58 protein-coding genes, 1 other RNA gene and 1 pseudogene (1 of these 60 running past the window's edge) are annotated in these 54,194 nt (G+C 67.1%); 25 read left to right on the forward strand and 35 right to left on the reverse strand.

Annotated elements, in window-relative coordinates; all coding sequences use genetic code 11:
- Nucleotides 1-117 precede the first annotated feature (117 nt).
- From AC1RKE_RS00005 to AC1RKE_RS00020, 4 genes are read left to right on the forward strand one after another with little or no spacing between them, the layout of a single operon-like run.
- Entirely contained in the window at nt 118-969 is an 852-nt protein-coding gene (locus tag AC1RKE_RS00005) for a thymidylate synthase (protein ID WP_348685267.1), read from the forward strand.
- A complete protein-coding gene (locus AC1RKE_RS00010; protein ID WP_348685264.1) occupies nt 969-1,268 on the forward strand; it encodes a nucleoside triphosphate pyrophosphohydrolase family protein in 300 nt (99 codons plus the stop codon). Before AC1RKE_RS00005 ends, AC1RKE_RS00010 begins: the two co-directional genes overlap by 1 nt.
- On the forward strand, nt 1,265-1,795 hold the full coding sequence (locus tag AC1RKE_RS00015; RefSeq protein WP_054765866.1) for a dihydrofolate reductase: 531 nt from the start codon (nt 1,265-1,267) through the stop codon (nt 1,793-1,795). Before AC1RKE_RS00010 ends, AC1RKE_RS00015 begins: the two co-directional genes overlap by 4 nt.
- A 9-nt stretch (nt 1,796-1,804) precedes the next feature.
- On the forward strand, nt 1,805-2,125 hold the full coding sequence (locus AC1RKE_RS00020) for a YbjQ family protein (protein ID WP_201462675.1): 321 nt from the start codon (nt 1,805-1,807) through the stop codon (nt 2,123-2,125).
- 34 nt (nt 2,126-2,159) lie between these two features.
- Here the strand turns inward: AC1RKE_RS00020 and AC1RKE_RS00025 are convergent, their stop codons facing one another.
- Nucleotides 2,160-3,257: an NADH:flavin oxidoreductase gene (locus tag AC1RKE_RS00025; protein ID WP_395942217.1), complete on the reverse strand. Its 1,098-nt coding sequence runs from the start codon at nt 3,255-3,257 to the stop codon at nt 2,160-2,162.
- A 75-nt stretch (nt 3,258-3,332) separates the two neighbouring features.
- Nucleotides 3,333-4,406 carry an Mrp/NBP35 family ATP-binding protein gene (locus tag AC1RKE_RS00030; protein WP_348684287.1) on the reverse strand — a complete coding sequence of 358 codons (1,074 nt, stop codon included), beginning with the start codon at nt 4,404-4,406 and terminating at the stop codon, nt 3,333-3,335.
- Nucleotides 4,407-4,480: 74 nt separating this feature from the next.
- Between AC1RKE_RS00030 and miaA the strand changes: the two genes are divergently transcribed.
- From miaA to AC1RKE_RS00050, 4 genes are all read left to right on the forward strand, one after another.
- Nucleotides 4,481-5,362, forward strand: a complete 882-nt coding sequence (miaA, locus tag AC1RKE_RS00035; RefSeq protein WP_395942218.1) for a tRNA (adenosine(37)-N6)-dimethylallyltransferase MiaA — start codon at nt 4,481-4,483, stop codon at nt 5,360-5,362.
- 16 nt (nt 5,363-5,378) lie between these two features.
- Nucleotides 5,379-5,746: a transfer-messenger RNA gene (ssrA, locus tag AC1RKE_RS00040) on the forward strand.
- Between the two features lie 90 nt (nt 5,747-5,836).
- Nucleotides 5,837-6,307 (forward strand): SspB family protein, encoded by a 471-nt coding sequence (locus AC1RKE_RS00045; protein ID WP_182713053.1) that lies wholly within the window; start codon nt 5,837-5,839, stop codon nt 6,305-6,307.
- A gap of 93 nt (nt 6,308-6,400) precedes the next feature.
- Entirely contained in the window at nt 6,401-7,135 is a 735-nt protein-coding gene (locus AC1RKE_RS00050; protein WP_348684285.1) for a C13 family peptidase, read from the forward strand.
- On the opposite strand, the gene AC1RKE_RS00055 is transcribed toward AC1RKE_RS00050, so the two are convergent.
- Both AC1RKE_RS00055 and AC1RKE_RS00060 read right to left on the reverse strand, forming a co-directional pair.
- Nucleotides 7,104-7,460 (reverse strand): RusA family crossover junction endodeoxyribonuclease, encoded by a 357-nt coding sequence (locus tag AC1RKE_RS00055; RefSeq protein WP_054765871.1) that lies wholly within the window; start codon nt 7,458-7,460, stop codon nt 7,104-7,106. The genes AC1RKE_RS00050 and AC1RKE_RS00055 overlap by 32 nt on opposite strands.
- Nucleotides 7,457-8,074 (reverse strand): peptidylprolyl isomerase, encoded by a 618-nt coding sequence (locus AC1RKE_RS00060; RefSeq protein ID WP_287105873.1) that lies wholly within the window; start codon nt 8,072-8,074, stop codon nt 7,457-7,459. Before AC1RKE_RS00060 ends, AC1RKE_RS00055 begins: the two co-directional genes overlap by 4 nt.
- A gap of 81 nt (nt 8,075-8,155) precedes the next feature.
- On the opposite strand from AC1RKE_RS00060, the gene fumC reads away from it, so the two are divergent.
- A complete protein-coding gene (gene fumC, locus AC1RKE_RS00065; protein WP_152950333.1) occupies nt 8,156-9,547 on the forward strand; it encodes a class II fumarate hydratase in 1,392 nt (463 codons plus the stop codon).
- A gap of 4 nt (nt 9,548-9,551) precedes the next feature.
- A pseudogene (locus AC1RKE_RS00070) lies at nt 9,552-10,133 on the forward strand (AAA family ATPase); the annotation flags it as partial.
- A 159-nt stretch (nt 10,134-10,292) separates the two neighbouring features.
- Here the strand turns inward: AC1RKE_RS00070 and AC1RKE_RS00075 are convergent.
- Nucleotides 10,293-10,679: a YccF domain-containing protein gene (locus AC1RKE_RS00075; RefSeq protein ID WP_287396488.1), complete on the reverse strand. Its 387-nt coding sequence runs from the start codon at nt 10,677-10,679 to the stop codon at nt 10,293-10,295.
- Nucleotides 10,680-10,768: 89 nt separating this feature from the next.
- Nucleotides 10,769-11,008: a DUF2171 domain-containing protein gene (locus AC1RKE_RS00080; RefSeq protein WP_054765876.1), complete on the reverse strand. Its 240-nt coding sequence runs from the start codon at nt 11,006-11,008 to the stop codon at nt 10,769-10,771.
- A gap of 142 nt (nt 11,009-11,150) precedes the next feature.
- On the opposite strand from AC1RKE_RS00080, the gene AC1RKE_RS00085 reads away from it, so the two are divergent.
- On the forward strand, nt 11,151-12,386 hold the full coding sequence (locus AC1RKE_RS00085) for a patatin-like phospholipase family protein (RefSeq protein WP_395942219.1): 1,236 nt from the start codon (nt 11,151-11,153) through the stop codon (nt 12,384-12,386).
- 2 nt (nt 12,387-12,388) lie between these two features.
- Nucleotides 12,389-12,577, forward strand: coding sequence for a DUF4169 family protein (locus tag AC1RKE_RS00090; protein ID WP_182713060.1), 189 nt, complete (start codon nt 12,389-12,391; stop codon nt 12,575-12,577).
- A 3-nt stretch (nt 12,578-12,580) separates the two neighbouring features.
- Here the strand turns inward: AC1RKE_RS00090 and AC1RKE_RS00095 are convergent, their stop codons facing one another.
- The gene (locus tag AC1RKE_RS00095; RefSeq protein WP_395942220.1) at nt 12,581-13,474 is read right to left on the reverse strand and encodes a DMT family transporter; all 894 of its coding nucleotides are present in this window, start codon (nt 13,472-13,474) and stop codon (nt 12,581-12,583) included.
- Nucleotides 13,475-13,625: 151 nt separating this feature from the next.
- Between AC1RKE_RS00095 and AC1RKE_RS00100 the strand changes: the two genes are divergently transcribed.
- Complete coding sequence (locus AC1RKE_RS00100; RefSeq protein WP_287396493.1) at nt 13,626-13,850, forward strand: ribbon-helix-helix domain-containing protein; 225 nt, start codon at nt 13,626-13,628, stop codon at nt 13,848-13,850.
- A gap of 28 nt (nt 13,851-13,878) precedes the next feature.
- A complete protein-coding gene (locus AC1RKE_RS00105; protein ID WP_054765881.1) occupies nt 13,879-14,598 on the forward strand; it encodes an SIMPL domain-containing protein in 720 nt (239 codons plus the stop codon).
- On the opposite strand, the gene AC1RKE_RS00110 is transcribed toward AC1RKE_RS00105, so the two are convergent.
- Nucleotides 14,579-14,806, reverse strand: coding sequence for a hypothetical protein (locus AC1RKE_RS00110; protein WP_152950337.1), 228 nt, complete (start codon nt 14,804-14,806; stop codon nt 14,579-14,581). The genes AC1RKE_RS00105 and AC1RKE_RS00110 overlap by 20 nt on opposite strands.
- 146 nt (nt 14,807-14,952) lie before the next feature.
- Here AC1RKE_RS00110 and AC1RKE_RS00115 point away from each other — a divergent pair, with 146 nt between their 5' ends.
- The 3 genes from AC1RKE_RS00115 to AC1RKE_RS00125 all read left to right on the forward strand — a co-directional run bounded on the left by AC1RKE_RS00115 (nt 14,953) and on the right by AC1RKE_RS00125 (nt 18,760).
- Nucleotides 14,953-17,310, forward strand: a complete 2,358-nt coding sequence (locus AC1RKE_RS00115) for an ATP-dependent helicase (protein ID WP_395942221.1) — start codon at nt 14,953-14,955, stop codon at nt 17,308-17,310.
- 95 nt (nt 17,311-17,405) lie between these two features.
- Nucleotides 17,406-18,497: a PLP-dependent cysteine synthase family protein gene (locus tag AC1RKE_RS00120; RefSeq protein WP_348684600.1), complete on the forward strand. Its 1,092-nt coding sequence runs from the start codon at nt 17,406-17,408 to the stop codon at nt 18,495-18,497.
- Nucleotides 18,498-18,577: 80 nt separating this feature from the next.
- The gene (locus tag AC1RKE_RS00125) at nt 18,578-18,760 is read left to right on the forward strand and encodes a DUF3606 domain-containing protein (protein WP_348684599.1); all 183 of its coding nucleotides are present in this window, start codon (nt 18,578-18,580) and stop codon (nt 18,758-18,760) included.
- A gap of 3 nt (nt 18,761-18,763) precedes the next feature.
- Here AC1RKE_RS00125 and AC1RKE_RS00130 read toward each other — a convergent pair whose 3' ends face one another.
- The 14 genes from AC1RKE_RS00130 to lipA all read right to left on the reverse strand — a co-directional run bounded on the left by AC1RKE_RS00130 (nt 18,764) and on the right by lipA (nt 30,646).
- Nucleotides 18,764-18,958, reverse strand: a complete 195-nt coding sequence (locus AC1RKE_RS00130; protein ID WP_304936964.1) for a hypothetical protein — start codon at nt 18,956-18,958, stop codon at nt 18,764-18,766.
- Between the two features lie 11 nt (nt 18,959-18,969).
- Entirely contained in the window at nt 18,970-20,376 is a 1,407-nt protein-coding gene (gene lpdA / locus AC1RKE_RS00135) for a dihydrolipoyl dehydrogenase (protein ID WP_348684598.1), read from the reverse strand.
- Nucleotides 20,377-20,378: 2 nt separating this feature from the next.
- Entirely contained in the window at nt 20,379-20,858 is a 480-nt protein-coding gene (locus AC1RKE_RS00140) for a glutathione peroxidase (RefSeq protein ID WP_483458160.1), read from the reverse strand.
- A 15-nt stretch (nt 20,859-20,873) separates the two neighbouring features.
- Nucleotides 20,874-22,187, reverse strand: coding sequence for a pyruvate dehydrogenase complex dihydrolipoamide acetyltransferase (locus AC1RKE_RS00145; RefSeq protein WP_395942311.1), 1,314 nt, complete (start codon nt 22,185-22,187; stop codon nt 20,874-20,876).
- A complete protein-coding gene (locus tag AC1RKE_RS00150; RefSeq protein WP_152950341.1) occupies nt 22,184-23,563 on the reverse strand; it encodes a pyruvate dehydrogenase complex E1 component subunit beta in 1,380 nt (459 codons plus the stop codon). Before AC1RKE_RS00150 ends, AC1RKE_RS00145 begins: the two co-directional genes overlap by 4 nt.
- A gap of 3 nt (nt 23,564-23,566) precedes the next feature.
- Entirely contained in the window at nt 23,567-24,595 is a 1,029-nt protein-coding gene (gene pdhA, locus AC1RKE_RS00155) for a pyruvate dehydrogenase (acetyl-transferring) E1 component subunit alpha (protein ID WP_054765890.1), read from the reverse strand.
- A 133-nt stretch (nt 24,596-24,728) separates the two neighbouring features.
- A complete protein-coding gene (locus AC1RKE_RS00160) occupies nt 24,729-25,028 on the reverse strand; it encodes an FtsB family cell division protein (protein ID WP_054765891.1) in 300 nt (99 codons plus the stop codon).
- A gap of 139 nt (nt 25,029-25,167) precedes the next feature.
- On the reverse strand, nt 25,168-26,445 hold the full coding sequence (gene eno, locus AC1RKE_RS00165; protein WP_054765892.1) for a phosphopyruvate hydratase: 1,278 nt from the start codon (nt 26,443-26,445) through the stop codon (nt 25,168-25,170).
- Nucleotides 26,446-26,534: 89 nt separating this feature from the next.
- Nucleotides 26,535-27,134, reverse strand: a complete 600-nt coding sequence (locus AC1RKE_RS00170; protein ID WP_191555054.1) for a hypothetical protein — start codon at nt 27,132-27,134, stop codon at nt 26,535-26,537.
- 113 nt (nt 27,135-27,247) lie between these two features.
- Complete coding sequence (rpmF, locus tag AC1RKE_RS00175) at nt 27,248-27,430, reverse strand: 50S ribosomal protein L32 (RefSeq protein WP_054765894.1); 183 nt, start codon at nt 27,428-27,430, stop codon at nt 27,248-27,250.
- 133 nt (nt 27,431-27,563) lie between these two features.
- Nucleotides 27,564-28,115 carry a sugar O-acetyltransferase gene (locus AC1RKE_RS00180; protein ID WP_191554038.1) on the reverse strand — a complete coding sequence of 184 codons (552 nt, stop codon included), beginning with the start codon at nt 28,113-28,115 and terminating at the stop codon, nt 27,564-27,566.
- On the reverse strand, nt 28,112-29,227 hold the full coding sequence (locus AC1RKE_RS00185; RefSeq protein ID WP_348684133.1) for an NAD(P)/FAD-dependent oxidoreductase: 1,116 nt from the start codon (nt 29,225-29,227) through the stop codon (nt 28,112-28,114). Before AC1RKE_RS00185 ends, AC1RKE_RS00180 begins: the two co-directional genes overlap by 4 nt.
- Nucleotides 29,224-29,676: a type II toxin-antitoxin system RatA family toxin gene (locus tag AC1RKE_RS00190; protein WP_182713072.1), complete on the reverse strand. Its 453-nt coding sequence runs from the start codon at nt 29,674-29,676 to the stop codon at nt 29,224-29,226. Before AC1RKE_RS00190 ends, AC1RKE_RS00185 begins: the two co-directional genes overlap by 4 nt.
- A gap of 7 nt (nt 29,677-29,683) precedes the next feature.
- The gene (gene lipA, locus AC1RKE_RS00195) at nt 29,684-30,646 is read right to left on the reverse strand and encodes a lipoyl synthase (RefSeq protein WP_182713073.1); all 963 of its coding nucleotides are present in this window, start codon (nt 30,644-30,646) and stop codon (nt 29,684-29,686) included.
- Nucleotides 30,647-30,829: 183 nt separating this feature from the next.
- Here lipA and AC1RKE_RS00200 point away from each other — a divergent pair, with 183 nt between their 5' ends.
- The gene (locus AC1RKE_RS00200) at nt 30,830-32,383 is read left to right on the forward strand and encodes an AMP-binding protein (protein ID WP_348684135.1); all 1,554 of its coding nucleotides are present in this window, start codon (nt 30,830-30,832) and stop codon (nt 32,381-32,383) included.
- A gap of 6 nt (nt 32,384-32,389) precedes the next feature.
- Here the strand turns inward: AC1RKE_RS00200 and ygiD are convergent, their stop codons facing one another.
- From ygiD to AC1RKE_RS00215, 3 genes are all read right to left on the reverse strand, one after another.
- Complete coding sequence (gene ygiD / locus AC1RKE_RS00205; protein ID WP_348684137.1) at nt 32,390-33,148, reverse strand: 4,5-DOPA-extradiol-dioxygenase; 759 nt, start codon at nt 33,146-33,148, stop codon at nt 32,390-32,392.
- 4 nt (nt 33,149-33,152) lie between these two features.
- Nucleotides 33,153-33,755, reverse strand: coding sequence for an NAD(P)H:quinone oxidoreductase (wrbA, locus tag AC1RKE_RS00210; RefSeq protein ID WP_054765900.1), 603 nt, complete (start codon nt 33,753-33,755; stop codon nt 33,153-33,155).
- A 151-nt stretch (nt 33,756-33,906) separates the two neighbouring features.
- Nucleotides 33,907-34,764, reverse strand: coding sequence for a D-alanyl-D-alanine carboxypeptidase family protein (locus AC1RKE_RS00215; protein ID WP_348684138.1), 858 nt, complete (start codon nt 34,762-34,764; stop codon nt 33,907-33,909).
- A 135-nt stretch (nt 34,765-34,899) separates the two neighbouring features.
- Between AC1RKE_RS00215 and AC1RKE_RS00220 the strand changes: the two genes are divergently transcribed.
- From AC1RKE_RS00220 to AC1RKE_RS00230, 3 genes are read left to right on the forward strand one after another with little or no spacing between them, the layout of a single operon-like run.
- On the forward strand, nt 34,900-36,258 hold the full coding sequence (locus tag AC1RKE_RS00220; RefSeq protein WP_182713076.1) for an MFS transporter: 1,359 nt from the start codon (nt 34,900-34,902) through the stop codon (nt 36,256-36,258).
- Nucleotides 36,255-37,049 carry a nucleoside triphosphate pyrophosphohydrolase gene (gene mazG / locus AC1RKE_RS00225; protein WP_348684035.1) on the forward strand — a complete coding sequence of 265 codons (795 nt, stop codon included), beginning with the start codon at nt 36,255-36,257 and terminating at the stop codon, nt 37,047-37,049. The genes AC1RKE_RS00220 and mazG overlap by 4 nt, the downstream gene beginning before the upstream one ends.
- An 8-nt stretch (nt 37,050-37,057) precedes the next feature.
- The gene (locus AC1RKE_RS00230) at nt 37,058-37,714 is read left to right on the forward strand and encodes an HAD family hydrolase (RefSeq protein WP_182713078.1); all 657 of its coding nucleotides are present in this window, start codon (nt 37,058-37,060) and stop codon (nt 37,712-37,714) included.
- A 3-nt stretch (nt 37,715-37,717) separates the two neighbouring features.
- On the opposite strand, the gene AC1RKE_RS00235 is transcribed toward AC1RKE_RS00230, so the two are convergent.
- The 7 genes from AC1RKE_RS00235 to dusB all read right to left on the reverse strand — a co-directional run bounded on the left by AC1RKE_RS00235 (nt 37,718) and on the right by dusB (nt 46,625).
- Nucleotides 37,718-39,358 (reverse strand): Na+/H+ antiporter, encoded by a 1,641-nt coding sequence (locus AC1RKE_RS00235; RefSeq protein ID WP_182713079.1) that lies wholly within the window; start codon nt 39,356-39,358, stop codon nt 37,718-37,720.
- Nucleotides 39,359-39,361: 3 nt separating this feature from the next.
- Nucleotides 39,362-40,675 carry a GTPase HflX gene (gene hflX, locus AC1RKE_RS00240; protein WP_348684032.1) on the reverse strand — a complete coding sequence of 438 codons (1,314 nt, stop codon included), beginning with the start codon at nt 40,673-40,675 and terminating at the stop codon, nt 39,362-39,364.
- The gene (hfq, locus tag AC1RKE_RS00245; RefSeq protein WP_054766962.1) at nt 40,676-40,921 is read right to left on the reverse strand and encodes an RNA chaperone Hfq; all 246 of its coding nucleotides are present in this window, start codon (nt 40,919-40,921) and stop codon (nt 40,676-40,678) included.
- Between the two features lie 104 nt (nt 40,922-41,025).
- On the reverse strand, nt 41,026-41,889 hold the full coding sequence (locus tag AC1RKE_RS00250; protein WP_348684031.1) for a D-amino-acid transaminase: 864 nt from the start codon (nt 41,887-41,889) through the stop codon (nt 41,026-41,028).
- On the reverse strand, nt 41,889-43,295 hold the full coding sequence (gene ntrX / locus AC1RKE_RS00255; RefSeq protein ID WP_182713081.1) for a nitrogen assimilation response regulator NtrX: 1,407 nt from the start codon (nt 43,293-43,295) through the stop codon (nt 41,889-41,891). The genes AC1RKE_RS00250 and ntrX overlap by 1 nt, the downstream gene beginning before the upstream one ends.
- Nucleotides 43,296-43,305: 10 nt before the next feature.
- Nucleotides 43,306-45,573, reverse strand: coding sequence for a sensor histidine kinase NtrY-like (locus AC1RKE_RS00260; RefSeq protein ID WP_395941982.1), 2,268 nt, complete (start codon nt 45,571-45,573; stop codon nt 43,306-43,308).
- Nucleotides 45,570-46,625 carry a tRNA dihydrouridine synthase DusB gene (dusB, locus tag AC1RKE_RS00265; protein ID WP_333896853.1) on the reverse strand — a complete coding sequence of 352 codons (1,056 nt, stop codon included), beginning with the start codon at nt 46,623-46,625 and terminating at the stop codon, nt 45,570-45,572. Before dusB ends, AC1RKE_RS00260 begins: the two co-directional genes overlap by 4 nt.
- Before the next feature lie 93 nt (nt 46,626-46,718).
- Between dusB and AC1RKE_RS00270 the strand changes: the two genes are divergently transcribed.
- Nucleotides 46,719-47,873 carry a bifunctional 2-C-methyl-D-erythritol 4-phosphate cytidylyltransferase/2-C-methyl-D-erythritol 2,4-cyclodiphosphate synthase gene (locus tag AC1RKE_RS00270; protein WP_348684089.1) on the forward strand — a complete coding sequence of 385 codons (1,155 nt, stop codon included), beginning with the start codon at nt 46,719-46,721 and terminating at the stop codon, nt 47,871-47,873.
- Between the two features lie 10 nt (nt 47,874-47,883).
- On the opposite strand, the gene AC1RKE_RS00275 is transcribed toward AC1RKE_RS00270, so the two are convergent.
- The gene (locus AC1RKE_RS00275; protein WP_348684088.1) at nt 47,884-50,181 is read right to left on the reverse strand and encodes a spermidine synthase; all 2,298 of its coding nucleotides are present in this window, start codon (nt 50,179-50,181) and stop codon (nt 47,884-47,886) included.
- Between the two features lie 40 nt (nt 50,182-50,221).
- Between AC1RKE_RS00275 and AC1RKE_RS00280 the strand changes: the two genes are divergently transcribed.
- The gene (locus tag AC1RKE_RS00280; RefSeq protein WP_191554049.1) at nt 50,222-50,713 is read left to right on the forward strand and encodes a CinA family protein; all 492 of its coding nucleotides are present in this window, start codon (nt 50,222-50,224) and stop codon (nt 50,711-50,713) included.
- Nucleotides 50,710-50,937: a sulfurtransferase TusA family protein gene (locus AC1RKE_RS00285; RefSeq protein ID WP_333896849.1), complete on the forward strand. Its 228-nt coding sequence runs from the start codon at nt 50,710-50,712 to the stop codon at nt 50,935-50,937. Before AC1RKE_RS00280 ends, AC1RKE_RS00285 begins: the two co-directional genes overlap by 4 nt.
- A gap of 10 nt (nt 50,938-50,947) precedes the next feature.
- Here the strand turns inward: AC1RKE_RS00285 and AC1RKE_RS00290 are convergent, their stop codons facing one another.
- Nucleotides 50,948-51,907, reverse strand: coding sequence for a YihY/virulence factor BrkB family protein (locus tag AC1RKE_RS00290; protein WP_492896132.1), 960 nt, complete (start codon nt 51,905-51,907; stop codon nt 50,948-50,950).
- A gap of 188 nt (nt 51,908-52,095) precedes the next feature.
- Between AC1RKE_RS00290 and AC1RKE_RS00295 the strand changes: the two genes are divergently transcribed.
- A complete protein-coding gene (locus AC1RKE_RS00295) occupies nt 52,096-53,403 on the forward strand; it encodes a diguanylate cyclase domain-containing protein (protein ID WP_054765914.1) in 1,308 nt (435 codons plus the stop codon).
- Between the two features lie 5 nt (nt 53,404-53,408).
- Here AC1RKE_RS00295 and mfd read toward each other — a convergent pair whose 3' ends face one another.
- Nucleotides 53,409-54,194: the end of a transcription-repair coupling factor gene (gene mfd / locus AC1RKE_RS00300; RefSeq protein ID WP_395941980.1), read on the reverse strand. The gene runs 2,682 nt beyond the window's last position; only the last 786 of its 3,468 coding nucleotides appear in the window; the start codon falls outside the window, past its right edge; it ends in the stop codon at nt 53,409-53,411.

The following is a 54,194-nucleotide window of genomic DNA, read 5'->3' on the forward strand; positions in this document are numbered from 1 at the left end:
CTCTGGGGGAGGTGGCGCGGCGCAAAGCGCCGTGACGGAGGGGGCCAGACGGCCTTTCCTGTGGACGCCCCTTCGGAACCGCGTGGCGAATCACCCCGGCTGAGGCAATCTCGCCTAATGAACGCTCAGGTCGCCTCTTCAGAACTTCAGGGCCGGACGGCCCCCGCCGACCATCCGGAACGGCAGTATCTGGACCTGCTGCGTGACATATTGGACAACGGCGTTCGCCGCGACGACCGCACCGGCACCGGAACCCTGGGCGTCTTCGGCCGCCAGATGCGGTTCGACCTGTCCAAGGGCTTCCCCGTCCTGACCACCAAGAAGCTGCACCTGCGTTCGATCATCGTCGAACTGCTGTGGTTCCTGCGCGGCGAGACCAATATCGCCTATCTGAAGGAGAACGGCGTCCGCATCTGGGACGAATGGGCCGACGCCGAGGGCGAACTGGGTCCGGTCTACGGCAAGCAGTGGCGGTCCTGGACGGCGCCGGACGGCCGCGTCATCGACCAGATCGAGAAACTGGTCCACGGCCTTAAGACCAATCCCAACAGCCGCCGCCACATCGTCACGGCCTGGAACCCGGCCGACGTGGACGACATGGCCCTGCCGCCCTGCCACTGCCTGTTCCAGTTCTTCGTGGCGGATGGGAAGCTGAGCTGCCAGCTGTATCAGCGCAGCGCCGACGTCTTCCTGGGCGTGCCGTTCAACATCGCCTCCTACGCCCTGCTGACGATGATGCTGGCCCAGGTGGTCGGGCTGGAGCCGGGCGAGTTCGTCCACACCTTCGGCGACGCCCACCTGTATCTGAACCATTTGGACCAGGCCGAGCTCCAGCTCACGCGCGAACCCCTGCCGCTGCCGGTGATGAAGATCGCGCCGAAGGACGATCTGTTCGCCTTCGAACTGTCGGACTTCATGCTTGAGGGCTATGAAGCCTGGCCGCACATAAAGGCCGAAGTGGCCGTCTGATGGATTTCAAGAGTCTTCAGGCCGACGTCCTGCGCATCTCCGACATCTACGCCGCCAACTACGGCATAGACCGCGACCGGGACTGGGCGCTGCTCAAGCTTCAGGAAGAGCTGGGGGAGCTGACGGCTGAACATCTGCGGCTGTCCGGTCGGGCGCGCGGCGCGGGCGACGCCGACGCCCTAGGCGACGAGGCGGCCGATGTTCTGGGCATGCTGTTGATCTATTGCGCGGGCGCCGGGATCGACCTTGAAACCGCGATGCGACGCAAATGGCTGAAGTGGCTGGAGCCTGCGGCATGACCGGGCCCGCTCGGATCGCCCTGGTCGTGGCCCGCGGCCGGAACGGCGTCATCGGCCGGGACGGCGACCTGCCCTGGCGGCTGCGTTCGGACCTGCAGAGATTCAAGGCGATCACTATCGGAAAGCCCTGCCTGATGGGGCGCAAGACCTGGGAGAGCCTGCCGCTGAAGCCCCTGCCCGGCCGGCTGAACCTGGTCCTGACCAAGGACGAGTCCTATGAGGCCGACGGCATGGCCAAGGGCGCCGTGGTCTGCTCCAATCTGGACGAGGCGATCGAAATCGCGCGCGAGACCGCCGAGGAGGACGGCGTGGACGAGATCTGCATCATCGGCGGCACGGCCCTGTTCGCCGCCGCCCTGCCCCGCGCCCGCCGCCTCTATATCACCGAGGTCGACGCGGCCCCCGAGGGAGATGCGGTCTTTCCGTCGTTCGACGAAACAGCCTGGGTTGAAGTATCTTCCGAAACCCATGCGGCGGGCGAGAAGGACGACCACGCCTTCACCTTCCGCGTTTTGGATCGTCGTTAGGAGCCCCTCATGTACGTCGCCACCACCAATGACCTGCCCGGTTTTCGCGTCACCCGCCACATCGGCCTGGTGCGCGGCGTTACGGTGCGATCCCGCAACGCCATTTCCGACGCCATCGGCGGCGTCCAGTCCATGCTGGGCGGCCGGGTCGGCGCCTATGTGAAACTGGCCGAGGCCGGGCGTCAGGAAGCCTATGAAGAACTGGTCAAACACGCCCAGGCCCACGGCGCCAACGCCGTCCTCGCCGTCCGCTACGACGCCACCGAGATCATGCCCGGTGTGACCGAGGTGCTGTGCTACGGCACCGCCGTGATCGTCGAGCCGGCCTGACCTCCAAGAAGGCTGACCGGCCCGACGCCTCGGGTCAGGACAGGGTCATCAGGTCTGAGCGCTCGAAATTGCGCAGTTCCGCGGTGCGCCCGTCCCGAACCTTCTGCACCCAGTGCGGATCGGCCAGCAGGGCGCGGCCGACCGCCACCAGATCGAACTCTTCATTCTCTAACCGGCGCAGCAGACCATCCAGCGAGGCGGGCTTTGAGCCTTCTCCGCCGAAGGCCGCGATGAATTCGCCGTCCAGCCCGACCGAGCCGACCGTGATGGTCGGCTTGTTCATCAGCTTCTTGGTCCAGCCGGCGAAGTTCAGGTCAGACCCTTCGAACTCCGGCTCCCAAAAGCGGCGCTGCGAGCAGTGGAAGACGTCGACCCCGGCATCCGACAGGGGCGTCAGCCATTCGGCCATCTGGTCCGGCGTCTCGGCGATCCGGGCGGCGAAGTCCTGCTGCTTCCATTGCGACAGGCGCAGGATGACGGGAATGTCGTCGCCCACGCCTTCGCGCACGGCCTTGACCACCTCGGCGCCGAAGCGCGCCCGCTCGGCGATAGTCGGGCCGCCCCAGCGGTCCCCACGCAGATTGACCCCGGCCCAGAAGAACTGGTCGATCAGGTAGCCGTGGGCGCCGTGAATCTCGACGGCGTCAAAGCCCAGCTCCCGCGCCGCGCGCGCAGAGCGACCGAACGCAGCGATGGTGTCGGCGACGTCTTCTTCGGTCATAGGCTCATACTTGGCCTTGCCCGGCGAAGTCAGGCCTGACGGACTGTCCACCTTGCCCAGGGGCGTCCAATCAGCGCCCTGGCCCCGCGCGGATCCGACGTGCCAGATCTGTGGCGCGATCAGGCCTCCGGCGGCGTGGACCTCGTCCACCACCGTCTTCCAGTGCGGCAGGGCCTCGCCGTGGAAAACGGGCACATCGACGTCATTGCGGGCGGCGGGACGCTCCACCACCGTGCCCTCAGTCACGATCAACCCCACCCCGCCCTCGGCGCGGCGGCGGTAATAGCCGGCCACATCGGACGTCGGGATGCCGTTCGGGGAAAAGGACCGCGTCATGGGCGCCATGACGATGCGGTTGGGCAGGGTCAGTCCCTTGACCGTAAAGGGGCGAAACAGGGCGTCGACGCTCATCGGATCTCCTCGCGAAATGGCAAGGGTGAAGGTGGCGAATAGAGTTGCGTTTGAAAACCCCACGCCCTGAAGTTTCTACAGCCCCAAGGAAGCCGCCACCTGCTCGGCAATCACAGCGAACCGCACCGCGATCGCGCCTTCGGGATCCGAGACGACCACCGGCCGCCCCGCATCTCCGCCCTCTCGCAGAGCGGCCTCCAACGGCAGATCGCCCAGGAAGGGGACAGACAGGCGCTCCGCCTCGGTCTTGGCGCCACCCTGTCCGAAGACGGCGCCGCTCATATTCTCGATCAGACCCAGGGTCGGCACATTCACCTTCTGGAACAGCGTGTGGGCCCGCCGGGCGTCGGCCAGAGCCACCTCCTGCGGCGTGGAGACGATGACGGCGCCGTCCAGCGGGGTCTTCTGAATCAAGGTCAGTTGCACATCGCCCGTCCCCGGCGGCAGATCGACCACCAGCACGTCCAGCGGCGCCTCGGCCGCGCCCCATCGGGTCTGGGTCAACATCTGGGTGATGGCCTGGGACGCCATGGGCCCACGCCAAATCATGGCGTCGTCCATCCGGGTCAGCAATCCGACGGACATGGCCTTCAGTCCATGCGCCTGGTGCGGCGCGATGGCGCCGTCCTCATAGGCGGGCTGGCCGCTGATCCCCAGCATGGTGGGCAGAGAGGGACCATAGACGTCGGCGTCCAGAATCCCGACAGACAGCCCTCGTGCAGCCAGGGTTGCGGCCAGATTGACGGCCACGGTGGACTTGCCCACCCCGCCCTTGCCGCTGGCGACGGCCAGCACGCGCCGGACATGGGCCGGACGGTCCGTAGGGACCGGCGCCTTGGGGCGTCCCTGATCCACAGCGGCCTTCGAAAGGCCGGCGGTGCGCGCGGGCTTGCCGAGCCCGGGCTTGGCCTCCGCCGTCAGGATCACCGAGACCCGGTTCATGCCGGGGATGGCCTTCAGCGCCGCCTCGGCCGCGTCCCTGACGGGGGCGTAGGTCGCGACCAGACTGCGGTCCACCTCCAGGGCGAAGCCCGCCCGATCCTCGGCCACGACCAGCCCCTGCACCAGGCCCGAAGCATGGAGCCCCTGGCCCGAAACCGGGTCTTTGACGGCGTCGAGCGCGGCGATGACGGCGGAACGTTCGACCAAGACGGTCTCCACAAGACTTGCAGGCGATAAGGGGCGCGTTCTATCGCCCCTGGATGCCGCCCGCGAGCCTCGATTTGTCCAAGCCGCCGTTAGTCACCCTGATCGCCGGCCCCACCGCCTCGGGAAAATCCGCCCTGGCGTTGAAGATGGCGCGCGAGACCGGGGCGGTCATCATCAATGCGGACAGTCAGCAACTCTACGCCGACCTTCGTATCCTGACCGCCCGCCCCTCGCCGGAGGACGAAGCCCAGGCCGAACATCGGCTTTACGGCGTCGCCGACGCCGCGGAGGCCTGGTCCGTGGGAAAATGGAGCCGCGCCGCCCTGGCCATACTGGCCGAACTCCGGGCGGAGAATCGGCCCGCCATCCTCGTCGGCGGCACCGGCCTGTACTTCACGGCCCTGACCCGGGGCCTAGCGGACATTCCGCCGGTCGCGAGCGCTGTCCGCGACCAGGTCGAGGCGGACTTCTTGGTGCAAGGAGAGGCTCTGTTTCGCACCCGTCTGGCGGAAATCGACCCGGCCGCCGCCCAGGCCATTGAGGCCGGGGATCGACAACGGCTCGTGCGGGCGATGAGCGTCCACGCCGCGACCGGCCGGCCGTTGACCGCGTGGAAATCCCAGACCCAGCCGCTTCTGGCGCCGGAATCCTGGACGGGGCTTGTGATCGAACCTGATCGCCAAGTCCTTTACGCCGACTGCGACCGAAGGGCGGACCTGATGGTCGAAAATGGCGCGCTAGATGAGGTTCGTCGCCTCGTCGCGCGCGACCTGTCCCCCGCCCTGCCCGCCATGAAGGCGGTCGGCGTGCGGGAGTTGGCCGCCTGTGTCTCCGGCGCACTCGACCGCGAGGCGGCCGTCGCCGCCTTGAAACAGGCCACGCGAAACTACGCCAAACGCCAGCTCACCTGGTTCAGAAACCAGTGCCGCGACTGGAGCCGCATTCCCCGCCCCTGATCCCCTTGGCCGAACTGGACTTGGAAACCCGCCAGGCCGCGCCTATATTGCCATAGTCCGGCTTCGGCCGGACTATGGCGATAAAGGCGCCTGTAATAAGCGGACCGGACCCGGGTGCGATTCCCGGCGGCTCCACCATTCACCTCCCCGCGTTATCGGCGGAGGCGTCATGGGGCCGACTAGCATCGACGGACGTGTAAAGAGGATTGCTTTCGCTCGTCCTGGCCCACCGTATCGGGCCATTTTCTAACTGCGAACGATAACTTCGCTGGAGAAGTCGCTCTCGCCGCGTAATGCGGTTCGGGTGATTTCGAACCTTAAGTCCTAGGGGTTCAGATCCCTGGGCGGGGCCTGTCGGGAGCCTGGCAACAGAATCCCGGCGCTTATCCCGCACATCCGACGTCTTCACCCTATTCGCACCTTTCGCGCGCGCGCCGCCGCCGCTATCAGTCACGCTGAATTTGCGAGGTGACGATGACCGATCAGACCCCTCCGGTCGATGAGATGCAGTACGAGCGACTGGCGCACGAGGCCTTGCGCGGCGTGATCCGGTCTGCGCTCGATCATGTGGCCGCCGAAGGTCTGCCCGGCGCGCATCACTTCTACATCACCTTCAAGACCCGGGCCGCCGGCGTCAGCATTCCGGCGGACATGCTGACCAAATATCCCGACGAAATGACGGTGGTGTTGCAGCACCAGTATGAGGATCTGCAGGTCGAGGCGGACCGCTTTTCCGTGAAGCTCCGCTTCGGCGGCGTGCCTCGCACCCTCGCCATGCCCTATACGGCGGTGACCCGCTTCTACGATCCCAGCGTCCAATTCCTGCTGCAGTTCGAAGAACCCGAGATCGTCGAGAATGTGGAAGACGCCACGCCGCCGGAAGATCCGGCGCCGACGTCCGACGGTCCGAAGGTCGTTTCCCTGGACCAGTTCCGCAAGAAGTAGACTCTTCCCTGATCCAGTCCGGACGCTAAGCTCTCGTTTCAAAGGTCTGGACGGTGGCACGCGATGTTTCGGTGGACGACGGCGACGGTCGTAATGTTCGGCCTTGTCGTGCTGGGCTGTTCGGCCCAGGCGCAGAACCGGTTTGATGGCTGGGCTTCCGCCGTCATCGCCGCAGATTGGCGTGACAGCGACGGCCGTCCCATCGCCGCCTTCGACAACGCCCAGCGCGACCTGTCCAAAGCCTTCCAACAGGCCGGCTTCGATCCGGCAACCATGGTCAGCGTGAGCCTGCGTCCGGACGTCGCCGCGCCGGTGGAGGCCCAGGACAGCCTGCGTCGGTTTGCCGAGGCGGCTGAACGGGCGACGCGCGGCTGCCTCTTCTACGTCACCTCCCACGGCTCTCCCGAAGGCCTGGTCTTCGGAACTGAGGCGACGCTGGCGCCAGAGGATCTGATTCCTGTCTTGCGCCAAACCTGCGGCGATCGTCCGACGGTCGTGGTTCTGTCCGCCTGTTTCTCGGGCGTCTTCGTCGACGGCCTGAAGGGACCGAACCGCATGGTCATGACCGCCGCCCGGCGCGATCGCTCCTCATTCGGCTGCGCCGCCGACGCCCTGTATCCCTATTTTGATGAATGCGTGCTGGACGGGCTGAAAACCGCGCCGGATTTCATCGCCCTGTCCCGCGCCGCCACGTCCTGCGTCGCCGCGCGCGAACAGGCGGAGGGGCTCTCTCCGGCCTCAGAGCCTCAAACGGCGATCGGCGCGAACATGCAACTGCTTTTGCCGACGCTGCGGTTCAGGCCCTACGAGGATAGGACCGGATCGTAATCCGCTCGCGCTCGCCTTCACGCCGCTCCACGAGAAGACGGGCCACCTGGCTGTCGTCGTGGAACAGATAGCCCTTGATCGAGTCGAGCAGGGCCTTGGCCAGGTTGTCGAGGTCCATCCACGGGGGTTCGCCGACATGTTCCATGCGGATCTCGACCACATGATCGCCCCAGGACGGCCGCGACGCCCACTCCTTGCGCATAAATTCATAGACCAGCGGCTTGTAGTATTTGGCTTGGGTGGTCAGGCCGTCGATGACGATCTCGACCGCCTCGCCGTCCTCACGGGCCCGCACCTTGCCGGTTCCGATCCAGCCGACGGTCATCGGGTGCAGACGGACGGCGCGGCGTCCAGCAAACGGGCGGAACGGATGACGACCGGCGGCGTCAGCTGCTCTTGCGCGTTCGCGGGCATCTTCTGGATGCGGCGCGCCACATCCAATCCCTCGATCACCCGGCCGAAGGCGGCGAATCCCTGGCCATCTGGATTGCGGGCGCCGCCGAAATCCAGACTGGGGGTGTCCTGGGTCACAATGAAGAAGCTGGACGTCGCGCTGTCCGGGCCGTCGCGCGCCATGGACACGGTCCCCGCGAGATGACGCAGTCCTGTGTCCCGAGTCCGCTCCAGCGGAATGGGCGGACGGGCGTCGTCGTCGCTCCCCCGCGGCGTCGCCGCCTGGATGACGTCGATCGGGTTCGGGTTGGCCGTATTGGTCTCGCGCACCACGGTGCGGAAGAAGGACCCGTTGTCATAGTCGCCGAAGACGACGTAGCTGATGAAGTTGCAGGTGCTGATCGGCGCCGCTTCGGCGTCAAGGGCCAGAACGATTCGCCCGGCCGTCGTGTCCAGGGCGACGCGCGGTCGAGGCTGTTCAGCGGGAAGTCCGGCGCATCCCGCCAGCATCAGCAGAGTCGCCGCTAGAATATGCTTTGGTCCCATGGCCGCCTCGCCTTGCCCTACTCTTCTCTCGTGCTACACCGCCGCGCATACAATCGCCACGCCTGAGAGCCTTGTCCGCGCATGAGCAACGTCCGCACTGAAACCGACACCTTCGGCCCCATAGAGGTCGCCGCCGATCGCTACTGGGGGGCCCAGGCGCAGCGGTCTCTGGGCAATTTCAAGATCGGCTGGGAGAAGCAGCCCCTGCCGGTCGTGCGGGCCCTGGGCATCGTCAAGCGCGCCGCCGCCGAGACCAACCGCGACCTGGGCAAGCTCGACCCCGCCCTGGCCGACGCCATCATCCAGGCCGCCAACGAGGTCATCGAGGGCAAGCTGAACGACCACTTCCCCCTGGTCGTCTGGCAGACGGGTTCGGGCACCCAGTCGAACATGAACGCCAATGAGGTGATCTCGAACCGCGCCATTGAAATCCTGGGCGGCGAGATGGGCTCCAAGAAGCCGGTCCACCCCAACGACCACGTCAATATGAGCCAGTCGTCGAACGACACCTATCCGACGGCCATGCATGTGGCCTGCGCCGAACAGGTCGTCAACGACCTGATCCCTGCGCTGAAGCACCTGCACGCGGCCCTGGACGCCAAGTCGAAGGCCTGGGCCCACATCATCAAGATCGGCCGCACCCACACCCAGGACGCCACCCCCCTGACCCTGGGCCAGGAGTTCGGCGGCTACGCCCAGCAGGTCGCCAACGGCATCGAGCGGATCGAACAGACCCTGCCCAAGCTGATGGAACTGGCCCAGGGCGGCACCGCCGTCGGCACCGGGCTGAACGCCCCCATCGGGTTTGCCGAAAAGGTCGCCGCCCAGATCGCTCAGATCACCGGCCTGCCCTTCACCACCGCCCCGAACAAGTTCGAGGCCCTGGCCGCCCACGACGCCATGGTCTTCAGCCACGGCGCGATCAACACGGTCGCCGCCTCCCTGTTCAAGATCGCCAACGACATCCGCTTCCTGGGCTCCGGTCCGCGTTCGGGCCTGGGCGAACTGGCCCTGCCGGAGAACGAGCCGGGCTCGTCGATCATGCCCGGCAAGGTCAATCCGACCCAGTGCGAAGCCCTGACCCAGGTCTGCGTCCAGGTGTTCGGCAACAACGCCGCCCTGACCTTCGCCGGCTCGCAAGGCCATTTCGAGCTGAACGTCTACAACCCGGTCATGGCCTACAACTTCCTGCAGTCGGTCCGCCTGCTGGCCGATGCGGCGATCAGCTTCACCGACAACTGCGTCGTCGGCATCGAAGCCCGCGAAGACAATATCGCGCGCGGCCTGAACAACTCGCTGATGCTGGTCACGGCCCTGAACGGCAAGCTGGGCTATGACCTCTGCGCCAAGATCGCCAAAACCGCGCACAAGAACGGCACCACCCTGCGTGAAGAGGCTGTGGGCGGCGGCTATCTGACCGACGCCGAGTTCGACGAGGCGGTCCGGCCCGAGAAGATGATCTCGCCGGGCTGATGAGATGACCGCCCTGGAGCGTCCCTACTGGATCGAGGCCCTTTTCGAGCGCCGAGACGGCTGGGACGCTTCCGTCTATCCCTTCAACCTGCCGGTCGTGCGCTCGCTCGACCGGCTGGCCTTCCACCCGAACGTAACCTTTCTCGTCGGCGAGAACGGCTCAGGAAAGTCCACGCTGATCGAGGCCCTGGCGGTGGCGTGGGGGTTCAACCCCGAAGGCGGCGGTCGCGAACACCGTTTCGGCACACGCGACAGCCATTCGCCTCTGCACAGGTTCGTAAGGCCGGTCCGGTCGGCGCAGAGGGTTCAGGACGGCTTCTTTCTCCGCGCCGAGAGCTTCTTCACCGTCGCCTCCTATCTGGAAAGTCCCGAGGTCATGGGGTCCCGGTATGGCGCCCGCCGGTTGCACGAACAGTCGCACGGCGAGTCCTTCTTCGCCCTTTTCGACAATCGTTTTATCGGCGACGGCCTTTACATACTGGACGAACCCGAGGCCGCCCTGTCACCCAGCCGGCAGCTGTCCTTCCTCGCGCGCCTGCACGAGCTGGTCATGGCGCGGTCCCAGCTGATCATCGCCACCCATTCGCCCATCCTTCTCGGCTATCCCAACGCCTGGATCTACCAGGCGTCCGAACACGGTCTTGAACGGATCGAATACGAGGACACTGATCACTATCAGGTCACGCGCAACTTCCTGACCCGTCGCGAGATGATGCTGGACATACTGCTCAAGCCGGACTGGGGCTCAGACCTTCTCCCGGATCGTCCGCCCCACCGGCGCCACCGCCAGCTTGGCCAGTTCCAGATCCTTCAGGGCGAAGGGGATGCCGATGATGGAGACGAACTCAGCCACCGCGATAACCAGGTGCGACAGGGCGATGTACCAGCCCGCCACGACGAACCAGACGATGTTCAGCACCAGACCCAGACAGCCCGCCACCGGATGGGCGTCCTGCCAGACGATCTCGCGTCCGAAGGGCCAGAAGGAATAGCTGGCGATCCGCCAGGCGGCGAAGGTCCAGGGCAGGCCCACCACGGTCAGGGCCAGGATCGCGCCGCCCAGCAGCCACAGCAGCCCCGACAGCCAGCCGCCGAAGACCAACCACAGGATATTCAGGATCAGACGGATCATCGCATCTCTCCGAGAACAATGTCCTCCAGATAGAACGAAGGCCCCGCCGACGACAGCAGGGCCTTCATTAATTCACCGAAACCCGGACCCTAGTGCGGCTTCTCGGACCAGCGCGCCTTGGCCTCGTCCTGGGTCAGGTTCAGGTGGACATGCTTGTCATCCACCCGTTCCACCCAGCTGACCGGGATCAGGTGATGTTTGAACCCACCGGCGAGGTCCAGCTTGGCCAGTTCGATCTGGTCTCCCAGAACATGATCCACGCGGCCGACATGACCGCCGTCCGATCCGACGACTTCGAGATGTTCTTTGATGAGCGAGGCGTCGACCATGAGGGTTCTCCGGGTTTTAAGGTTGGTCCCATGAAACGGACACGCCACTAGCGGGTTTCAAACCGCAGCGCTTGCTGCTGTATAGGGGGCGAGGCAGGACCTGAGCCCGCCGCCGGCTCCTTCACGGATCGTCGAGATACATATGAAACGCGCCTGTTCGACGCTGCTGGCGATGATAATGGCCTGGTCCGTCGCCGCCTGCGGCACCCTGCAGCGGCCGGAAGGGCCGCTGCGCCTGGCCGATGGCGCCCTGATCCCGGCTCAGGATCCGCGGATCCGCACGAACGACGCCGTGCGCCTCGAGGCCTTCACCGAAGAAGTGGGCCAGCGCCTGGCTCAGAAACATGATCTGTCGATCCTGGCCCTGTCCGGCGGCGGGGCCAACGGCGCCTATGGCGCAGGCGTGCTGGTCGGCTGGACCGAGCGGGGCGACCGGCCGGTCTTCGACATCGTCACCGGCGTCAGCACGGGCGCCTTGGCCGCCCCCTTCGCCTTCGCCGGTTCGGCATGGGACGCCCAGCTGGGCCACGCCTATACGGACGGGGGCGCCAGCAGCCTGTTGAGCTGGCGCAGCCTGGCCTTCTTCCTCTACCCCAGCCTCTACAGCGCCTCGGTGCTCCGGACTCTCGTTGACGAGAACGTGACCCCCGACCTCCTGGCGGCCATCGCCCGCGAACACGCCAAGGGCCGCCGCCTGCTGGTCGCCACCACCAATCTGGACAACGAGGAGACGGTCATCTGGGACATGGGCCTGCTGGCCAGCCAGAACGACGAGAATTCGCGCGCCCTGTTCAAGGAGGTGCTGGTGGCGTCCGCCAGCATCCCAGGCGTCTTTCCGCCCGTGCTGATCGCCGGCCTCCAGCCGGACCAGACCGTGGTGATGGAAATGCACGCCGACGGCGGGGTCAACACCCCCTTCCTCGCCATCCCGGAGCCCCTGGCCCTGTGGACGCGGCCGCAGGACGAGCCCGGCGGCGGCGCCCTCTATGTCGTGGTCAACGGCCAGGTCGGCCGCAACGAGGGGGTCACGCCCGGTCGGCTGACCGCAATCCTGATGCGCAGCTACGACAGCATGAGCAAGGCTTCGCTGCGCGCGCATCTGGCGACCACCGCCGCCTTCGCCCGGCGCAACGGGATGAGCCTGTCCCTGTCCGCCATTCCCGATAATGTCGAGGCCTCCAGCCTGGAGTTCGACCAGAAGACCATGACGGCCCTGTTCGAACTGGGGCGCCGGCAAGGTCGGTCCGCCGAGGCCTGGACCCGCCTGGATCGGCCGGAACCTTCGCCTGGCTTCCTTCCCGCCAAGGCCCTGCCCGCCGAGGAGGTCCCCGAGCCGCTGAGACCCCACGAGGCCGACAGACCCGAAAAACAGAACTGACCATGGCTGAAATCATCAACCTGAACCGGGCGCGCAAGGCCCGCGCAAAGTCAGAAGACAAGATCCGGGCGGCGGCGAACCGCGTCGTCCACGGACGCTCCAAGGGCGAGAAACAGGCCGCCCGGGCCGAGCAGGAGCGGGCGGACCGTCGCCTGAACGGTCAGAAGCGTGAGACGCCGACGGAAGACTGAGCCTTAAGCCGCCTTGGGCGCCCGGATCAGCAAGACCTGGCCGACCAGCACAAGGGCCAGACCGACCAGCATGGTCACGCCGACCTCCGCCCCCTCGAACAGAACGGACATGATGACGGCGATCGGCGGGGTCAGGGCCGAGATATAGCTGGCGAGGGCGAACCCCCTCTGTTTGGCCAGGGTGAAGTACAGGCCGAAGGCCATGACTGATCCGAACAAGGACAGGTGCAGCAGGGATAAAACATAGGCGGGTGTCGCCTCGACCCGCCACTCCACTCCAGTTGCAAGCCCGTAAGCGGCCAACATGGCCGTGCCGTAGGCCATGGCCCAGGCTGTGGCGCCCATGACAGGGGCTCCGGCCTGCTGGCCGCGCCAGGCAAACCAGTTGCCCAAGGCGGAGGCGAGCACCGCGACGAGGGCCAGCACGATGCCCAGCCCCGGCGCCGATCCGGCGGAAGCCCCCGTTCCCGCCAGCTGGCCAAACGACAGGACCGCGACACCGCAAATCCCCAGCACCGCCCCCTGCCAGGCGCCGGCGGCCGCCTTCTGCCGCTCCACTAGCCGGAACATCACCAGGTTCACGAAGGCCAGGGCCGCAAAAATGACGGCCACCACGGCGGAGGCCACCCGCTCCTCCGCCGCATAGACGAAGCCGTAGCTTACGGCGAAGACGAAGGCGCCCTGCCCCACGGCCGCGAGATGTTGGGCGCGGGTCAGCCTCAACGGCCGCCGCGTCGCCGCGCAGAAGCCGAACAGAACGAGCGACGCCAGGCCGAAACGCCAGACGATCGAGACGATCGGATCGACCACGCCCAGCTGCAGGGTGATGGCGAACCAGGTCGTGCCCCAGATGAGGGCGCAGATGAGGATGGCGAGGACGGTGACGGGGCGACTCATGCAAGACTCCGGCTGACGGCGCCGGGATACCATCCCCGCCCTTCCGGCGCCGTTCACGTCTTGCGCCCTTGTGTGACAACAATCTCAGGAGAAAACCCGCCATGTGCAGCACCGGCCGCGCCTCCCCCGGGCGCCCCGAAGGCGTCAGGTGATGAGCGGACTGCAGAAGCGTTCGGTCGTGCTCGCGGGCCACGCCACCTCGGTGGCGCTGGAGCCGGAGTTCTGGGCCGTGCTGGACCGGATCGCGGCCCGCCGCAGCCTCTCGAAGGCGCAACTGCTGGCCGACATCGACGCGGGTCGGGGCCGGCGCCCGCTCGCCTCCGCCTGTCGATTGCTGGCGCTCAGCTGGGTGGCGGAACACGGGGTGGAGATGTAAAATCGGCCGCCGACAAGGAGCCTTCCCTATGGACACCCCGCGCCTGATCCCCGCCGCCGTCTTCGGCGGCCTGGTCGCCCTGGGCCTGATCGGCGCCGGCGCTCTGATCGGACAGGGCGTGGTCCACGCCCGCGCCGGAGACCGCACCGTGACCGTGCGCGGCCTGTCGGAGCGCGAGGTGAAGGCGGATCTGGCGGTCCTGCCGCTGCGCTTCACCGCCTCGGGCGAGGTGCTGTCCGAAGTCCAGGCCCGGATCGACGGCGACCTGGCCCTGGTGCGGCAGTTCCTGAAGTCCCAGGGCTATCCGGCCGAGGCCGTCGATCTGGGACGGCTGGAGGTGGCCGACACGCGGTCTCGGGAATACGGAGTCCAGAACGGCGGCCCTCGCTTCATCCTGGCCCAGACCGTCATCGTCCGCACCGGCGACGTCGCCCGAGTCCAGGCCACGACCCGCGCCCTCAACGACCTGGTCCGTCAAGGCGTCGTGCTTCAGGACTTCCAGGGCCCCTCCTACATCTTCACCAAGCTGAACGCCGTCCGGCCCGAGATGATCGCCGAAGGCACGGCGGCGGCGCGCACCGGCGCCGAACAGTTCGCCAAGGACTCGGGCACGCCGCTCGGCCCCATTCGCCAGGCGACCCAGGGCTCCTTCGAAATCCTGCCGCGCGACGGCGCGGGCGGCGACGAATCCGGCTCCATCGACAAGAAGGTCCGGGTCGTGACCACCATCACCTATAGTCTGAAATAGGCCCGTCCGGCGCCTGTACCTCGCCCAGCTGGACGATCTCGGACGCGGGCCGTTCGGTGGGTCGCCGCTCGTCGACCTCCCGCTCACCCGTCGATTCGACCAGGGCGACCCACACGGCGATAACGGCGAACATGCCGACCATGCCGAGGACGAAAGCCCGCCAACCGCCTCCGTCCTGTCCAGGTCTTCGGTCCGATGGTCGGGTCATCCTCTGCGCCTTCCGTTGCATCGTCAGGGGAACAGAGCCTCGGCGGAACCGGTTCCGCAGTTCATTTCCGGACCGGTCCTGACATCGCCGTCTGGTCCCCTTATGTTCCCTTCTTCGATTCTGACCGCCCGGACCGCTTGCCGCCTGTGACCGATCTTCCCGCCCCCCGTATTTCAGACCTGGCCCGCGCGCGTGCGCCGCAGGAGGGAGAGGCGCGCGACTATCTGTCCGGACTGAACCCCGAGCAGCGCGAGGCGGTCGAGACGACGGAAGGCCCGGTCCTGGTCCTGGCGGGCGCCGGCACGGGCAAGACGCGGGTGCTGACGACGCGACTGGCCCACATCCTGGCCACCGGCCGCGCCCGCCCGTGGGAGCTTCTGGCCGTCACCTTCACCAACAAGGCCGCGCGCGAAATGCGCGAACGGATCACCCATCTGATCGGCCCCTCCGCCGAAGGCCTGCGCTGGCTGGGCACCTTCCACTCCATCGCCGCCCAGATCCTGCGCCGCCACGCCGAACTGGTCGGGCTCAAGTCGAGCTTCACCATCCTGGACACCGACGACCAGGAGCGGCTGCTGAAACAGCTGCTGGAAGCCGCCAATATCGACACCAAACGCTGGACGCCCAAATCCCTGGCCGGCCTGATCGACCACTGGAAGAACCGCGGCTGGACGCCCGACAAACTGCCGCCCGGCGAAGACTTCGCCAACGGCAAGGGCCAGGGTCTTTACGCCGCCTATCAGGCCCGCCTGCGCACGCTGAACGCCTGCGACTTCGGCGACCTGCTGCTGCACAACATCACCATCCTGTCCAAGCACGCGGACCTGGCCGAGGAATACCGGCGACGCTTCCGATACATTCTGGTGGATGAGTATCAGGACACCAACGTCGCCCAGTATCTGTGGCTGCGGCTGCTGACGGCCTCGACCGGCAATGTCTGCTGCGTCGGCGACGACGACCAGTCGATCTACGGCTGGCGCGGGGCCGAGGTGGACAACATCCTGCGCTTCGAGCGCGACTTCCCCGGCGCCAAGATCGTCAAGCTGGAGCGCAACTATCGCTCGACCAGCCATATCCTGGGCGCCGCCTCGGGCTTGATCGCCGCCAACCGCGACCGGCTGGGCAAGACCCTGTGGACCGAGGACGACAGCGGCGACAAGGTGCGGGTGCGCGGCGTCTGGGACGGCGAGGCCGAAGCCCGGCTGATCGCCGATGAGATCGAGACCGCGCGTCGCCCCCACGCCGGCAAGCCGGGGCTGAAGTACAAGGACATGGCCATACTGGTCCGCGCCTCCTTCCAGATGCGGGCCTTCGAAGAGCGGCTGGTCATGCTGGCCATCCCCTATCAGGTCATCGGCGGCCCCCGATTCTTCGAACGCGCCGAAATCCGCGACGCCCACGCTTATCTGCGGCTGATCCAGTCCGAGGACGACGACCTGGCCTTCGAGCGGATCGTCAATGTGCCCAAGCGCGGCATCGGCGACACCAGCGTACAGAAGATCCTGCAACTGGCCCGCCGGCACGACCTGTCCGCCCTGACGGCCGTGCGCGGCCTGATCAACACCGACGAGCTTCAGGCCCGCACCCGCACCGCCCTGTCCAACTTCGTGCGCGACCTGGACCGCTGGCGCGCCCTGGCCGAGACCACGCCCCACTGGCAGGTGATGGAGACGGTGCTGGAGGAGAGCGGCTACACCGAGATGCAGAAGGCCGACCGCACCAGCGGGCAGACGCGGCTGGAGAACCTGAAGGAGCTGACCCAGTCCATGCAGCAGTTCGAGACGCTGCAAGCCTATCTGGAGCACGTCTCCCTGGTCATGGACCTGGAGCGGGCGACCAGCGACGATCCGAACGGCGACGGGGCGGTCCAGATCATGACCCTGCACGGCGCCAAGGGGCTGGAGTTCCCGCTGGTCTTTCTGCCCGGCTGGGAGGAAGGCGTCTTCCCCAGCCAGCGCAGCATCGACGAAAAGGGCGAGAAGGGCCTGGAGGAGGAACGCCGCCTGGCCTATGTCGGCGTCACCCGCGCCAAACAGGACGCCCGCATCTCCTTCGCCGCCAACCGCCTGGTCTATGGCCGCTGGACCTCGCAACTGCCCAGCCGCTTCGTCGACGAACTGCCCATCGCCCACGTCGATCCCCAATCCGACACCGGCTACTACGGCGCCTCGACCGGCATGAAGGAGGCCAAGAGCCGCTGGGACGACGCGCCCAGCTTCGGCAGCGGCTATTCCTCCCCCGGCTGGAAACGGGCCCAAAGCTTCACCGCCGCACAGACGCCGAACCGCATCCCCGCGCGCAAGGCCGTGATCGAGGGCGACGGCCGCCTGATCGCCACGGCGGACCCGAAGTCCAGCTCAGGATGGGCGCGCGGCCAGCGCGTCTTCCACCAGAAGTTCGGCTACGGCCACGTCCGCGTCATAGAGGGCAACAAGCTGCTGGTCGATTTCGACAAGGCGGGCGAGAAACGGGTGATCGACAGTTTCGTGGAGAAGGCGGACTGAGCGGAGCGACGTCGGCGTGGCGGCGATCATCCGCCTTTGCCGTCGGCCAAGCTTTGGCCTAAGCCATCGCCTTCCTGTCTGCGACCGAGTCCGCCATGTCCGCCCCTGCCCGTCCCACCGTTGATCGCGCCTGGTTGAGCTGGGCCATGCGGCGGATCGAGGCGGACTACAACCGCTCGGCCGACACCCATCTGATCCCGGTGGACATGCCGGCCCTGTCGGACATCGCCCTGTATCTGAAGGACGAATCCAGCCACCCGACCGGCAGCCTGAAGCACCGTCTGGCGCGGTCGCTGTTCCTCTACGCCCTCAGCAACGGCTGGATCGGCGAGGGCATGACCATCATCGAGGCGTCCAGCGGCTCGACCGCCGTGTCCGAGGCCTATTTCGCCCGGATGCTGAACCTGCCCTTCATCGCCGTGGTGCCGCGCTCCACCGCCCAGGAGAAGATCGCCGCCATCGAATTCTACGGCGGACGCTGCCATTTCGTGGACGTGCCCGGCGACGCCTACGCCGAGAGCCAGCGGCTCGCCGACGAACTGGGCGGCCACTACATGGACCAGTTCACCTATGCCGAACGGGCCACGGACTGGCGCGGCAACAACAATATCGCCGAATCCATCTTCGCCCAGATGCGACGCGAGCCCTGCCCCGTCCCGCGCTGGATCGTGTGCGGCGCCGGCACCGGCGGCACCTCGGCGACCATCGGCCGGTTCGCCCGGTTCAATCGCCACGATACCCGGATCTGCGTCGCCGACCCGGAAGCCTCGGTCTTTCACCGTCACTGGGCCGAAGCGGCGGTCCAGAGCAGCGCCGATCGCCCGTCCCTGATCGAGGGCATCGGCCGAGCGCGGGTCGAGCCCTCCTTCATCCCCAGCGTGGTGGATCGGATGATCGTCGTCCCCGACGTCGCCTCCATCGCCGCCACCCGCGTCCTCAGCCGGCGTCTGGGCCGCCCCTGCGGCGGATCGACCGGCACCAACCTGTGGGCCTGTGTCGAACTCGCTCAGGAGATGGCGCAGGCGGGCGAATGCGGTTCGATCGTCTCGATCCTGTGCGACCACGGCGACCGCTACGCCTCCACCTATTTCGACGACGCCTGGATCTCCGCCCAGGGCCTGGACACCGCCCCTTGGGAGGCCCGCCTGCACGCCTTCTTCGAAACCGGCGTCCTGCCCGACGCCTGAACCGGCTGTCTTGTCGGGATGAACAGGACTAAGAAGAGCCGAGAGGCCGCAAACGGTCCGAACCTCCACAGGAGCCGACCATGGCGGGCCTCAAGGACAAGCGCGGCTTCATCGACAAGGACCGCATCGACCTGACCGAGCGTCAGTCGGTCGAATACTGGATGAAACGCTGGGGCGTAACCAAGGACCAGATCACCGCCGCCCACCGCAAGGTCGGCCGCATGACCAGGGACATCGCCGCGGAGCTGGGCAAGAAGCGTTGAGCCTCAGCCCCTGGCCTGCGTCAGGATCATCTCGGGCGTTTCCCTGACGCGAAACACCTTGGCCACAAACTGGTTATCGATGCTGACTTCCGTCAGCGTCGGCTGACCATGTTTGCCGTCCTTCACGATCAATTCGCGGACGTGATTCAGGTTGATCCAGTGAACCACGCCGTTTGTCTCGGTGACCTTGGCGAACATGGACCTCTCCATCAGATGTGGATCACCCGCCCATAGGCGTCCAGCGCCGCCTCGTGCATGGCTTCCGACATGGTCGGGTGCGGATAGACGATGCCGTGGATGTCCTCTTCCGTCGCTTCCATGGTGATGGCGGTGACGTAGCCCTGGATCATCTCGGTCACTTCGTGGCCGATCATATGGGCGCCGATGAGGGCGCCGGTTGCCGCGTCAAAGATCACCTTGACGAAGCCGTCCGGCTCGCCCGAGGCCACGGCCTTGCCGTTCACGCGGAACGGGAAGCGGCCGATCTTGACCTCGCGCTTCTCGGCGCGGGCGGCCTGTTCGGTGACGCCGACCGAAGCGACCTGCGGCTGGGCGTAGGTGCAGCCGGCGATGGGCGAGACGACATTGGGAGTCTTGTAACCGGCGATATATTCGGCGGCGTGAATGCCTTCGTGGCTGGCCTTGTGCGCCAGCCAGGGCGCGCCGGCGCAGTCGCCGATGGCGAAAAGGCCCTTGACGTTGGTCTGGCAGTGGCCGTCGGTCTTGATATGGCCGCGGTCCAGCTCGACGCCCAGGGCCTCCAGGCCGATGCCGTCGGTGTTGGCGGTGATGCCGACCGCCGAGATGCAGACCTCGGCCTCCAGAACCTCGGCCTTGCCGCCGACTTCGATGTCCACCTTCACGCCCGCGCCGGTCTTGGAGACCTTGGTCACCTTGGCCCCGACCTTGAACTTGACGCCGCGCTTCTCGAACGATTTCTGGGCGGCCTTGGAGACCTCCTCGTCCTCGACCGGCATGATGCGCTCGACCGCCTCCACGACCGTCACCTCACAGCCCAGGGCGCGATAGAAGCTGGCGAACTCGATGCCGATGGCGCCCGAGCCGATGACTACGAAGGTCTTGGGCAGTGTCTTCGGCGCCAGGGCGTCGCGATAGGCCCAGATCTTGTCGCCGTCAGCCTCCAAGCCGATCTGCGGCAGGGCGCGCGCCCGCGCGCCGACGGCCAGCATGACCGCCTTGGCCTCGACCGTGCGCGAACCGCCAGCCTTCAGGGCGATCACGACCTTGGGCGCCGCAGCGCCCTTCTCCAGCTTGGCCGAACCCTCGATCACCTCGATCTTGTTCTTCTTCATCAGGAAGGCGACGCCCTTGTTCATCGTCGCCGCGACGCCGCGCGAGCGCTGGATGATGGCGTCGAAGTCGAACGACGCGCCGGACGCCGACAGGCCGTATTCCTTCAGATGGCGCAGGCTCTCGAACTTCTCGCCCGACTTCAGCAGGGCCTTGGTCGGGATACAGCCCCAGTTCAGGCAGATGCCGCCCAGGTTCTCGCGCTCGACGATGGCGACCTTCAGGCCCAGCTGGCTGGCGCGGATGGCCGCGACGTAACCGCCGGGGCCCGAGCCGATGACGACGAGATCGAATTCAGCAGCCATGATCAGATCAACTTCTCGATGTCGGCCTTGATGGCCTCAGGTTCAGTCTGCGGGGCGTAGCGGGCGACCACCCTGCCCTCGCGGTCGGTCAGGAACTTGGTGAAGTTCCACTTGATGGATTGGGAGCCGAGGAAGCCCCGCTTCTGCTTGGTCAGCCAGGCATAGAGCGGATGCCGGTTCGGCCCATTGACCTCCACCTTGTCGAACAAAGGGAAGCTGACGTCGAAACTGGTGGCGCAGAAGGCGGCGATCTCCGCCGCCCTGCCCGGCTCCTGATTGCCGAACTGGTTGCAGGGAAAGCCCAGCACCTCGAACGGCGCATCGGCGAAATCCCGATGCAGCTTCTCCAGACCCTCGTATTGGCCGGTGAAGCCGCACTTGGACGCGGTATTGACGATCAGCAGCGCCTGACCGCGGAAACGGTCCAGCGACACCTCGGCGCCGTCGATGGCGCGGGCGGAGAAGTCATAGACCGAGGTCATGACTATCTCCTCCCCCTACGCCAGCATCGCGACGGGATCTTCGATCAGCGGCTTGAACGCCTGCAGGAAGCGGGCGCCGGTCGCGCCGTCCACCACGCGGTGATCGCAGGTCAGGGTCACGGTCATGACCGTGGCCGGAACCACCTGGCCGTTCTTGACCACGGCCCGCTGCTCGCCCGCGCCCACGCTCATGATACAGCCCTGGGGCTCGTTGATGATCGAGGTGAACTGTTTGATGCCGAACATGCCCAGGTTGGACACCGAGAAGGTGCCGCCCTGGAATTCTTCGGGCTTCAGCTTGCGGTCGCGGGCGCGTTTGGCCAGGTCCTTGGACTCGGTCGCGATCTGCGCCAGACCCTTGGTCTCGGCCTTCCTGATGATCGGGGTGATCAGGCCGCCGTCGATCGCCACCGCCATGGAGATGTCGGCGTTGTGGTGCATGGCGATGCCTTCGGGGGTGTAGGAGGCGTTCGCCTCCGGCACCATCTTCAGGGCCAGGGCGGCGGCCTTGATGACGAAGTCATTGACCGAGACCTTGATCCCCTGCGGCTCCAGCATCTTGTTCACCTTGGCCCGGACGGCCATCAGCTGGTCGATCTCGCAGTCGATGAACAGGGGGAAGTGCGGCACGTTCTGCACGCTCTCCACCATCCGGCGCGCCACGGCCTTCTTCATCCCGTCCAGCGGGATCAGGTCGTAGCTGCCGTCCGGAATACCCATCTGGGCCAGGGACAGGGCCTTGCGGGGCTCGGCGGCGGCGGCCGTCGAAGCCGCGGCGGCGGACTGGACAGCTCCCTTGCCGGCGGCTTCCACGTCGCGACGCACGATGCGCCCATGCGGACCTGTGCCTTTGACGGACTTCAGATCGACGCCGTTCTGAGCCGCGATCCGACGCGCCAGGGGCGAGGCGAAGATGCGCTGGCCGCTTTCGGACTTCGGCGCCGGCGCGCTCTTAGGCGGCAGAACGGCCTCGGCGGATTTGACGCCTTCGGGCGTGGCCACGGCCTGTCCGCTTTCATGGCCGGCCGGGGCCGGCTTGTCGCTCGTCGGCGGGCCGGCGGGCTTGTCGGCCTTTGGGGACGCCGCGCCGCCCTCATCCTTCAGTCGGGCGATGGGCGTATTGACCTTCACCCCTTCCGTGCCTTCAGCGACCAGGATGTCGGTGATCTCGCCCTCGTCCACGGCCTCGACTTCCATCGTGGCCTTGTCGGTTTCGATCTCGGCGATCACGTCCCCGGCGGAGACGACGTCGCCGACCTTCACATGCCACTTGGCCAGGACGCCCTCTTCCATGGTCGGAGACAGGGCCGGCATCAGGATATCGGTCATGCCATCACCTGCTTCACGGCTGCGATGATCTTGTCCACGCCCGGCAGCGACAGGGCTTCCAGATTGGCGGCGTAGGGCAGAGGCACGTCCTCCTGGTGCACCCGCAACGGCGGGGCGTCCAGATAGTCGAAGGCGTGTTGGATGACGCGGGCCACCACCTCGGCGCCCACGCCCATCGGGCCCCAGCCCTCTTCGGCCGAGACCAGGCGGCTGGTCTTCTTGACGCTCTGGACAATGGTGTCGGTGTCCAGCGGACGCAGGGTGCGCAGATCGACCACCTCGCACTCGATGCCTTCCTCGGCCAGCTTCTCGGCGGCCTGCAGGGCGAAGCCGACCATGCGGCTGTGGCAGGTGATGGTGACGTCGCGGCCTTCGCGGCGTACCTTGGCCTTGCCGATCGGCAGGACATAGTCCTCGACCTCCGGCACGTCGAACTCCAGCCCGTACATCATCTCGTGTTCGAGGAAGACGATCGGGTTCGGGTCGCGGATGGCCGCCTTCAGCAGGCCCTTGGCGTCGGCCGCATCATAGGGGGCGATGACCTTGAGGCCCGGCACCTGGGCATACCAGGCCGAATAGTCCTGGCTGTGCTGGGCCGCCACGCGGCTGGCCGCGCCGTTCGGGCCGCGGAAGACGATCGGCGCCTTGATCTGACCGCCCGACATATAAAGCGTCTTGGCGGCCGAGTTGATGATGTGGTCGATCGCCTGCATGGCGAAGTTGAAGGTCATGAACTCGACGATCGGCTTCAGGCCCGCCATGGCGGCGCCGACGCCTAGGCCCGCGAAGCCGTGCTCGGTAATCGGGGTGTCGACCACGCGCTGGTCGCCGAACTCCTGCAGCAGCTCGCGGCTGACCTTGTAGGCGCCCTGATACTGGGCGACTTCCTCACCGATCAGGAAGACCTTGTCGTCGCGACGCATCTCCTCGGCCATGGCGTCGCGCAGGGCGTCGCGGATGGTGGTCTTCACCAGCTTGGCGTCGGCCGGGATTTCCGGATCGCGCAGCTCGACCTTGGGGGTCGAGGTCTGGGTCGGGGCCTTTTCGGGATCGCCGGTCTTGCCCTCGGCGGTCGCCTTGGGCGCATCGGCCTGGGCCTTGTCGGACTCCGCCTTCGGGGCGGGCGCCGCCGCGCCGTCTTCGCCGGCCAGACGCGCGATCGGCGTATTGACCTTCACATTCTCCGAGCCTTCGGCGACCAGGATCTCCAGCACTTCGCCTTCATCCACGGCCTCGACTTCCATCGTGGCCTTGTCGGTTTCGATCTCGGCGATCACCTGGCCGGCCGACACGGTGTCGCCCGCCTTGATGTGCCATTTGGTCAGCGTGCCCTCTTCCATCGTGGGGGACAGCGCCGGCATGAGGATGTCGGTCACGGATCAGGCCTCCACGTAGACGTCGGTATAGAGCTCGGACGGATCGGGTTCCGGGCTTTCTTGAGCGAATTGAACGGCCTCGGCGACGATGGCCTTGATCTCGTTGTCGATGGCCTTCAGCTCGTCTTCCGTCGCATTGGCGGCGGCCAGCAGGGTCTTGACGTGATCGATCGGGTCGCGGGTCTTCTTGACCTCGTCCACCTCCTCCTTGGTCCGGTACTTGGCCGGATCGGACATGGAGTGGCCGCGATAGCGGTAGGTCTTGACCTCAAGGATGTAGGGACCTTCGCCGGCGCGGGCGCGCTCGACCGCCTTCTTGACCGCGTCACGGACGGCCAGAACATCCATGCCGTCGACCTGTTCGCCGGGAATGCCGAAGCTGGCGCCGCGCTGGCTGAGCTGGGTCGTGGAGGACGAGCGTTCGATGCTCGTGCCCATGGCGTACTGATTGTTCTCGATGATGTAGATGGCCGGCAACTTCCACAGCTGGGCCATGTTGAAGCTTTCGTACACCTGACCCTGGTTCGAGGCGCCGTCGCCGAAATAGACGAAGGCCACCGAATCGTCGCCGCGGTACTTGCCCGCAAAGGCCAGGCCCGTGCCCAGCGCCACCTGGGCGCCGACGATGCCGTGGCCGCCGTAGAAGCCGGTCGGCACGTCGAACATGTGCATCGAGCCGCCCTTGCCCTTGGACGAGCCGCCGATGCGGCCGGTCAGTTCGGCCATGACTTCCTTCGGATCCATGCCGGCGGCCAGCATATGGCCGTGGTCGCGGTAGCCGGTGATGATCTTGTCGTGACCTTGCTTGACGCTCTCCTGAACGCCGACGGCCACGGCTTCCTGGCCGATGTACAGGTGGCAGAAGCCCCCGATCAGACCCATGCCGTAAAGCTGGCCCGCCCGCTCCTCGAAGCGGCGGATAAGCACCATCTCACGGTAATAACGGAGGAGGTCCTCCTTGGACGCCGAGGGCGTGTTCGGCAGTTTGTCAGGCGCAGTGGTCTGAGCGGCTTTGGCTGGGGCTTTCGCCATCCGGCATCTCCCGGCTAGGCGCCGGGGAGCGACGCCTTCTTATCGTTACGGAAGGGGGCTTTAGCAGCCTTCGTTCCCGAAACGCAAAGGGGGGCGGGCCAAGCTGTAACAATAGTTCAAGTGGGGAGGATTTTCACCCCTGAACGGATTGCGCCTGAACGGCAATCACATAGTCGCGCGGGTCCGAAAACCCCAGAACCGCGCGGGCCCGCTCCTCCAGCAGATCCTTGGACAGGCTGTCGCTGCGCAGATAGCGCACGCGGGTTTCCAGATCGCGCCGTTGTTCCGTCAGATGGGCGAGCTGCGCCTCGCGCTGCCCCAGCAGGGCGTCCCGCGACGATCCGCTCAGCAGGCCGCGCTCGCCCGTCAGGGCCTGCACCCCAAGATAGGCGAGCAGGAGCAAAAGGACGATGGACAGGCGGTACGGCTTCATCCGTTCGGGCAAGACAGACGCTCCTTCTGAGCGCGAGAGACACAGTTCGTTAACTGTGCCCGAAAATGCCTAACGAAAAGTAGCTTAGCCTTAAGAAAGTCGGCGAAGAACGCTGATTCTTCGCCGACAATTCACAGGTTTAGCGCAGCAGCATGCCGTCGCCGAAATAGACGGCCTGGTCGCCCAGCATCTCCTCCAGGCGCAGCAGCTGATTGTACTTGGCCACCCGGTCCGAGCGGGCCAGCGAACCGGTCTTGATCTGTCCGCAGTTGGTGGCCACGGCCAGGTCGGCGATGGTCGAATCCTCGGTCTCGCCCGAGCGATGGCTCATCACGGCGGTGTAGCCGGCGCGGTGCGCCATATCGACGGCGTCCAGGGTCTCCGACAGGGTGCCGATCTGGTTGACCTTGATCAGGATGGAGTTGGCCAGACCCTCGCCGATGCCGGCGGCCAGACGCGCCGGATTGGTCACGAACAGATCGTCGCCGACCAGCTGGACCCGGTCACCGAGACGTTCGGTCAGCAGGCGCCAGCCGTCGAAATCGTCCTCGGCCATGCCGTCCTCGATCGAGACGATCGGGAACCGCTCGCAAAGATCGACCAGATAGGCGGCCATGCCCTCGGCGTCGACGGTCTTGCCCTCGCCGGCCATGACGTACTTGCCGTCCTTGAAGAACTCGGTCGAGGCGACGTCCAGACCCAGGTGGAAGTCTTCACCGGCCAGATAGCCGGCGGCCTGACCCGCCTTGGTGATGAAGCTCAGAGCCTCCTCGGCCGAGGCCAGGTTCGGCGCGAAGCCGCCCTCGTCCCCGACGTTGGTATTGTGGCCGGCGTCCTTCAGCTGCTTCTTCAGGGCGTGAAAGATCTCCGTACCCATGCGCAGGGCGTCGGTGAAGGTCTCGGCGCCCGTCGGCAGGATCATGAACTCCTGGATGTCGATCGGATTGTCGGCATGGGCCCCGCCGTTGATGATGTTCATCATCGGCGTCGGCAGGACGCGGGCCGAGACGCCGCCGATGTAGCGGTGCAGCGGCAGGCCGGCCGAAATGGCGCTGGCCTTGGCGGCGGCCAGGGAGACGCCCAGGATGGCGTTGGCGCCCAGACGGCCCTTGTTGGGCGTGCCGTCCAGCTCGATCATGGCTTCGTCGATCCGACGCTGGTCCTCGGCGTCCATGCCGGACAGGGCGTCGAAGATCTCGCCGTTGACGGCGTCGACCGCCTTCTGCACGCCCTTGCCGCCCCACATATCCTTGTCGCCGTCACGCAGTTCGACGGCCTCGTGGGCGCCGGTCGAGGCGCCCGAGGGCACGGCGGCGCGGCCGAAAGAGCCGTCATCCAGGATCACATCCACTTCCACCGTCGGATTGCCCCGGCTGTCGAGAATCTGGCGGGCGACGATGTCGGCGATGTCGGTCATGGCTCGGCTCTTTGGCTCAGGCGAAAAACAGGTCCGAGGGGTTTAGCCGTCTCCCTGCGAATCGCCAATGGCTGCCGCGCCCCTTGCCGTCAGGAACAGCCCTCGACCAGCTGTATCGACGGATCGCCCGCATGGATCGCTTTCACCTTGCCGTCGGCGCCGACCTCATAGCGAAGGCCGCGCGCCGCAGGATCGACGACATAGGCGGTGGAGCCGCCGCGCGACCAGACGAACAGATCCTCCGCAGGAGCCGGCTCATATTTGTGCGGCTGGGCGAAGACGGCGCCGCCATAGGCCTGTTTGATCGCCATGCCGTCTTCACCGACGCCGAAGCCGCGGTCGGTCTTGACCGTCGCCTCACGGGCGGCGGTGATCCGGGTCAGGACGCCGTTCTGAATCATGACCCTCACATCCGCGGGCGCCTTCGTGGGATGGAACTCGTCGCAGGTCTCGGGATCGGGGCCGCCGACAGCATTGGGCTGCGAATCCTCGCCCCAGACCTGAACCAGTTCGGCCCGCGTCATGCCGATTCGCGCCGGGCCCAGGCCGTCGCTGGTCAGGGCGTTGGGGTCTGCGGCCGCCGGCGTGGTCTGCGGCGGGGAAACCGGCGTGGGCGCCGGTTCATCGCGACGTTCACAGGCTGAGAGGGTCAACAAGGCCACGGCGCTGACGGCGGCGAAACGGATCATCGGCAAGGTCTCCAGAACAAGCTTCGCCGCCATGAACGCACGAAAACGGCGCGCGGATCACCGCGCGCCGTAAATCTCTTCGTCCGGTCGGCGACCGGGCCGGGAGGAAAAGACTAGTCTTCCTTCGGCGTCAGAACCTGACGGCCGCGATAGGTGCCGGTCTTCAGGTCGATGTGGTGCGGGCGCTTCAGCTCGCCGGTGTCCTTGTCCTCGACATAGACGTTCGAGGTCAGGGCGTCGTGGGCGCGGCGCATGTTGCGACGCGAGGGGGATACTTTGCGCTTCGGAACGGCCATGTCCGTCTCAATCTTCTAAGTCGGGCGCCGCCCAGAGCCGAAGCCTGTCTGGCGCGAAAACAATAGCGGCGGCCCACCGGACCGCCACGCGAGGCGCGGCTTATGCATGAACCGCGCGACGATTTCAAGGCGTTTAAGCGGGCGTCAGGCGGCGGACGATCTTGGCCGGATTGCCGACCACCACGACGTCCGCCGGAACGTCTCGGGTCACCACGCTGCCCGCCCCCACCACAGCCCGATCACCGATGGAAACTCCCGCAAGCACGATCGCCCCGCCGCCGATCCAGACATCGTCGCCGATGACGATGGGCCGGGCGGATTCCCGTCCCCGCCGTTCGACGGCGTCCAGCGGATGTTCGGGCGTCAACAGCTGTACGCCGGGACCGGCCTGGAAGTTGTCGCCGATTCGGATCTCGGCGCAGTCCAGAAACACGCTGTTGGCGTTGACGAAGGCGTTCGAGCCGAAATGGATGTTGACCCCGTAGTCGCAGTAGAAGCCCGGCATGATGATCGCCGCGCCGTCCGACGCCCGGACCAGTTGGTTGACCAGGGCGCGACGCCGGTCTCGATCCGGTTCGGCGTTGATGGCGACGGTCAGGGCCACGGCGCGGGCGCGGCCGTCGCGCAGGTCCGGATCGCCCGGATCATAGGGCAGGCCGGCCAGCATCTTTTCTCTTTCTGTCATGCGGCCTCCGTCAGGGCGGCGGCCACGGCCTCGCCGATGGCCAGGGAGCTGGTCAGACCTGGGCTTTCGATGCCGAACAGAGCCATCAGCCCCTCCATGCCGTGGCGCTCGACCCCGTGCAGTTGGAAGTCCGGCTGCGGCTCGCCAGGCCCGTGCAGCTTGGGCCGAATGCCCGCGTAGTCCGGGGTCAAAGCTCCATCAGGCAGCCCCGGCCAGAAGCGACGGATATAGCCGGCGAACTCTTCCGCCTTGGCCGGATCGACCGAATAGTCCTCGCTCTCGACATAGGCCAGGTCCGGGCCGAACACCGCCTGACCGCCCAGGTCCTTGCGATAATGGGTGCCCAGGGCGCCGGGAATCGGCGGCGGATAGATCAGCCGGTCGAACGGCGCCTTGCCGACCAGCCGGAAATAGACGCCCTTGCCGAAATGGCCGGCGGGGATGTCCTCTGCCGGATAGCCCTCGATCGCCGCCGCTACGGCCTGGGCCGAGAGACCGGGCGCCGTCACCAGCAGACGGCAGGAGACCGCCATCGCCCCCTCCCCGCCCACGCGGATCGTGAAGCCGCCGCCCGGCAGGGGCTCTGCGCCCTCGAACGGGGCCGAGACCACCACCGATCCGCCCGCATCCTCGATCTCGCCCTGCAGGGCCAGCATATAGCCGTGGCTGTCGAACAGGCCGCTCTCGGGCGACAGGATGGCGGCGTGGGCGTTCAGTTCCGGCTCCAGCGCCCGCGCCTGGGCGCCGGTCAGGTGGTCCAGCCCCTCGACCCCGTTCGCCGTCGCCTGTTCGAAGATGGCCTCGATCCGCTCGACCTCGGCCTCTTCGGTCGCCACGACCAGCTTGCCGCACTTCCAGTGATCGATCTTGTGAGTGGCCAAGAAGTCGTAAAGCGCCCGCCGCCCCTCGACGCAGAAGCGGGCCTTCAGCGAAGCGGTCGGATAATAGAGGCCGCCGTGGATCACCTCGGAATTGCGCGACGAGACGCCCTGGCCGACATGGCCTTCCTTCTCCAGCACCAGCACCGTCAGGCCCCGTTTCGACAACGCCCGACCGCACGCCAGGCCCACGGCCCCGGCGCCCACGACGGTCGCGTCGAAATCGAAACTCATCGCCTGCCGTACCTCCGCACCGCCTCGGCCTCGAAACAGCCGATCAGCTTTTCCACCGCCCGGTCGAAATTGGCCGACAGCATCAGGTCCAGCATGCGGGACTTGAAGGCGAAGTCGATCACGAACTCCAGCCGCGTCCCCTCGGGATGCGGGAAGAACTCCCACCGGTTCTTCAGATGCTTGAACGGCCCGCGCAACAGGCCGACCTCCACCTTCGGCGCATTACGATCATGCCGGACCCAGGTGGAGAACCGCTCCTTCAGGAAGGAGAAACCCACCCCCGCCTCGGCGTCCAGCACGGTCACGCCCTCGCCTTCGGCCCGCGCGTTCCAGACCCGCATCGAGGTGACCCAGGGGACGAAGTCGGGATAGGTCCGCACATCGGCGACCAGATCGGCAAGCTGTTCGGGCGCATAGGGAAGAATGCGCGTTACGCGGTGGACGGCCATACGGAATTTAGCGGCGCAGCTGCGCCTCGCGCGCAGCCTTCAGCCGGGCGAAGTCGTCGCCGGCGTGGTGCGACGAACGCGTCAGCGGCGACGACGACACCATCAGGAAGCCCTTGGCCCGGGCGATCGCCTCATAGGCCTTGAACTCTTCCGGCGTGACGAACCGGTCGATGGCGGCGTGTTTGCGCGTCGGCTGCAGGTACTGGCCGATGGTGATGAAGTCGACGCCGGCAGAGCGCATGTCGTCCATCACCTGCATGACCTCTTCCTTGGTCTCGCCCAGGCCGACCATGATGCCGGACTTGGTGAACTGGTTCGGGTCGCGCTCCTTGACCATCTGCAACAGGCGCAGGCTGTGGAAGTAGCGGGCGCCGGGCCGGATCTTCAGATACAGGCGCGGAACGGTCTCGAGATTGTGGTTGAAGACGTCGGGCTTGGCGTCGATCATCACCGCCGCCGCCCCGTCCTTGCGCAGGAAGTCGGGCGTCAGGATCTCGATTGTGGTGTTCGGCGCCTGGAGGCGGATCTGGCGCACCACCTCGGCGAAGTGAGCCGCCCCGCCGTCGGCCACGTCGTCGCGGTCGACCGAGGTGATCACCACATGGTTCAGCCCCATCTGCGACACCGCCAGCCCGACCTTGCCCGGCTCCTCCGGGTCCAGCGGCTGGGGTAGGCCCGTCTTGACGTTGCAGAAGGCGCACGCCCGCGTACAGGTGTCGCCCATGATCATCAGGGTGGCGTGCTTCTGGCTCCAGCACTCTCCGATATTTGGGCAAGCCGCCTCTTCACAGACCGTGTGCAGCCCCTTGGAGCGGACGATGTCCTTGGTGGCGTTGTACTGACCCGATCCAGGCGCCTTGACCCGCAGCCAGTCGGGCTTTTTCAGAACGACCGTCTCCGGGCGGTTCTGCTTTTCCGGGTGGCGCAGCTCCGACGGCTTACGCTGAAGGGTGTCGATCAGGGTCACCATGGCCGGTATTTCGGCCTTCCCGCGCCCAATGGCAAGCCACAGGCGGTTACAGATGATGGCGCGCCCGTTGGTCCGCTCGGGAACTCACGCGACGTTACGCATCTTTTCAAGACGCCGTTGCGTCATTATTGACGGACGCCCGACAACAGAGAGGGCCTGTCGCGCCCTCCGCAGGAGACGCGCTTGCGCCAGGATCTGGACCCTTCGCTGTACGAGACCTCGCTGATCGACGCCCTGATCGAGGCGCGCGCCCGGTTTGGGGACAAGGAGATCCTCGAAGACCAGGATCGCCACCCCCTCACCTACACGGGCTTGATCCGCGCCGCCTTCGTTCTGGGCCGCAAGATCGCGAAGATGACCGAGCTGGGCGAGCGGGTCGCCATCCTGCTGCCCTCGTCCATGGGCGTGGTCGTCACCTTCTTCGGCCTGCACGCCCACGGCCGCGTGCCGGTCATGCTGAACTTCACCGCCGGCGAGGCCAATCTGAAGGCCGCCATCAAGGCCGCCGGGGTCAAGAAGGTCCTGACCGCCAGACGCTTCATCGACCAGGCCAAGCTGGACGATCTGATCGCGGAGCTCGAGACGGGGGCTGAGATCGTCTGGCTGGACGACATACGCAAGACCATCGGGCTTCAGGACAAGCTGTACGGCCTCGCGGCCGGCGCCGCACCCAAGCGGTTCCGGGTCAAGACCGATCCGGACGCGCCGGGCGTGGTCCTGTTCACCTCCGGCAGTTTCGGCACGCCAAAGGGCGTGGTTCTGAGCCAGAAGAACCTGGTCGCCAACGCCCGACAGGTCGCGGCCCATATCGACCTTCTGCCGGAATGGGTGATGTTCAATCCCCTACCGACCTTCCACTGTTTCGGCCTGACCGGCGGCGTCGTCCTGCCCCTGCTCCAGGGTCTGAAGGCCTTCCAGTACCCTTCGCCGCTTCACGCCAAACAGATCACCGACCTGCTGCCCCAGGTGAAGGCGTCCATTCTTTTCGCGACCGATACCTTCCTCAGCCAGTACGCCCGGGTCGCCGAGCCCGGCGACTTCGCCACCCTCAAATTCGCCGTCGCCGGCGCCGAAAAGGTGCGCGAGGAGACCCGCAACCTATTCAACACCAAGTTCGGCGGCGTCGAACTGCTGGAAGGCTACGGCGCGACCGAGGCCTCGCCTGTGGTGGCGGTCAACCATCCCGAGCGCAACGCCCCCGGCACCGTCGGCCAGATCCTGCCCGGCATGGACTGGAAGCTGGAGCCGGTTGAGGGAATCGACGAGGGCGGCCGGCTGTTCCTGAAGGGACCCAACATCATGAGCGGCTATGTCACGGCCGCCGAGCCGCTGGCCTGGGATGCGGTGGGCGACGACTGGCTGGACACCGGCGACATCGTCGATGTCGACGCCGAGGGCTATGTCACCATCAAGGGGCGCGCCAAACGCTTCGCCAAGATCGGCGGCGAAATGGTCTCCCTCACGGCGGTCGAGAGCATAGCCGGTGCGGTCTGGCCGGACCAGCGTCACGCCGTCGTCTCCATTCCAGACACCCGAAAGGGCGAAAAACTGGTCCTGGTCACCGACCACGCCGGGGCCGAGGTGGCGCCCCTGGCGGAATGGGCCCGCGCCAACGGCGCGCCTGAGCTGATCGTCCCCAAGAAGATCGTCAAGGTCGCCGAGGTCCCGGTCCTGGGCACCGGCAAGACTGATTATGTGACGATCCAGAAGATGGTCGAGGGCGACAAGGCGGCGTGATCGGGCTCACCCGATCCGCACCCCCGTCATCGAGATCGAACCGCCGTCGATCCGGTCGTTGAAGAAGCTCACCGCCTCCCCGACCGCCTGCTGGGCGGCCACATAGAGCACGGGCAGGAAGTGCTCGTCGGTCGGCACGCTCAGCTGGGCGTCCTCGGCCAGACCGACCCAGTCGATCAGGGCCTCATGGTCGCCGCGCTCGAACGCCGCCTTCACCGCCTCATTGAACCCGGTCGCCCAGGCGTAGGGTTCTGCCCCTTCCTCGCGCTTCCAGGTGCGCAGATTGTGGACGAAGTCGCCCGAGCCGGCGATCACGATTCCCTCGTCCCGCAGCGGTCTCAGGGTCCTGCCCAGCTCGTAATGCTGGCGCGGCGTCAGCTCGCGGTTCAGCGACAACTGGACCACAGGCACATCGGCCTCTGGCCAGACATGGCAAAGCACCGACCAGGTCCCGTGATCCAGACCCCATTGCGTCGTCTGCACCGCCCCGGTCAGTTCCGCGACCCAGGCCGCCAGGGCGGGCGAGCCGGGGGCGGGATACTGCATCTCGTGAAGTTCGCGCGGGAAACCACCGAAATCATGGATGGTCTCGGGCTTCTCCTGCGCCGTGACGCCCAGCCCGCGCGTCTCCCAGTGGGCGGAGATCATCACCATCCCCTCGGGCTTGCCCACGGCCTCGCCCAGGTCGCGCCAGGCGGCCCCGTAGGGACCGCCCAGGGCGTTCATCGGCGAACCGTGACCGAAGAAGAGCGCGGGCTGGCGCATCGGATCAGCCGTGCAGCTTCTTGGCCAGTTCGGCGATGTGCTTGCCCTGAAACCGGGCGCCGTCCAGCTCGATCTCGCTGGGCATGCGCGAGCCGTCGCCGCCCGTGATCGTCGTCGCCCCATAGGGCGAGCCGCCGTGCACCGCGTCCAGGGTCATCTGGGCCTGGAACGAATACGGCAGACCGACCACCGGCATGCCGTGGTGCATGAAGAAGTTGTGCAGACCCTGGAAGGTGGTCTCCTGACCGCCGTGCTGGGTCGCGGTGGCGGTGAAGGCGCCGCCGATCTTGCCGATCAGGGCGCCCGTGAACCACAGGCCGCCGGCCTGGTCCAGGAAGGCGCGCATCTGCGACGCAGCCGAGCCGAAGCGGGTGCCGGCGCCGATGATGATGGCGTCATAGTCCTTCAGGTCGTCGATCTTGGCGATCGGCGCCTTCTGATCCAGCTTGTAGTGCGAAGCCTTGGCCAGCTCTTCCGGCACGGTCTCCGGCACGCGCTTGATGTCGACCACGGCGCCTTCGACCTGACGCGCGCCTTCGGCGACGGCTTCGGCCATGATTTCCAGATGGCCGTAGGTCGAGTGGTAGAGGACGAGAATCTTGGGCAAGGGAGGACTCCGTTGAATGTCACGGCCGTCATTCGCAACAACGACCGTTGCTAACTTGACGTCTCGCTTGACGCCATGCAAGCCCCCTCTCGGCTTTCGCGATGGTTTCGGTCAAAAACTGAAATGAAAACCGGAGGTTCGTCCAACCGGCTCAGGGCGCGAACGAAGGATCCCAGGGCCGCACATATTCCCAGTGCCAGGGTTCATAGACATAGGGAACGAAGCCGAACCGCCCGGCGTTGGCGGCCAGCCAGCGATAGGTCGCCCCGCGCGCCATATATTCGCGACTGGCCGCCGCCGTCGAGTCGACGCCCCGGCCCGGCGCCTGGCCGACGTACAGATCGACCGCCGCGCCCGTCCGGTGGGGCGAACAGACGGCGCGGCGCAGGCCGTCGCAATTGCCCTGCTGGGCGCAGCGGGCGGCGTCCGCCTCGGGGTCCCGGAAGCCTGAGAAGATCTGCAGCAGTTCGGGATCGGCGGCGATCTCGGGAACCTCTGCCCGTGCGGCGGCGACCATCCGGCGATAGGCGTCCAGCACGTCACGCCGCAACAGCCGGGTCAGCCGGTCGGCGTGCTCTTCTGACGCGACCAGATAGCCCAGTTGGTTGATCGGCGGCGGATCAGGGCATTCGCCACGGATCCGCGCCATCACGAAAGGCCGCCGCTCCTGCCACAGCCCGCGCAACACCTGGAAGGTCCCGGCGTCGAACAGGCCTGTCGGCGCCAGGCCGTGGGTCTGCTGGAATCCCGCCAGTTGTGAGGCGAAGACCGGCGTACCGGGGCCGCACTGGGTGTGCAGCTCCTGCTGGATCAGGGGCGCATAGGCCATCCACCCAAATTCGGTCGCCCCGAACGGCGCCCACTCCAGTCCATAGGCCGAGGCCGCATTGGCCAGGGCCTCCTCGCCCCAGACGTCGGCGTTGGTATGGCAGGGCCCCGCCGCGCGCGCTGCGCCGGCGAAGGCCAGGACCAGCCAGACAGTCAGGAACGCGAGACAGCTTCGCCACATGCCCCCAGCAAGCCTCAAGCGGCCCTCAGGAGCAAGCGCGCAGACGGCCGTCCGCCCGAATCCGACTCCGCTCCCGCGTCCAAACCTGCAATCCTGCGTCGGCCCGACTCATCCGGGCTGTCCCGGACCCGTCGCATGACCGCCGCCGCCGCGCCCCGTCGCTCCAACGCCGTGCTCGCCGCCTTCTCCGGCCCCTGCCTGCCGCTGGCGGCCTTCGGCGTGGCCCTGCCCGTCACCCTGCCGGAATTCTACGCCACCTATGTGGGACTGGAGCTGGGGGTGGTCGCGACCGTCTTCATGGCCGTGCGGCTGATCGACATCGTCTTCGACCCCTTCCTCGGCTGGGGCATGGACAAGACCCGGACCCGTTTCGGTCGCTACCGCCCCTGGATGGCCCTGGCCACCCCCATGCTGATGCTGGCGGCCCTGATGATGTTCGTCCTGGTCCAGCCGGGCGCCCCGGCGGTCTATCTGTTCGGCTGGCTGCTGTTCCTCTACCTGGGCTTCTCCATCGGCACCCTGGGCCAGCTGGGCTGGGCCGCCGTCCTTGCGCCCCAGTATGACCAGCGCAGCCGCGTCTACGGCTGGTGGCAGGTGTTCAACATCATCGGGGTGGTGCTGATCCTGGTTCTCCCGACCGTGGTGGTCCAGACCGGCATCGGGACCTATGCCGACGGGGTGCGGATCATGGGCTGGGGCATCATCATCGCCCTGCCCGTCACCATCGGCCTGGCCATGGTCGCCGTGCCCGAGCCCGTCACCGCCGGAGACCAACCGCACGGCAGCCTCGGCGCCTATCTGGCCCTGCTGAAGACGCCCGTGGTGCGCAAGCTGCTGATCGCCGATCTGCTGCTGGGCGTGGCGCCGGGCATCACCGGTTCGCTGCTGTTCTTCTTCTTCGGCCAGATCCGCGGCTACGACCACACCGAGGCCGGGCTCTTCATGCTGTTCTATTTCGTCGCCGGCCTGTGCGGCGCTCCCTTCTGGGCCTGGCTGGCGACCCGTGTCGGCAAGGACCGGGGCCTGGCGATCGCCAGCCTCGTCTCGGCCGTCCTCTATATCGGCGCCACCCTGGTCCCCGGCGGCAATTTCGCCCTGACCGCCGTGGTCATGTTCATCGCCGGCCTGCCCTACGCCGCCGGCCTGTTCCTGACCCGCGCCATGATGGCCGACGCCGGCGACCAGGAGCGGTTCGAGACGGGCGTCGACCGCACCGGCCTGATGCTGTCCATCCTCTCGGCCACCACCAAGATCGGCCATGTGGTCGCCCTGGTCCCCTATCTGATCCTCCAGTGGGTCGGCTTCCGCGCCGTGCCTGGGCCGGAGGGCAACAGCGACGCCTCCCTGCTGACGCTTCAGATCCTGTTCATCGCCGTCCCCGGCCTGCTTCTGGCCCTGACCGCCTGGGTGCTGAAGAACTATCCGCTGACCGCCGCGCGCCATAACGAGATCCGCAAGGCCCTGGACGCGCGCGACGCGGAGGCGCAGGCATGAGGCCCATCGACCGGCTTCTGTCCATCATGGAGCGGCTGCGCGACCCGGACGGCGGCTGCCCCTGGGACGTGGAGCAGACCTTCGCCACCATCGCCCCCTATACGATCGAGGAGGCCTATGAGGTCGCCGACGCCATCGAGCGCAACGATCTGGTCGAACTGAAGGGCGAACTGGGCGACCTCTTGTTCCAGGTCGTCTTCCACGCCCGCATGGCCGAGGAGCAGGGCCTGTTCGCCTTCGACGACGTGGTCACCGCCATCGCCGACAAGCTGGAACGCCGCCACCCCCACGTCTTCGGAGACGAGGCCCAGCGCACCTCGAAGGAACAGACCGTCGCCTGGGAGGTCATCAAGGCCGCTGAACGCAAGGATCGCAAGAAGCCCGGCGTCCTCGACGACGTCGCCGTCGGCCTGCCCGCCCTGACCCGCGCCGCCAAACTGACCAAGCGCGCCGGCCGCGTCGGCTTCGACTGGCCCTCGACCGACGAGGTGTTCGACAAGCTGGCGGAAGAGGTCGAGGAGCTGCGCGTCGAGATCGCCGCCGGCGACCAGGCCAAGGCGCGCGAGGAGCTGGGCGACCTGCTGTTCGTCGTCGCCAACCTGGCCCGCAAGCTGGACGTCGAGCCCGAGGATGCGCTCCGCGCCGCCAACGCCAAGTTCGTGCGCCGCTTCGGCTTCATCGAGGCCGAACTGGCCAGGGACGGCCGCACCCCCGACCAATCGACGCTGGAGGAGATGGACCGCCTCTGGGACGCCGCAAAGGCGGCCGAAAAGGCCGGCCCGTCCTCCTGAGCCGCCGCATGCCCTACGACCTGATCATCTTCGACTATGACGGCGTGGTCGCCGACAGCGAGGTGCTGAACAGCACCGTCATGGCCGAACAGCTGACCGCCATCGGCCTGCCCACCAGTCTGGACCAGGTGCTGGCGACCTATACGGGCCGGCGCTGGCGCGACAACCGGCCGGTGGTCGAGGCGGCCCTGGGCCGGCCCTGCCCCGAGGATTTCCACACCACCTGGTTCGCTGCCTGCCGGGCCCGCGCCCCGCTCCACTTGAAGCCCGTGCCCGGCCTGATCGACTTCGTCGCCGCCCGGTCCGAGGCCCGCTGCATCGCCTCGTCCAGCGGCCCTGACTGGATCGGCGTCGGCCTGGACCTGTTCGGCCTGACCGATCATTTCGACGGCGCCGTCTTCACCGGCCTGGTGGTCGAGCGCGGCAAGCCCCACCCCGACATCTTCCTGCACGCCGCCGAAAGCATGGGGGTCGATCCGGCGCGCGTCCTGGTCATCGAGGACAGCGAGGCGGGCGTGACCGCAGGCGTCGCCGCGGGCATGACGGTGGTGGGGCTGACCGCCGGGGGCCATGTCCGCGACGGCCACGCCGAACGCCTGGCCGCCCGCGGCGCACACCACATCGCCGACAGCTATGCGGCGGTCGCGGCCTTCATGGACCGCTGAAGGTCAGAGGTAGCGCAGTTCCTGCAGATCGACCTCGCGGATCATCTTGCGCGCCGTCACCTCGTCCAGTCGGCGGGACCGCGCCATCCGGCCGAGTTCTTCCCGCTCCGCCGCGAGCGCCGCCAGCCAGAGCTTGCGCTCCACCTGATCGATCTTGCGCGCCACGGCCGCGTCGTCCTCTTCCGTGCGGGTATGGGTCTCGATGCGCTGGCGATAGATTTCCATGATCCGACTGGCGACGTCGGAATAGAGGTCGGGATTGGCCTTGCCCTCGGCCATGGCGTGGGACGCATCCTCCAGGGCGCGCAGGGCGGCCGAGGCTGCGGCGACGCGCCCCCTGTCCTCTTCCCGCTCCTGTGACGGTTCGGGCGGCAGCTCCACCCCCTTCATCAGACGCGGCAGGGCGAAGGTGGCGAGCAGCAGGGAGACGATGATCACCCCCGCCGCCAGGAAGATCGCCAGATTGCGCGACGGCATGGGCGAGCCGTCCGCGAGGAAGAAGGGCACGGTCAGAATGCCCGCCAGGGTGATGGCGCCCCGCACCCCCGCCAGAGACATGACCAGGGTCAGCCGCAGTCCGACCTTGGGCGGCGGCCCGCGATGGCGGCGTCGGAACAGGGTCAGCCTCAGCGACGTCCACACCCAGACGAAACGCAAGGCCGCCAGGGCCGCGACAATGGCGAAGACATAGACCGCCAGCCACCAGACCTCGGGCCGGCTGGTGCCCCGCACCACCTCGGCCGCGCGCGCCATTATGGACGGCATCTGCTGGCCCAGGATCACGAAGATGATGCCGTTGGCGACGAACTGGACCGTGTCCCACACCACGCCGCGCCGGATGCGCGTCATGGCCAGGGATTGGCCGCCTATGCCGCCGCCCCGCTCGGTGAAGCTCATGGTCACGCCCGCCGCCACGGCGGCCAATATGCCCGACGCCCTCAGCTCTTCGGCGACCAGATAGGCGGCGAAGGGGATCAGCAGACTGACCAGAATCTGCGCCCCCACATCCTCGCCCCAGCGCCGGCTGACGACCCCCTTGACGTAGCTGATGGCGATGGTGACCAGCACGCCCGTCGCCACACCGACCACAGACAGCCAGGCGAAGGTCGCCACCGCCCCGCCCAGGGAAAAGGCGCCGGTGGTCGCCGCCACGACCGCGATCCGCATGCAGGTCAGGCCCGTGGCGTCGTTCAGCAGCGATTCGCCTTCCAGAATGTGCATCAGCCGCTTGGGTATCGGGGCCCGCGCGGCGATGGCCTGGACGGCGATGGGATCGGTCGGAGACAGGATGGCCGCCAGGGCGAAGGCCACCGGCAAGGGCATCTCGGGGATCATAAACCAGATCATGAAGCCCAGGCCGATGACGGTGAACAGCACCAGCCCCAGCGCCAGCTCCAGGATCACCGCCCGGTCACGAAACAGGGCCTCCTTGGGGATGCGCCATCCGTCCAGAAACAGCAGGGGCGGCAGGAACAGCAGAAAGAAGATGTCCGGCTTCAGATCGACCGTCGTCCCGGTCGCCAGGACGATGACGGCCCCCAGACCGATCTGCACCAGCGGCAGGGCGATACGGGTGATCCGCGCGACCGATCCCGACACCACAACGGCCAGAAGCAGCAGCAGGACGGTCTCGATCAGATGCATGGTTCAGTCGGTCAGGTCGGGATACAGGCGCTCGAACCGCCCCAGGGCGGCAGGGTGAAGCCTCACTGTGACATGGGTGCGGCCATCCTCGTCCGCGTCCCGCCTCGTCACCCGGCCATGTTCATAAAGCCAGGCCAACGCCTCGCCCTGTTCGGGCGACAGGGTCAGCCGCGTCTCCGGATCGTCGTCGATCAGGCCGGCGATGGTCTGGCGCAGGCGTTCGATCCCCTCGCCCGTCCAGGCCGAGACGGCGACCGCCTCACCGTCCTTGGCCAGACGTTCGGCCTGACCAAGAATGGTCTCGCGGGCCTCCTCGTCCAGCAGGTCGATCTTGTTCCAGACCTCCAGCACCCGGCGGGTCTTGCCCTCGGGGGTCTCGATCTGTTTCAGCACGGCCTCGACGTCCTTGGCCTGGGCGTCGCTGTCGGTCGAGGCGATGTCGCGGACGTGCAGGATCAGATCGGCCTCGCCGACCTCTTCCAAGGTGGCGCGGAAGCTTTCGACCAGTTCGTGCGGCAGGTCGGAGATGAAGCCGACCGTATCGGCCACAATGGCCGGGCGGCCCTGCGGCAGGCGGATGGTGCGCTGGGTCGTGTCCAGGGTGGCGAACAACAGATCCTTGGCGAAGACCTCCGATCCCGTAAGCCGGTTGAACAGGGTCGACTTGCCGGCGTTGGTGTAGCCGACCAGGGCGATGGTCGGGAACGGAACCTTCTGGCGCTGTTTGCGGTGCAGGCCGCGCGTGCGGCGCACCTCCTCCAGCTCGGCCTTCAGCCGCACGATCCGGTCGGCGATCAGACGCCGGTCCAGCTCGATCTGGGTTTCGCCGGGACCGCCGGTCGAGCCGGTGCCGCCGCGCTGGCGCTCCAGGTGGGTCCAGGTCCGCACCAGACGCGACCGTTCATAGTCGAGCCGCGCCAGTTCGACTTGCAGCCGACCTTCCTTGGTCCGCGCGCGGCGTCCGAAGATTTCCAGGATCAGGCCGGTGCGGTCGATGACCTTCACCTCCCAGGCCTTCTCCAGATTGCGCTGCTGAACGGGCGTCAGGGCGTCGTCGATGACGGCCACATCGGCCTCGGCCGCGCGCATCAGGGCGGCCAGTTCGTCCACCTTGCCCGATCCGAACAGGGTCGCCGGCGCGACCTTGCGCACGCGCACGATCTCTTCGCCCCGGATGTCGAGGTCCAGGGCGCGGGCCAGGCCGGACGCTTCTTCGAGGCGTTCTTCGGCCAGGCGCGGCGACTCCGACCGTCCGTCGGGGTGGATGACGACCGCCCGCTGAACCGGGGCGGCGTGATCAATCAGTTTTTGGGTCAATCAATCGTCTTCGGCGTCGGGCTCGTACAGCTGCACGGGCGCGGACGGCATGATGGTGGAGATGGCGTGCTTGTACACCAGCTGGGACTGGCCATCGCGGCGCAGCAGCACACAGAAGTTGTCGAACCAGGTCACGATGCCCTGCAACTTGACCCCATTGACCAGGAAGATGGTCAGCGGCGTCTTGGTCTTGCGGACCGAGTTGAGGAAGGTGTCCTGAAGGTTCTGGCGTTTGTCTTGCGACATGGCAGGTTTTTCCTGTTCTTGGTTGTTCGTCGCCATAGGAGCGGCGTCGGGGCCGAACGGGCCAGCGAAGACCTTAGACGGCGCCTCCCCGATCCGGCAACGCCCTAAATGGCCTCTCGACGCGCGCGTTCAAGATAGAGCTGACGGAGCTTCAACGTAATCGGGCCCGGCTTGCCGTCCCCGATCTTGGTTCCGTCGATCGAAATCGCCGGGGTCACGAAAGCGCCGGCGGCCGTGAAGAAGGCTTCGCGCGCGCGCTTGACGTCCTCGACGCTGAAGGGGCGCTCGTCCAGTTCGAGGCCCTGTTCCTCGATCAGGGTCATCAGGGTGGTGCGCGTGCAGCCCTTCAGGATGTTGGCCTGGGTGTCGCGGGTCCGCAGCTTGCCGTGCTCATCCACGATCCAGGCGTTGGTCGAGGAGCCTTCGGTCACCAGGCCCATGTCGTCGACGAACCAGGCCTCATAGGCCCCGGCCTCCCGCGCCGCCTGTTTGGCCAGGATGTTCGGCAGCAGACCCACCGTCTTGATGTCGCATCTTCCCCACCGGATGTCGGGCTGGGTCAGGACGGCGACGCCCTTTTTCGCCTGAGCTTCTCCTCGTGCGGGCGAGATGGACTTGGCGGTGACGATGACGCTGGGCGGCGTCCCCGGCGCGGGAAAGGGATGGTCGCGCCGCGCCGTGCCGCGCGTGACCTGCAGATAGACTATGCCGTTCTTCACCCGGTTGCGCCGGATCGTCTCGCGCAGCACCCGCGTCAGGGCGGCGACCGACATGGGAATGTCGATGCGCAGTTCATTGAGGCTGCGATGCAGCCGCGTCATATGGCCGTCGAAATCCGCCAGCCGACCGTCGAACACGGACCAGACCTCATAGACCCCGTCGGCGAACTGAAAGCCCCGATCCTCCACATGGACCACGGCTTCGCCGTGCGGCTGATAGGTTCCATTCACATAGGCGACGCGGGACATCAGTCGGCCTCGTCCTCATCTCCGCCTCGCGCCGGAGAGACACCCAGCGACTTCAGCTTTCTATGCAGAGCCGACCGCTCCATGCCGATGAAGGCGGCGGTGCGGGAGATGTTGCCGCCGAAGCGCATGATCTGGGCGGCCAGATACTCGCGTTCGAACACCTCGCGCGCCTCGCGCAGCGGCAGGGCGATGGTGCGCTCCGCCCCCAGGCTGGAGGACGGGCTGTTCGAGGTGGCGACCTCCTGCGGCAGCATGTCGGCGGTGATCGGCTCGTTCGGATCGCCTGTCGCCAGGATCAGCAGCCGTTCGATATTGTTGCGCAGCTGGCGGATGTTGCCCGGCCAGGGATGGACCTGCAGCACCGCCACCGCGTCCTCCCCGACCACACGCCGAGGCAGGCCCTGCGAAGCGCTGATGGTTTCGACGAAATAATCGACCAGTTCGGCGATGTCTTCGCGCCGCTCCGACAGGGCCGGCACCCGGATCGGCACGACGTTCAGGCGGTGGAACAGGTCTTCACGGAACCGGCCTTCGGCAATCTCCGTCTTCAGGTCTCGCGAAGTGGATGTGACGACGCGCACATCGACCTGCACGTCCTGTTCGCCGCCGACCCGACGAAAGCGCTGATCCACCAGAACCCGCAGGATGCGGCTCTGGCTCTCACGCGGCATGTCGCTGATCTCGTCCAGATAGAGGGTGCCGTTGTGCGCCCGCTCGAACACCCCGATCTTGCGCGGCCGGCCGTCCTGTCCCTCTTCCCCGAACAGTTCGACATCCAATCGCTCGGGCGTCATTCCGGCGGCCGAGATGGCGACGAACTCGGCGCGCGCGCGCGGACTGGCTTCGTGGATCTGACGCGCCACAAGCTCCTTGCCCGACCCGGCCGGACCGGAAATCAGCACCCGGCTGTTGGCCTGGGCCACCTTGGCGATGGTGCTGCGCAGGGCCTGGGCCGCCTGGGAGCGGCCGATCAGGCCGGACGGCGTCATCGTCTGCGCGCGCAGACGGCGATTCTCGCGTCTCAGCGTCGCTGCTTCGATCGCCCGCTCGACCACCACCACCAGCCGATCCGACTTGAACGGCTTTTCGATGAAGTCATAGGCGCCGCGCTTCAGCGCGGTCACCGCCGTCTCGATATTGCCGTGGCCCGAGATCATCACCACCGGAAGGTCGGGGTCGATCTCCTTGACCACCTCCAGCAGTTCTAGCCCGTCCAGACCGCCGCCCTGCATCCAGATGTCGAGAATGGCCAGCGACGGCTTCCGTGCGCGGATCGCCGCGAGGGCCTCGTCGGAGTTGGCGGCCACGCGCACGGCGTGCCCTTCATCCTCGAGCAGGCCCGAAACCAGATCGCGGATGTCCGCCTCGTCGTCGACGACCAGAATGTCGGAACCGGTAGGTCGCATCTTGCCTCGCTTATTCGGCGGCGACGCTCTGGAGCTTGCGCTCCGTCGCATCGCCGGTCTTGCCGTGGGGTTTCAGGGGGAAGATCAGGCACACGCGCGCGCCGCGCAGGGTCTCGGCGTCCGCCAGCTTCAGCTCGCCGCCGTGGTCCTCGCAGATGCGTTTGACGATGGCTAGGCCCAGGCCCGTGCCCTTTTCGCGCGTGGTGACATAGGGTTCAATCAGGCGATCGCGGTCCTTGGCGGGAAGGCCGACGCCGTCGTCCTCCACCACAAAGACGGCCGTCTCGTTCTCGATGATCAGGGAGGCGATGATGGCCGCCGCCTCGGATCCGGGCGCTGCGCCTTCGGCGGCACGCCGCGCCGCCACGGATTCGCCCGCGTTCTTCAGAATGTTGACCAGCGCCTGTCCCACCATCCGGGCGTCGCAGCGCAGGCTCGTCTTGGGCAGGGGTTCGATCAGGTCCACGCCGATGTCCGCCGCCGCCACCCGCTGGGCGAACACCGCCTCTCGCAGCATTTCGGCGGGGTTGGCCGCACCGAAACGCGGCGCGGGCATGCGGGCGAAGGACGAGAATTCGTCCACCATCCGGCCGATGTCCCCGACCTGGCGGATGATCGTGTCGGTGCAGCGGTCAAAGATCTCCACCTCGTCCACCTTGTCCCTGTATTTCCGCCTAAGCCTTTCAGCCGACAGTTGGATCGGGGTCAGGGGATTCTTGATCTCATGGGCGATACGCCGCGCCACGTCGCGCCAGGCGGCGTTGCGCTGGGCCGTGACCAGCCGGGTGATGTCGTCGAAGGTCAGCACCATCTCTCCGCCCTGACCGCCCTCGATGCGCACACGCAGGCGCAGGGTCTCGCCTTCGCGGCTCAGATCGATGTCCTCTTCGATATGGGCCTCGACCCGTCCGACCAGATCGCTGAGCTCGGGCGACAGGGTCGCCAGTTCACGGCCGAGAACCTCGGCTTCTTCGATATGCAACAGTTGCAGGGCGCTGTCGTTGATGGCCGAGATTCGTCCGCGCCGATCCAGACCGATCACCCCGGCGCTGACGCCTGACAGCACCGTCTCGATAAAGCGGCTGCGATCCTGGGCGTCTTCGCTTGCCGCCTTCAGCGCCGACTGCTGGGCCTGAAGGTCGCCCGTCATGCGGTTGAAGGCCTCCGACAGGGTGGCGATTTCACCCGGCGCCCCGTCGCTGTCCACCCGGGCGCTGAAGTCGCCGCCCGCCACCTGGCCGGCCGCCTTCACCAGCCGCCCGATCGGGGCCGAAATGCTGCTGGCCGCCGACATGCCCAGCCAGACCGCTCCAACCAGAACCAGCAGGGCGGTCTCCAGATAGCTGAGAATGAAGGCCGATTGAATTCGGGCGCGGCTCTCCTGGGCTTCGCGATAGGCCTGGATCGACTGGCTCGAGGCGTTCATTCGCGCCACCAGACCGTCCTGGAGCGGCCGCACCAGATAAAGATAGGCGTCGCCATAGGCTGGCAGGGCGATCAGGGAGCGCACGGTGTCGGGGTGCTGGGTGACGTCCGTCGGCGGCTTGCCGCCCTGGACGGCGTCTTCCAGATAGGAACGCGGCGGAGCCAGATAGGGCGGCGCCCCCGGTCCTTCGGCTCGCGCCAGCACCTCCCGATCACCGTCAAGAATATAGATCGCGGGATAGCCGAAGATGTCTCCGATCTGAGCCAAGGCGTCGTTGAACTGAATACGGTCGTCGAACAGTCCGCGTGCGCTGGTCAGTTGATCCGCGATCGTGACGAGATCCGCATCGACGGCTGTGGCGACGTCCTGGATGTAGGCGCGCCCGACCACGGCGCCGTTTTCGACCGAGGCCTGGACGTTCTGACTGAACCATTGATCGACCCCCCGCGTCACGAGCACACCGAAGACCAGGGCGATGAGAACCGCCGGAATCACCGCCACCGTCGAGAACAGGGCCACGAACCGCAGGTGCAGGCGCGAACCCGCTTCGCTGGTGCTGCGGGCTAGGACCAGGACGCGACGTCCCACGATGAAGGCCAGACCCGAAATCAGGATCAGATTGGCGATCAGGACGAACAGCACGATCTGACCGGCCGATCCTCGCGCAGCGCCGGCGCTGGCGCCCGGCGCCACCGCGACCAGCCATACCGCCGCCGCCGTGATGATGACGGCCAAGGCGTAGGCTAAACCGAAGCCCGCCCGCGCCCGCTCGGTTTCAAAACGCCCCCAGAACGACTCGTCGCCCGACGAAGGGTCGGTGCGAGAGGTCACGGCTGAGGGCGTATCCGTCATGCCACAGCAGTGTCCGCGAACTGTGGCGGCGTTTCAACAGCCGAATTGAAACAGTCAGGTAAATTTCGCCGCCACAGCCCCGCCATTTCCTGCTCGACGGCCGCGGGATCGTCCAGGCGGCAAATTCTTGCCTTGGCCTCGCGACGGTGTTGCGGATCGGCCGGCCAGGGCGCCTGTTCGATGTACCAGCCCAGATGTTTGCGGAACATCTTCAGCCCCAGCGGCAGGCCGTAGAAGTCAATCGAGGCCCTCAGATGGTCGATCACGATCGCCAGTCGCGCCTCCGGCCCCGGCTCCTGGGGCGCCGTCACGCCGCTCAGCGCCTGTTCCAAATGGGCCGCCAGCCAGGGCCGGCCGTAGACGCCTCGTCCCAGCATCAGACCGTCGGCGCCGGACCGCTCAAGGGCCGTGCGCGCGTCTTCAGGCGTGACGATGTCGCCGTTGACGATGACGGGAATGCGAACGGCCGCCTTTACGGCGCCCACGGCGTCCCAGTCCGCCCTTCCGGTATAGAACTGCTGGCGGGTTCGTCCATGGACCGTCACAGCCCTCACACCGAGCGCCTCGGCCCGCACAGCCAGATCCGCGGCGTTTCGGCTGTCGTCATCCCAGCCCAGCCGCATCTTGACCGTGACCGGACGGCCGGTGGCCCTCACCACGGCCTCCATGATGCGACAGGCCAGGTCAGGCGTCCGCATCAGGGCCGATCCGGCGGCCGAACCCGTCACCTCCTTTGCGGGACAGCCGAAGTTCAGATCGACGATGTCCGCACCGGCCTGTTCGGCCATGCGCGCCCCCTCGGCCATCTGGCCCGGATCCCGCCCGACCAACTGGATCACGGTCAGCGGCAGGCCCGCGCCCACGGCGGCGCGCCGCACCACGTCGGGCCGAGCCCGCGCCAGCTCCTTGGCCGCCACCATCTCGGTCGCCACATAGGCCGCGCCCAGTTTGGAGGCTAGGATGCGGAACGGCAGATCGGTGACGCCGGTCATCGGCGCCATCAGCACGCGGCCGGGCACGGTGACGTCGCCGATGGTCAAGGACTTGGACATTCCCGCCTTTCGCCGCATTGCGCGCCCTTTCGTCAAGCGCGACAGCGGCGGATTGACGGTTTCCCCGCTGAACGTCGCGCTCTAGAAGACGTCATGATCTTCTCAGCCATCATTGTCGCGGCCGGTTCCGGAACGCGGGCCGGCGGCGAAAAACAGTGGCGGACCCTGGGCGGAAAGCCGGTTCTGCGCTGGTCCGCCCAAGCGCTTCTGGACGCCGGCGCCCAGGAGCTGGTCGTGGTCGTAGCCTCCGACGCTCGGGATCGCGCCGCCGAGGTGCTGGACGGGCTGACGGGGTGGCGCGCCGTGGTCGGCGGGACGACGCGGGCGGAGTCCGTTCGCGCAGGACTGGCGGCCCTCACCTGTCCCGACGACCAGCCCGTGCTGGTCCACGACGCCGCCCGGCCGCTGTTGGACGCCCCCGTCATCGCCCGCGTCGTCGCCGCCCTGGATCAGGCCGACGGCGCCCTGCCCGTCCTGGCCGTCGCCGACAGCCTGCGCCGGGGATCGGACGGGCTGATGGCCGAGGCGGTGGACCGCGAGGACCTCTGGCGGGCCCAGACCCCTCAGGCGTTCCGCCGTGGACTCCTGGAATCGGCCTATGCCGCCTGGAACCCGGCCGAGACCCCGACCGACGAGGCCGTGGTGGTGCGCCGTCACGGCGGCCGGATCGCCCTGGTCGCCGGCGACGCCCGGCTGATGAAACTCACCTATCCCGAGGATTTCGCCATGGCCGAGGCCCTGCTGTCGCAAGAGACCCGCTACCAGACCCGCATGGGCACGGGCTTCGACGTCCATCGTTGGGGCCCCGGAGAATCAGTCTGGCTGTGCGGGATCGAGATTCCCCATGACCAGACCCTGATCGGTCATTCGGACGCCGACGCGGGGCTGCACGCCTTGACCGACGCCCTGCTGGGAGCCATCGCCGCCGGCGACATCGGCGATCATTTCCCCCCCACCGACCCGAAGTGGAAGGGCGCCGCCTCCGACCAGTTTCTAATCCACGCCGCCGAACTGGTGGCGGCGCGCGGCGGCCGCATCGTCAATGTTGACGTGACCCTGATCTGCGAACGTCCGAAGGTGAAGCCGCACCGTCAGGCCATGCGCGAACGGATCGCCGATCTGCTGGCCTTGCCGCTGGACTGCGTCAGCGTGAAGGCCACCACATCCGAAGGGTTGGGCTTCACCGGCCGAGGCGAAGGCCTGGCCGCCCAGGCGGCGGCGACGGTGGAGATGCCGGTCTCGGCCTGATCCGGCGCCTTCAGCGCGCGGCCAGCCGCATCTGCCGCACCAGGGCTCCGAACAGGTTCACGTAGTCGTCCGTCCACGGCCGCACCTCCGTGGGCGACAGCCTGCGCCAGCGCGGATCTTCGCGATAGGGCGCCAGGGCCGCTTCGCTCTTGCCGATCACCAGGGCCTCGGTCGAGGATTCCACCATCAGCGGCGCATCCGGCCGTTCCCGATAAATTTGGTGCAGAGCCGGCGCCCCCAGGGCCGCGGCCGCCGCCTCGGCCGGCAGGGTGATGTCCAGATTGCGGTTGGACAGGTGCAGCACCACCACCCCGTCCGGCTTCAAAAGCCGCAGATAGCCGGCGATGGCCTCCTGGGTCAGCAGATGGGTCGGTACGGCGTCGGAGCTGAAGGCGTCGATGATCAGCAGGTCATAGGAACCGGCGGCCTCCCGCGCCATGGTCAGTCGGGCGTCGCCCAGCACCGTCCGGATCGGTCCTTCGGCGCAACCATTGATGAAGCTGAACCAGCGCGGATCGCGCGACAGCCTATCCACCATCGGGTCGATCTCGAAAAAGCTCATCTGGTCCTGGCGGCGCTTATAGGCCGCCATGGCCCCCGAGCCCTGGCCCACGACCCCGATCCGGGCGCCGTCCGGCCGGTGCGCCTGGGCCATCAGGGCCGCCTGCCCCAGAGGCGTCGCCGTGGCGTAATAGAGGGTTGGCGAGCAACGGTGCGGCTCAGACTGCGCCTGGGCGCCGTGCAGGGTGGTGCCGTGCATCAGCACATGAACCGGTCCGCCCAGACCCGCGACGTTGGTATCGGCCACACGCATGACCCCGAAGAAGCTGCGCTCCGTCAGGGCCCAGTCATAGCCCCGCGCGACCTGATAGCCGGACCAGACCATGGCTCCCAGAACGACGGTGAACATGATCGCCCGGTCCCTCAGCAGAAAGGCGAACAGGGCGGCGACGCCGATCACCGCCTGGGCGATCCGCACCAGTTCGGCGTCCGGGACGACCGCGCGAATGTCGGGGGCGTAGCGCACCAGGGCCAGGCCCAGCGGTCCCGCCAGGGCGACCAGGACCCCGATCACACAGGCGATGATCTCCCATCGCCGCACCTCGCCTTCGCCCCATGGCCGCAAAAGGCCGACGGCGACCAGCGCCAGCGGATATTCCCACACCATGTCGAAGATCAGGGGCGCGATCAGGGCGTTGAAGACGCCGCCCAAGACGCCGCCCAGCGACAGCAGCAGATAGAACTCCGTCAGCCGGCCCGGCGCAGGACGCCGCTCGGCCATCCGCTGATGGCACATCAGGGCGCAGAAGAAGAAGGCTGTCAGATTGACGACGAAGACGAACAGCCACTCCGTGGTCCGAAAGGCGACCAGGGCGCAGCCGGCCGCCAGCACCCCCGCCTGGATCGCCAGCGTCAGGGGGAGCGGCAGGACCGGTCGGTTCTGAAAGGCGATGACGAAGGTGAGCAGATAGAGGGCCAGAGGAATGACCCAGAGAAAGGGCGCAGAGGCCACGTCGGTCGACAGATGCGCCGTCACGCCCAGCATCAGGCTCGACGGAACGGCCGCCAGCAGGATCAGCAACCCCTTCTCGCGCCAGGCGATCAGCGGCCCCGCCTCCGGGGGCGCGGGCTCTGCCGCCGCACCCGTTCGGACCCCGCGGCCGGACCAGGCCAGGGCGCCCAGGCCGGCGACCATCACCAGGAACAGACCATAGCCCAGGCTCCAGCCCAGGCGCTGGAGCGAAAGACTGGCCAGGGGTTCGATCAGGACCGGATAGGCCAGCAGGGCCAGAAAACTGCCCAGGTTCGAAGCGGCATAGAGGACATAGGGGTTCTTCGCCTCCGCCTGGCCCGCCCGCGCCCGCGCATACCAGGCTTGAAGCAGGGGCGCGGTGGCCGAAAGAATGGCGAAGGGGGCCCCGATCGAGAGGGTCAGGGTCGCCAGAAGCCAGGCCGTGGGCGCGTTTGGATCGGGATCGCCCAGGACGCCGCTGATCCGCAGGGGCAAAGACAGGCCTGCGGCCAGCAGAAGCGCCAGATGAACCAGCACCTGAAGCCGCATCGACCCGATGCGCTGCAGGGCGTGGGCGTAGCCGTAGCCGGCCAGCAGCGCGGTCTGGAAGAAGACCATGGCGGCGTTCCACACCGACGGCGATCCGCCCAGGCTGGGCAGGATCAGCTTGGTCGCCATCGGCTGAACGACGAAGACCAGACAGGCCGAGGTGAAGACGGCCAGCGCGAACAGGAGAGGCGTCAGCCGCCCAGGGTTCGGGCGCGCCGCGCTTTCGGCTTGAACCACATCGGTCATGGTGCTGGTTAGAGCGGGACTCGCGGCCTATGGAAAGCGCATGTTCTCACAAGACATCCTGCGACTGGCGCAACAGATCGTCGCAACCGCGGCCGAGCGGGGCCTGATGATCGCCACGGCGGAAAGCTGCACCGGCGGCCTGGTCTCCGCCGTCCTGACGGCCGTCCCCGGTTCATCTGCGGTTCTGGATCGCGGCTTCGTCACCTACAGCAACGCCGCCAAGCAACAGATGCTGGGCGTGCCGGAGGCGACCCTGATCGCCCACGGCGCCGTCTCCGAGCCGACGGCCCGCGCCATGGCCGAAGGCGCCGCAGCCCAGTCGAACGCGAGCGTCAGCGTCTCCGTCACCGGAATTGCGGGGCCGGGCGGCGGCGGCCCGGACAAGCCGGTCGGCCTGGTCCATTTCGCGGCCGTGGGTCCGGGCGGGCTGGTCCACAGGATGGAGCGGTTCGGCGACCTGGGGCGCGACGCGGTCCGGATGGCGGCGCTCAGGGTCGCCTTGGAGATGTTGGCGGAGCGAGCCGCATCGTGACCGAACCCGTCGTCATCGACGCCCGAGGCCACTGCTGCCCGACGCCCAGCCTCAGGCTGCAAAAGGCCATGGCCGGGGCGGCGGCCGGCGCCCGTTTCATCCTTCTGGCGACCGACCCTATGGCGCGTATCGACGCGCCGTTTCTGATGGCTCAGAAGCAGGGCCGCGTGATTTCGATCGAAGAGGTCGACGGCGTCCTGCGTCTTCTGGTCGAGGCGGGCTGAGTTTTCGACCCTAGGTCTGCGACCGCGTGCGGCGTCTGGCCCGCCGTTCCGACAGATCGACCACATCCGCCGCGGCGGAGGCCCTGCGCGCCTGTTCCGCCCTCTCGGCCCCGGCGGCGATCTCCATCTCGGTCGCGAAGGCGCCGCCGTAGAAGATGGCGTTGACGTTCCAGGACAGCCAGATCAGCAAAACCACCACGGCCCCGACCGAGCCATAGGTCGCTCCCAGAGGCGCGATCTGTTCGACATAGATGGCGCAGAGCCAGGATGAGACCACCGACATCAGGGTGGCCACCAGCCCTCCGGTGATCGACGGCAGCCAGGCCACCGGCGTCCGGTGACTCATGGCGTAGCGATAGAGCAACGTCAGCCCCACCGCTAGGCCAAGGGCGGGCAGCAGGGCGTCGAGCGGCATCAGACCCGCATTGTCCCCCCTCGCCCCCGGCGAGGCGGCATGGGCCAGAATCCGCGCCGTCACCACGGCGCCGGACACGACGGTGAACAGGGCGAAGGCGAATATGGCGACGAAAAAGGCCAGTAGATTGAATTTGAAGAAGCCGTGAGGCTCAGTCTCATCGTGAATGAGATTAAGTCCCGCCAGCAACGCCTTGAATCCTCGATGGGCGGCGTAGGCGCCGACGAACAGGGCGAAGGCGCTCTGGGCCGAGACGGTCCGGGCGGAAGCCTTGGCCAGCCGGGCGATCTCGTCGTGAAATATGGTCTGGGCCGCGCGCGGCAACAGGTCGGACAGGGCGGCGGCCTGGGCGCTGACCTCATTGATCGACAGGCCCAGCTTATAGACGCCGATCAGGATGGCGATGGCCGGGAAGACGGCCAGAAGGGCGAAGAAGGAGACGCCCCCCGTGTAGAGCATGACATCCCGGCCCCAGCTGCGGGTGAAGGCGCGCACGGCCAGACCGCCCCAGAATCCGGGCGCCTTCAGAACCGATCGGGTCAGCTGATCGCTCAATCCGGCCCCCACAACCGTTACAACAAACCCCTAAACTTAAAGGATTCTGGAACGGGGGAAAGCCCTGTCGACGCACCTGCCTTTAAGGGCGGCCTGCGAAGGCGATAGTCCTTTATAAAATGCGTCGCGCTATGGTGGTCCGCCTCGCATGCGGCTATGGCCCCAGCGACCGATGGGGAGGGACTGGCTTGGCATTCGACGCGCGCGTTTTGATCCTGGCGGCTCATGACGCCCGTATCGGGCCGCTCGCCGCCGGCCTGGACGCGCTTGGCTGGACCACCGTCACCGCCCGCGATGTCGGCTCGGCCGAGGCGACGCTTCAGGACCTGCCGCTCGAAGCCGCCGTGATCGACTTTGATTCCCTGACGCCGGACGCGGCGGTCCGACTGCGCGCGGCGGCCCAACCGCGCCGCCTGTCCATCATGGTGGTCGGCGCAGCCCCCGACTCGGTCGAGGGCGCCGATGTCGCCATGTCGGTTCCGCCGCACCCGGCCCAGGCCGCCCTGCGTCTCGAACAGCTCGGCCGCGCCGCCATCGCCGAGGAAGAGTTTCACCTGCGGGTCGCCACCTTCGGCCTGCGGGGCATCAGCCTGGCCGCCGACCCCGGCGCGGCGGCGCCTCTGCGGATCCTGGCGGCCGGGGTTGCGGACCGTCGCTTCCTGGCCCTGTCCAACGCCTTGACCTCTGCGGGGGCCGAGGTGGTGGCGGCGCCCACCCCTTACACCGCCTTCGACTATCTGCATGAGACCCTGTTCGACGCCGCCATATTGTGGGGCGCAAAGGATCACACTCCGGCTCTGTCGATCGCCGCAGGCATGAAGCGCAACACGCGCCTGTATCATATTCCGCTGATGCTCTATCTGCGTGGCGCCGACGAAATCAGCCTGAACGAACTGTTCAATCGGGGCTTCGCCGACGTCGCCTCGACCGAAACGCCGGAGCAGGAGACGGCGGAGCGGGTCCTGGCCATGGCCGGCGCCCACCGCCGCCACCTGACCATCAGAAAGGCGCTGGATTCGGTCCGCAGTCTGGACCTGATGGACGCCTCCACCGGCCTGTTCACGCCCGAACTCTTCGCCGCCCACCTGGGTCGGGTCGCCGAGGCGTCTCGCGTTCGCAAACGTCCCCTGTCCGTCTGCGTCCTCAGGGTGCGCGAGACCGAGCCCGTCACCTGGGCGCGCCAGGGCGGCTGGCTGGACCGGGCCATGCCCCAGATCGGCGCCATGGTCTCGCGCCTGGTTCGGGTCGAGGATACGCCGGCCCGTCTGGCCAAGGAGGTCTTCGCCCTGGCCCTGCCCGCCACGCGCGGCGAGGCCGCTCGCCTGGCCGCCGAACGGATCGCCGCCGTCATCGGCTGCACCGCCTTCGACGCCGGCCCCGACCGCTCGCCCTTCGTCGCCGAATTCGACGTCGGCGCCGCCGAAATGCGCCCCGGCGAATCCGCCGGCGCCCTCCTCGAACGCGCCTCCGCCGACCTGTTCGACAAGACGCGGTAGGGCCCTTACGCCCCCGCCACCCGCGCCAGATCGGCCGTGATCCGCTCCGCCACCTTCAGCCGGTCTTCGGCCGTCGGCCAGTCCCCCGTCACAACGATCTTCTGATCGGGCCGGATCTTCCAGAAGGCGTGGTTCTTCTGGATCAGGCCGACCAGTCCGACCGGATTGGGGAAGCTGTTGTCGCGCAGGGTCAGCACCGCGCCGCGCGGCCCAATGTCGATCTTCTCGATACAGGCCCGGCGACAGTTGGCCTTGACGCCGACGATCTTCAGCAGCTGCTGCGCCTCGTCCGGCAGGGGCCCGAACCGGTCGATCAGTTCGGCGGCCAGGGCTTCACGATCCTCGGCCTGTTCGGCGTCGGACAGGCGGCGATACAGGCTGAGACGGACGTTCAGGTCCGGCACGTAGTCCTCTGGAATCAGGACGGAAGCGCCGACGTTGATCGACGGCGACCAGCCGCGATCCACATTCAGCCCCTCGCCCTTCTCGCGCAGTTCGGCGACCGCGTCCTCCAGCATCTGCTGGTAAAGCTCGACCCCGACCTCGCGGATATGGCCCGACTGTTCGTCGCCCAGCAGATTGCCGCCGCCGCGCTGGTCCAGGTCGTGGCTGGCCAGCTGGAAGCCGGCGCCCAGATTGTCCAGCGACTGCAGCACCTGCAACCGCCGCTCGGCCGACAGGGTCATCGGCTTGACCGGATCGGTGGTCAGATAGGCGAAGGCCCGGGCCTTGGACCGACCCACCCGGCCCCGGATCTGGTACAGCTGCGCCAGGCCGAACATGTCGGCCCG

Source organism: Brevundimonas sp. GW822-FHT03E11, from assembly GCF_058801445.1.

Bases quoted from the DNA above. Each gene is read 5' to 3' on its own strand.
- AC1RKE_RS00105 (WP_054765881.1), top strand. From the start codon at position 13,879: ATGGACACCCCGCGCCTGATCCCCGCCGCCGTCTTCGGCGGCCTGGTC.
- AC1RKE_RS00235 (WP_182713079.1), bottom strand. From the start codon at position 39,358: ATGCATCTGATCGAGACCGTCCTGCTGCTGCTTCTGGCCGTTGTGGTG.
- fumC (WP_152950333.1), top strand. From the start codon at position 8,156: ATGAGCAACGTCCGCACTGAAACCGACACCTTCGGCCCCATAGAGGTC.
- rpmF (WP_054765894.1), bottom strand. From the start codon at position 27,430: ATGGCCGTTCCGAAGCGCAAAGTATCCCCCTCGCGTCGCAACATGCGC.
- AC1RKE_RS00010 (WP_348685264.1), top strand. From the start codon at position 969: ATGGATTTCAAGAGTCTTCAGGCCGACGTCCTGCGCATCTCCGACATC.
- AC1RKE_RS00100 (WP_287396493.1), top strand. From the start codon at position 13,626: ATGAGCGGACTGCAGAAGCGTTCGGTCGTGCTCGCGGGCCACGCCACC.
- AC1RKE_RS00250 (WP_348684031.1), bottom strand. From the start codon at position 41,889: ATGTCCCGCGTCGCCTATGTGAATGGAACCTATCAGCCGCACGGCGAA.
- AC1RKE_RS00050 (WP_348684285.1), top strand. From the start codon at position 6,401: ATGTTCGGCCTTGTCGTGCTGGGCTGTTCGGCCCAGGCGCAGAACCGG.
- AC1RKE_RS00125 (WP_348684599.1), top strand. From the start codon at position 18,578: ATGGCGGGCCTCAAGGACAAGCGCGGCTTCATCGACAAGGACCGCATC.
- eno (WP_054765892.1), bottom strand. From the start codon at position 26,445: ATGACCGACATCGCCGACATCGTCGCCCGCCAGATTCTCGACAGCCGG.
- lipA (WP_182713073.1), bottom strand. From the start codon at position 30,646: ATGGTGACCCTGATCGACACCCTTCAGCGTAAGCCGTCGGAGCTGCGC.
- AC1RKE_RS00185 (WP_348684133.1), bottom strand. From the start codon at position 29,227: ATGAGTTTCGATTTCGACGCGACCGTCGTGGGCGCCGGGGCCGTGGGC.
- AC1RKE_RS00045 (WP_182713053.1), top strand. From the start codon at position 5,837: ATGACCGATCAGACCCCTCCGGTCGATGAGATGCAGTACGAGCGACTG.
- lpdA (WP_348684598.1), bottom strand. From the start codon at position 20,376: ATGGCTGCTGAATTCGATCTCGTCGTCATCGGCTCGGGCCCCGGCGGT.
- AC1RKE_RS00025 (WP_395942217.1), bottom strand. From the start codon at position 3,257: ATGAGCGTCGACGCCCTGTTTCGCCCCTTTACGGTCAAGGGACTGACC.
- AC1RKE_RS00215 (WP_348684138.1), bottom strand. From the start codon at position 34,764: ATGTGGCGAAGCTGTCTCGCGTTCCTGACTGTCTGGCTGGTCCTGGCC.
- AC1RKE_RS00190 (WP_182713072.1), bottom strand. From the start codon at position 29,676: ATGGCCGTCCACCGCGTAACGCGCATTCTTCCCTATGCGCCCGAACAG.
- AC1RKE_RS00130 (WP_304936964.1), bottom strand. From the start codon at position 18,958: ATGTTCGCCAAGGTCACCGAGACAAACGGCGTGGTTCACTGGATCAAC.
- AC1RKE_RS00015 (WP_054765866.1), top strand. From the start codon at position 1,265: ATGACCGGGCCCGCTCGGATCGCCCTGGTCGTGGCCCGCGGCCGGAAC.
- AC1RKE_RS00080 (WP_054765876.1), bottom strand. From the start codon at position 11,008: ATGGTCGACGCCTCGCTCATCAAAGAACATCTCGAAGTCGTCGGATCG.
- mazG (WP_348684035.1), top strand. From the start codon at position 36,255: ATGAGGCCCATCGACCGGCTTCTGTCCATCATGGAGCGGCTGCGCGAC.
- hfq (WP_054766962.1), bottom strand. From the start codon at position 40,921: ATGTCGCAAGACAAACGCCAGAACCTTCAGGACACCTTCCTCAACTCG.
- AC1RKE_RS00110 (WP_152950337.1), bottom strand. From the start codon at position 14,806: ATGACCCGACCATCGGACCGAAGACCTGGACAGGACGGAGGCGGTTGG.
- AC1RKE_RS00180 (WP_191554038.1), bottom strand. From the start codon at position 28,115: ATGACAGAAAGAGAAAAGATGCTGGCCGGCCTGCCCTATGATCCGGGC.
- AC1RKE_RS00055 (WP_054765871.1), bottom strand. From the start codon at position 7,460: ATGACCGTCGGCTGGATCGGAACCGGCAAGGTGCGGGCCCGTGAGGAC.
- dusB (WP_333896853.1), bottom strand. From the start codon at position 46,625: ATGTCCAAGTCCTTGACCATCGGCGACGTCACCGTGCCCGGCCGCGTG.
- AC1RKE_RS00075 (WP_287396488.1), bottom strand. From the start codon at position 10,679: ATGATCCGTCTGATCCTGAATATCCTGTGGTTGGTCTTCGGCGGCTGG.
- AC1RKE_RS00020 (WP_201462675.1), top strand. From the start codon at position 1,805: ATGTACGTCGCCACCACCAATGACCTGCCCGGTTTTCGCGTCACCCGC.
- AC1RKE_RS00090 (WP_182713060.1), top strand. From the start codon at position 12,389: ATGGCTGAAATCATCAACCTGAACCGGGCGCGCAAGGCCCGCGCAAAG.
- ygiD (WP_348684137.1), bottom strand. From the start codon at position 33,148: ATGCGCCAGCCCGCGCTCTTCTTCGGTCACGGTTCGCCGATGAACGCC.
- pdhA (WP_054765890.1), bottom strand. From the start codon at position 24,595: ATGGCGAAAGCCCCAGCCAAAGCCGCTCAGACCACTGCGCCTGACAAA.
- AC1RKE_RS00085 (WP_395942219.1), top strand. From the start codon at position 11,151: ATGAAACGCGCCTGTTCGACGCTGCTGGCGATGATAATGGCCTGGTCC.
- AC1RKE_RS00260 (WP_395941982.1), bottom strand. From the start codon at position 45,573: ATGACGGATACGCCCTCAGCCGTGACCTCTCGCACCGACCCTTCGTCG.
- AC1RKE_RS00280 (WP_191554049.1), top strand. From the start codon at position 50,222: ATGTTCTCACAAGACATCCTGCGACTGGCGCAACAGATCGTCGCAACC.
- AC1RKE_RS00145 (WP_395942311.1), bottom strand. From the start codon at position 22,187: ATGACCGATATCCTGATGCCGGCCCTGTCTCCGACCATGGAAGAGGGC.
- AC1RKE_RS00005 (WP_348685267.1), top strand. From the start codon at position 118: ATGAACGCTCAGGTCGCCTCTTCAGAACTTCAGGGCCGGACGGCCCCC.
- AC1RKE_RS00140 (WP_483458160.1), bottom strand. From the start codon at position 20,858: ATGACCTCGGTCTATGACTTCTCCGCCCGCGCCATCGACGGCGCCGAG.
- AC1RKE_RS00270 (WP_348684089.1), top strand. From the start codon at position 46,719: ATGATCTTCTCAGCCATCATTGTCGCGGCCGGTTCCGGAACGCGGGCC.
- AC1RKE_RS00230 (WP_182713078.1), top strand. From the start codon at position 37,058: ATGCCCTACGACCTGATCATCTTCGACTATGACGGCGTGGTCGCCGAC.
- AC1RKE_RS00120 (WP_348684600.1), top strand. From the start codon at position 17,406: ATGTCCGCCCCTGCCCGTCCCACCGTTGATCGCGCCTGGTTGAGCTGG.
- AC1RKE_RS00095 (WP_395942220.1), bottom strand. From the start codon at position 13,474: ATGAGTCGCCCCGTCACCGTCCTCGCCATCCTCATCTGCGCCCTCATC.
- AC1RKE_RS00160 (WP_054765891.1), bottom strand. From the start codon at position 25,028: ATGAAGCCGTACCGCCTGTCCATCGTCCTTTTGCTCCTGCTCGCCTAT.
- AC1RKE_RS00060 (WP_287105873.1), bottom strand. From the start codon at position 8,074: ATGGGACCAAAGCATATTCTAGCGGCGACTCTGCTGATGCTGGCGGGA.
- AC1RKE_RS00220 (WP_182713076.1), top strand. From the start codon at position 34,900: ATGACCGCCGCCGCCGCGCCCCGTCGCTCCAACGCCGTGCTCGCCGCC.
- AC1RKE_RS00170 (WP_191555054.1), bottom strand. From the start codon at position 27,134: ATGATCCGTTTCGCCGCCGTCAGCGCCGTGGCCTTGTTGACCCTCTCA.
- AC1RKE_RS00275 (WP_348684088.1), bottom strand. From the start codon at position 50,181: ATGACCGATGTGGTTCAAGCCGAAAGCGCGGCGCGCCCGAACCCTGGG.
- ntrX (WP_182713081.1), bottom strand. From the start codon at position 43,295: ATGCGACCTACCGGTTCCGACATTCTGGTCGTCGACGACGAGGCGGAC.